A 57,671-nucleotide genomic window follows, 5' to 3' on the forward strand; every position below is an offset into this window, starting at 1 on the left:
GATTCCGAAACTTTGACAACTTTAAAAGAAGGATTTTGATTGCCTTGAACATCAAAAAGGAGAGAACCAATCTGATTCTCTCCAGATGTTAGCTTTTCATCTACCCACTACAGTTGACAAAGAGCCACAAATAAAACTGGGGTTTGCCCAGTTTTATTTGTATTATCTTCAAAAATCCATCATAGCCTACTCAGTGGCATCTGTAGTTGACTCTTCTTCTGTCAACTCTTCGGCTTCAAGAGATGTATCAGCTACGTCATCAGCCACATCTTTTTCAGATTGAGGCTTGTTCAAACGGTTTTGAGCAATAATAGCCTCTAAATTTTCGGTTGTGGTGTAAATACCAACCTCCATATCAATGATACTTGGCTCAGTTAACTTCGGTTTGATTTGGCTATAATAAGGCAAACGTTCCGAAAGTTTTGAGAGCGGTACTCTAATCTGATGACCATCCTTCATCCATAACAACAGAAAATCAGTCGTTACAGATTTTTCTATAGGATCAATGCTATCAATATTTTTCACAATTTTTTGATCAATAGTAGCCAGTTGAGTAATGATGCTTTGAATTTTCTTTTCATCAGATAAATTAATCGCAATATAATCTTTTGGCAATTGGTTAACAACCTGTGACTCAGGACGGGTTCCATTTTCCAAAATTGGTCGGTAGCCATCCTCTGTATCTGTATAAGCCACTATTTCATATTCATCAACAGTAATAATAAACTGATTGGGGAATTGATAGGTGATTTTAGCTGTTTTTACCCAATCATTACTCTCAATCACTTTCTGTGCATATTTAGCTCGATTTAACCAAACCGTCATCAGATAATCCTTATCTGCAATTTCTGATGTGGTTTTTATTGTTTTCTCGTCGGCATTAACAACCCCCTTAACACTAATCACTTTTTGCTTGCTATAGGGAGTTAGTGAAAATACGGATATCAGTAATATCACTAAAGAAAAAAGAACAATAGGAAGAACTTTTAATTTATCCTTAGTTGGAATACGAGGTTCTTTTTTTATTGTTTTGGGAGTTTCTGACGCAACAACCTCCTCAGTTGAATTTTGCTCTTCGATAGCTTTTAAGCCTGCTTTAGCCGCTTCTTTAGCTTCTTGCTCTTGACGACGTTGCTCTGCTTCACGTTCACGCTTTCGCTTCAAAAATTCAATATTACGCTGTTGCCACTCTGTCAACTGCTCCTTAGGAGACTTATTCTTTTTATCTTTTTTATTTTTCTGATTTGGCATTAGCTTCCTTTCCCTCTTTTTAAAAGACAGTGGGAGAGACAGCAAGTTTAGCTATGCCCCCATATCTTTAAGTAACATCTCATAAAACGCTTCAGGGGATTTGAGTTCCTCTGATTGTGCCATTTTAGCTTGATAATCGTCTTTATGTTCTATAAGTAACTTAATCTCTTTCTTTAAGCGTTCATTGGTCAACTCTGTTTCCATAAGCGCTCGTGCATATCCCTTGTCAACGAAATAAGTAGCGTTTTCCAACTGATCTCCACGACTAGCTTCTTTACCAAGTGGGATAATGAGATGTAGCTTTTTCATCGCTAACAATTCAAAAAGGGTGTTTGAGCCTCCTCTAGTCACCACAACATCTGCCATTTCAAGCAGAGGTTGATAGAGGTCAGTCGCATAAGCAAGACGATAAAGACGAGGCGATAATTCATTCAGCTCAGGATCCCCAGTTAGATTGATGATATTAACCTCTGACAGAAGGTCTAGGGTAGCTGTGATAAAGTCATTGAAAACCTTAGCACCTGCTGAGCCTCCAACAAAGAGTACAGTCGGTAAACGGTCATCAAATGCCAACTTCACTTGCTCCAATATAGACTGACTGTCTGCAGACAATGGCTGTAAATCACCTACCTTCGTAATAGCACCTACATGTCTTAGCTTGGGAAGACTTGACTCCTGATCAAAAGTTGTGTAAACAGTTGTTGCAAATTTGGAAGCAATCTTATTGGCTAGCCCCATTGATAAATCTGATTCGTGGATAAAGACAGGAACACCAGTCAATTTACCAGCAATAACAGGCGGAACCGATACAAAACCACCCTTTGAAAACAGGACTTGAGGACGTACATGCAACATAATGAGTAAGGATTGCAGAATACCGAACGTCACTTTAAAAACATCAATCACATTTTGCCAACTGAAATAACGTCTAAGCTTGCCTGTAGCAATACCGTGAAACGTCACAGGGTATCCAGAATCCTTGATTTGCTGATATTCAACACCTTTTTTGTCACCAATGTAATGCACTTCCCAACCATCTGATAGAAACTTAGGGATTAAAATGAGATTCAAAGTGACATGACCAACTGTTCCACCACCTGTAAACACCATTCTCTTTGCCATATCACTTGTTTCCTTTCAAAAGCTCATCATAAGCCTTTAAAAACACGTCACCACGGACTTCGAAATTTGGATACATGTCCCAACTTGCATTTGCTGGACTGAGTAAAATAGTGTCCCCTGCATTCGCCAACTCAAAAGCCTTAAGAGTAGCTTCTCTGATATCTGTAACATCAACATAAGGGACTCCTGCCATATCAGCAGCACGTTTTAACCGTTCTTTAGATTCTCCCAAAAGCACCATCATTTTCAATCCTCTTAGGTCAGGGACAAGATCGTCAAAGTCATTCCCTCGATCAAGTCCCCCCGCAATCAAAATCAGATGCTGATTGTCAAAACCTGATAAGGCCTTCTGTGTCGCTAGAATATTGGTCGATTTGCTATCATTATAGAATGCAATATCATCTATGGTACCAACATATTGCAAGCGATGTTTGACACCCCCAAAATGTGCCAAAGTTTCTCTAATAACCTGTGTATCAACACCTCTTAGCTTGCTAACCACAATCGTAGCGAGAGCGTTCTCGACATTATGGCTACCAGGAACACCGATTTCAGAAACTGGCATGATTGCCTCATCCTTATAATAAAGCATATTTTCTTTTAAGTAAGCTCCATCAACTTGCTCTTGCCTTGAAAAATAAAGAACATTTGCCTCAGTACCTTGAGCTAAGTCTTTAGCTAAAGACTGATTAGCATTTAAAATCAGATAATCCGACGAGGTCATCTGGTCTTGAATATGCCATTTGGCAGCCACATAAGCTTCAAAATCACCATGATAATCCAAATGGGATGGCTCAAAATTGGTGATCAGGGCAATGGTTGGATGAAAACTAGCTGTACCCATGAGCTGAAAGCTGGATAACTCCATCACCAAAGTATCTTGAGGTGTTGCTGCTTGGGCAACCTCACTAGCAGGAAAACCAATATTACCTGACAAGAGACCTGATTGACCAGCTGCATTTAGGACTTCTGAAATCATTGTTGTGGTCGTTGTTTTCCCATTTGAACCTGTAATAGCAATAATGGGCGCTTCTGAGATCAGATAGGCTAACTCAACCTCAGTCCATATTGGTATGCCTTTAGCCATAGCTTTCTCAACCATAGGATTGGTGTAGGGAATACCTGGGTTTTTGACCATCACTTCAAATTCTTCATCCAATAAGTCTAAGGGATGACTGCCACAAATCACCTTAATTCCTTCTTCAAGTAGTTTCTGGGCAGATGGATTATCCTCAAAAGGCTTACCATCATTAACTGTCACAATGGCCCCTAATTTCGCCAACAAACGTGCTGCCGCTTCACCCGAACGGGCTAGACCAAGTACCAACACTTTCTTAGCTTTTAAATCATTAAATGCTTTCATATCGTCTCAATTCTAGATAATAGTTTCCCATATATTTTACCCTTAATACCCGATTTTTTCAAGGTTTAAGGATAGTTTAACAAGAGCAAATAAACTACAAAAAGAGACCTAGAGGCCTCCTTTTATGATTATATTTAGCTTAAAACTAAGCTTTTAAATAACGGCGCATCGAAAGCGTAGAACCAAACGAACCGATCAAAATACCTATCACAAACAAAATACCAATTAAGTAAAAAATATGTGGATATGGTGAATACATTGATAATCCTTGACGAACAAGTGCAGGGTTAGACTGCAAATAAACCGTTTGGTAACCATAATACAGTAAGATTGAGGGCATGATTGCACCTAACATACCTACCCATGCTCCCTCTAAGAAAAATGGCCCTTTGATATAGCTATTCTTAGCACCAACCAAACGCATGATTTGAATTTCACGGCTACGAGACATAATTGTGATACGAACTGTATTGGAAATCAATAAAATAGCAATAAATAGGAATACCCCCATTCCAACAAAGCCCCATAGACGAACAACTCCTGCTATTTTAAATACTTTCTCAGTATCTGTTCCACCGTATTCTACAAAATCAACACCTGTAATCTTTTTAATTTGTTTAGCAACAGGTTTGACCTGATCAGGTGTTTTGGTATTAACAATGTAAACATTGTAAAGTGGATTTGAATCACCATCAAAAACGTGCCAATCATCACCCATAACTGCAATCAATTTTTTTAATTCTTCATCTTTGCTAGAAAAAGTAACAGATTCAACACCTTCAATAGCTGTAATCTGGTTGTAAACCTTATGGTAATCTCCGTTTTCTACTGTCTGACCTTGTGCATTAACAATCGTTTCTAGATGGTCAGTCGAATCCACTAACAGATAGGTATTGATGCGAATATTATTTTCAATACCTGTTGCGATACGCTCAGTATTAAAAATAACAGAAGCAATAATCCCAACTAAAATCAAGGTAATGGAAACAGAGGTAATTGACGCAAAAGTCATCCAACCGTTACGTTTCAAATTTTTAATGGAATTCCATAAATGTCTAAAAAATCTACTAATCATCGTAACCGTAATCTCCTCCTTCTTCATCACGCACCACTCGTCCACCTTCTATGGCAATAACGCGGTGGCGGAGGGTATTAACAATCTGGCTATTATGAGTTGCCATCAAAATTGTTGTCCCTTGTAAATTGATGCGCTCTAATAGATTCATGATTTCCCATGAAATCTCTGGATCCAAGTTTCCAGTTGGTTCATCTGCAATCAACAACTTAGGATTGTTAACAATCGCACGCGCAATGGCAACACGTTGTTGCTCCCCTCCTGACAACTGGTCTGGGAAGGCTCTCATCTTATGCTTAAGACCTACTAACTCCAATACTTCTGGTACGCGTTTTTTAATTTGACGACGTCGTTCTCCAATAACCTCCATGGCATAAGCCACATTTTCGAATACAGTCTTTTTAGGTAATAACTTATAGTCTTGGAAGACAACACCAATGCTGCGTCGAAGATAGGGAACGTCTCTAGCTTTTAATTTATTAAGATTGAATTCTCCAACTTTTAGACTTCCTTCAGTTAACTTTTCCTCACGATAAAGGAGCTTGATAAAAGTCGACTTACCTGCTCCTGATGGCCCTACTAGATAGGCAAACTCCCCTTGATTAACACTTAGTGTGACATCTCTAAGGGCAGTCGTTGAGCGATGGTACTTTTTACCAACACCTTTCATTTCAATCAATGCCATAGTTTTTTCCTTTTCTATTTCTTTTTCTTTTTATTATGAAGCTCTACCATTATTCCATTCGCCATTTGAGGTAAGCATCGATAAAACCATCTAAATCACCATCCATAACCTTATCAACTTGTGCCACTTCAAAGCTGGTACGATGATCTTTGACCATGGTGTATGGCGTAAAGACATAGGAACGAATCTGACTGCCCCAAGTGATTTCTTTCTTATCACCCTTGAGAGCAGAAACTTCTTCGGCTTTCTTTTCTTGTTCCAATTGATAAAGTTTGGCTTGGAGCATTTTCATCGCTCTATCACGGTTACCATATTGGGTACGATCAACTGTCGAAGCGACAACAATACCTGTTGGAATATGGGTTAACCGAACACCTGTTGATACCTTGTTGACGTTCTGACCACCAGCACCTCCTGAACGGAAGGTATCCATTTTCACCTCATCATCACGAATATCTATTTCAATGGTATCATCTAATTCAGGCATGACCTCAACAGAGGCAAAAGAGGTATGACGACGTTTTGCTGAGTCAAATGGGGAAATACGTACTAGACGATGAACACCCATTTCTGATTTCAACAAGCCGTAAGCATTTGGGCCTTCAAAGGATAAGGTGACAGATTTGATACCTGCTTCATCTCCCGCTTGATAATCTAGCGTCTCAACCTTAAAGCCTTTGGCATTACCAAAACGCACATACATTCTCAAGAGCATATCTCCCCAGTCCTGAGCCTCTGTTCCTCCCGAACCTGGATGAATTTCTAAAATAGCATTATTGTGATCATAGGGTTCTGATAGCAATAATGTCATTTCATAACTAGACATGGTTTTTGATAAATCAATCAATTTTTCTTCTAGTTCTTCCTGCATGCTAGCGTCCTCTGCTAACATTTCCAAGAGCAACTCTGTCTCATCAGACAATTCTTCCATACTATGGAAGGTTTGATAGGTCATTTTTAAATTATTTAAGTCTTGAGATACTTTTTGAGCTGTTAGATTATCATTCCAAAAATCTGGTTCAGTCATTTGATTTTCTAATAAAGCAATCTCTTCTTCTAACCTATCGAGGTCAAAGTGACCTCCTGAAGCTAGTCAACTTCTCTTTGTTTTCTACTATTTTTTGACGGATTTCTGAAATATCCATAGAATGCCTCTTTTCTTACTTTATAAGCTTTAAACAGTGTATCACAAATCTATTGAATTTGCCATTGTTTCAAGACACGTTCTCTTTCTTCGGTAATATCTGGATGGTCTGACGTGACCTCCTCAATCAAGCTAATCAGATCTGGTGTCGGTTTTTTGACAATTTCACCAACAGCCCAAATCGCTGTCGCCGTATGTATGGGATTATTGTTTTTTTCGATAATCTGAAGTAATTTGACAACCGCTGTTTTATCATGGCTATTGGCTAGCGCGATAATGGCATTGCGCTGCAAGATGTTCTTCCCTCTCCATGATGCTGCTATCATGCCGAATTGCTCTTTAAATGTCTTATTGGACATTTCCAAAAACGGTAGTAATTCAGGATGAGCTAAGTCTGGATTGATTTCTGTAGCAATCGGATTATCAATCCCCTTGTTATAAGGACAGGCGATTTGACAAATGTCACAACCATAAATAACCGTCTTGATTTTCTTGCGAAATTCCAATGCCATCATGCCTTTGTCCTGTGTCTGAAAAGACAGACAACGCTTAGCATTCATGGTACTATCTCCATTGAGACATGAGGTAGGACAAGCCGTTAAACAACGCGTGCAATCACCACAATCATAATCAACTGGACTGTCAGGCTCAATCTCTAAATTGGTGATTAGCTCACCCAAAAACATATAGGAGCCAAACTCTTTTGAAATGACTAGACCATTTTTTCCAATAAAACCAATACCAGCCCGCCTAGCAACAGCAGTATCTACCAGAGCACCAGTATCAACCATGGCTTTATGCTCTAAAGAGAAATCCTTACACAGTTCTTCAATCCCTTTAGCAAGACGTGCTAGTTTTTCTTGAAGTACAAAATGATAATCCAATCCCCAACTACTAGGGGTTATCTTACCACGTTTGTAGTCTGTTTTCGGAGGCTGAACGGGTAATTTGTGAGGATAGGCAACAGCAATTGAGATAATGGTTTTAGCGTTCTCTAAAGATAATTTAGGGTAAATACGTTCGTCAATATTTTTATGTTCAAATCCTGAATTTGTACCATTTTCAACGCTATGACGTAATGTTTTTTCTAAATAAGCAAAGTCATCTGCGGTGGTAAATCCAATCTTTGAAATCCCTATTTCCTTTGCCAATGCTTGAATTTCTGCCTTAATATCCATTCTTATATTTTAATGGAAATTAAGATTGGCTGCAAGACTATTCGCTTACAAATTGTAACATTTATTGCATCAGTGTAACAGCCTCATAGTTTTAGATAACGCTTACATATGCTATAATCATAGTATGCTATCTTATCTTCGTGTGTTTTTGTTTTTAAAGAAAGGAGCTTTTTATGCCAGCGACCATCTCCAGTCAACTCAAGCATCGTTCCTACAAGGTTTTGCTTAACGGCGAATACATCCATACACTGATGCCAAAGGATACAATCACCCTAGATTTAAAGGCACCTCAGCAAGTATTAACCTTCAAAAAATCAAGAACACAACCGATGATCATTGACGATAATGACCATCTCGTATTAAGTGAAACACAGCCTTTTAAAACATTGAACAGCCTGCCAGTGCAGATAAGCTATACCATTATCTGTCTATTAGTCTTGCCTTATCTACTCCAATCAAATCTAGCCTCAACTATTCTCATACCATTACTTTTATTCTCACCGTATCTCCCATATATCTTTTTTCCACAGTTTATCAATTAGTAGAAAGCCAGCCAATGTCAATCACGATTATTAACCAACTCAACAATCCTTATAACTACACCATCTTGTTAAACGGCAAACCCGTACAAAGCATTAAACAAAGAGAGACCATCTCCATTCCGCTTGAAAAAGGGGAAAACCAGATTAGCTTCAAGTATGCCAAGATACCTGCTATTTCGGTGAAAGAAGGAGATACATTGATTTTAGAAGATCAATTCCCTTTTGCTATCCTCACTCATTGGGGGTTTCAACTCATCTACTTTATCTTCCTCTACTTCGTTAACAGTATCATCCATGCAAAATTGAAAATTATCGTTATTCCTCTTTTATTATTACTCCCAGCACTACCTTATCTCTTACTTCCACATTTTACCATTCAAAGGAGGTAAAGCATGGCTATAACTATTGTCAATCAGACCACACATCCAGCAAACTTCAGTGTGCTCATCAACGGTAAGAAAGTTGATAAACTTATTCCAAAAGAAACATTGCTAGTTGGGTTACCTACAGAACCAGCAACTTTATCGTTCAGATGGTCTCGAACAAAACCTATCCAAGTCAACAATGACGATGTCATTATCCTAACTGACCACAAGGTTAACGCCTTCCTGAGAAACAAATGGGTTTATTTTATCTCTTTTATAGTATGGCTTACGCTAGTTAATTTAATTCGAAAATTTGAATTATTTAACGATTATGAGACTATTTTTAAAACCAACCCATTCTTTAGAATACTACTACCTCCTTCTAATCCTGTCATATGGTTAACACTAGCACAAGCTTTTACCCCTAGTTTCATCATCACTAAATCATAAGAAAAAACGTTATATGTGATTGTAATGACACTCATCACATATAACGTTTTTAGTTTGACTTAGAGTTAGATAGCTTTCTTATCTTGACCAAGTAATCGTTGAATCAATTTTACTAATTCAACCAAAATAAGCATAGTGAAACTTCCAAAAACAACAACTAGCCATTGACTCATTTCTAGGTGAGTCACATGGAAGATGTTTTCCAAGAATGGAATTGTTAACGTCGCTAGTAAAAGAACAAGTGAGCCAACAATTGACCAATTGAATGTTTTATTTTTAAACGGCCCAACTGTGAAGATAGACTGATAAACAGACTTAACGTTAAATGCGTGAACCAACTGAATCAAACCAAGTGTTGCATAAGCCATTGTCAAGGCATCTGCATGAACTTCTGCATAAGTCGTATGTACTGGGTAAGTAATACCATAGAAATAAACACCCAAAACTAAGATAGCTTGGAAAATACCTTGATAGATAACAGCCTCAAGTACTCCACCTGAGAAGAAACTTGAGTTACGACCACGAGGTTTATGGCTCATTACACCTGGTTCTGCTGGCTCCATACCAAGAGCAATGGCTGGAAGTGTGTCTGTTACAAGGTTAATCCAAAGGAGGTGAACTGGTTCAAGAACATCCCAACCAAATAGAGTTGCAAGGAAGATACACAATACTTCTGCCGTATTAGCTGAAAGAAGATATTGGATTGTTTTTTGGATGTTTGAGAAGACCTTACGTCCTTCTTCAACAGCAACGATAATTGTGGCAAAGTTGTCATCGGCAAGAACCATGTCAGAAGCACCTTTAGATACTTCTGTACCAGTGATACCCATACCGATACCGATATCTGCTGTTTTCAGTGATGGCGCATCGTTAACACCGTCACCAGTCATGGCCACGACCTTACCTTCATTTTGCCAAGCTTTAACAATACGTACTTTGTGTTCTGGTGACACACGCGCATATACCGAATACTGTTTAAAGACTTTTTGGAATTCTTCATCAGTCAGTTCATTCAATTCAGCACCAGTAAAGACATGATCTTCTGTATCATTTGGATCAATAATACCAAGACGTTTTGCAATAGCCTCAGCTGTATCTTGGTGGTCACCTGTAATCATGATTGGACGAATACCCGCTTCTTTAGCGACACGAACGGCTTCAGCTGCTTCAGGGCGCTCGGGGTCAATCATACCCACTAAACCGGCAAAAACAAGGTTATTTTCAACGACTTCTGTATCAAGCTCAGGTACTTGTGTTTCATACTTATAAGCCATCATCAAGACACGGAGTGCTTGCTTAGCTAAATCTTTATTGACAGCCAAAATCGCTGCTTTATCCTCATCAGTAATCGGACGAAGAGTATCGCCATCTTCAATCTGTGTCACACGCTTCAATAATTGATCTGGTGCACCTTTGACAGCAACCAAAATCTTATCGTCAGCAATGCGGTGTAGTGTTGACATCAACTTACGGTCAGAATCAAACGGCAACTCACCAACACGTGGTTGTTCCTTAAGCACAGCACGCACATCAAACCCATGATCCAAACCAAATTGAACTAAGGCTGTCTCTGTTGGATCTCCAATCAACTTACCTGACTCATCAACTTTTGTATCATTGGCAAAGTTCATGATACGAAGTGTCATGTTTGAGTGATCTAGGTCAGTTACCGCATCCAACAACTCACCACCAGTGTAGATTTTTTCGACAGTCATTTGGTTCATTGTTAGAGTACCAGTCTTATCTGAAGCGATAATTTCTGTAGATCCGAGTGTTTCAACGGCTGGTAACTTACGAACGATTGAGTTACGTTTAGCCAAGACCTGTGTTCCCATTGAAAGAACAATTGTAACAACGGCTGGCAAACCTTCTGGGATAGCTGCTACTGCAAGAGCTACCGCTGTCATCAAGGCATTCAATGGTGATTCCCCACGAACAAAAACAGAAACCGCAAAGGTAATCGCAGCAATACCTAAAACCATATAAGTCAGAACTTTAGATAACTGATGAAGGTTTTGTTTCAATGGTGTATCTGATTCATCAGCATTTTGCAACATGCTAGCAATATGACCAACTTCTGTAAACATTCCTGTGTTAGTAACAACACCTAAACCACGTCCATAAGTAACGTTTGAGTTTTGATACCCCATGTTCACACGGTCACCAATACCTGCATCTTCTGCTAGAGTAACGGTCAAATCTTTTTCAACTGGAACAGACTCACCCGTCAAAGCCGCCTCTTCAATTTTCAATGAATTAGCTTCAAGTAAGCGCATATCAGCTGGAACAACGTCACCTGCTTCAAGCAAGACCACATCTCCAGGTACAAGCTCTTTTGAGTCTACTTCTTTAACATGACCATCACGGCGCACACGCGCAAGTGGGCTAGACATTGATTTCAAAGCATCAATCGCTGCTTCTGCTTGACCCTCTTGGTAAACACCGAAGGCTGCGTTCAAGACAACAACGAGTAGGATGATAATCGCATCCGTTAACCCATGCATCCCTTCAGTCACAATTGATAAAGCTGCCGCTGCCAATAAAATGATAATCATCAAATCTTTGAACTGATCAACAAACTTTTGGAACAGTGTGCGCTTTTCGCCCTCTTCTAGCTCATTACGACCAAATGTTTCCAAACGCTTTGTGGCTTCTTCTGTGGTCAAGCCTTTTTTGCTCGTTGATAAAGCCTCAAAGACTTCCTCTGGGGACTGCGTATAGAACGCTTGACGTTTTTGTTCTTTCAACAAAACAATTCTCCTTTTTTCTAGTCCAAATAGGCTAACCTATCTGACAAAATTAGTGTTACAAGTCTTTTACATAGAAAAAGACCTGTTTACTGGTTAAACAAGTCTCGCTGTTTAAGACACTGCCGGAAATTTCTTTCGTAATGACGACACTGTCACGGGTAATCCCCGTCTGCTACTCCCTTGATAAAGGTTATTATACACAAAAAACACGACTCTGACAAGTGTTTTCACCTTAGAACAACTTAATCTAAAACCAGTTCAACAGACAAATCATACGAGGCTAAAACACTATCTTCTTCTTCAGAAGTCAATAAATCATATGTCATTTTTAGACAACTATTCGCCATGTCTGCTTCAAAGTACCTTGTCCTAGTTAATAACTTTTGAAGACCCATCGGTGTCGGTATAGTGGCTAAACCTAGCCCATCTTTTTGAAAACGCATAATTGTATTTGGAGTCGAAAACCGTGTCATAAGCATTTCCGAAGGACTAAACTTAATCACGACCTTTTCCTTATCATCATTTTGGTAAACCAAATAATCATAACCACCTTTTTTAGTCAATTGGCAGTCATGTTGCTCGGTAACCAGATCCGTCTCTCCATCTATTTGGATATGGTTGGTAATCAAAACTTTCATTCTTTACAGTCCTTTCCATGTGGTTACTTAGTGTCTTAAATGATTCAAGCCCTACTCATTGTACCAATTTCATCTTTTTCTAGCAAATATCAGTGATTTGGGTATTAAGCGTAAGGTTTTACTAGGGTTTATAACTAACTTTTGTTATAATAAGATTATGTTTGAAAAGATTTTTCGTGACCCTGTCCACAACGATATTTTAATTAAAGACCCGCTTATCTATGAACTTATAAATACGCGTGAGTTTCAACGATTACGCCGTATTAAACAATTAGGAACGACTAGCTATACCTTTCACGGTGGAGAACATAGTCGTTTTTCACACTGCCTAGGTGTTTATGATATTGCTAGACGTATGATAGAGCGCTTTTCAGAGAGGTATGCTGATCTCTGGAATACCAACGACAATCAATTAACTATGGTTGCAGCCTTACTCCACGATATCGGACATGGTGCCTACTCTCATACTTTTGAAGGTTTATTTGACACAGACCATGAAGCCTTTACCCAAGAGATTATTCTCAACAAGAAAACAGATGTTAACCGTATCTTGTCACGTGTCTCTCCAGATTTTCCCAATAAAGTAGCTAGTGTCATCAATCATACCTACACTAATAAGCAGGTTGAACAACTCATCTCAAGCCAAATCGACTGCGATCGCATGGACTATTTGCTAAGGGATTCTTTCTTCACAGGGGTTAGCTACGGTGCTTTTGATTTAACCCGTATTTTAGCGATCATACAGCCTACGGAAGAAGGAATTGCTTTTAAAGCTAGTGGTATGCATGCCGTCGAAGATTATATTTTACGTCGTTACCAAATGTATATGCAGGTCTATTTCCACCCTGCCAGTCGAGCTATTGAAGTATTACTACAAAATTTACTCAAACGTGCTAAAGAACTCTATCAAATAGATAAAACTTTCTTTGAGACCTACTCTCCTTGCCTTATTCCGTTTTTTAATCATGACTTTTCTTTGGAAGACTACTTAGCTCTTGATGACGGTGTACTTAACACCTATTTCCAAACCTGGATTAACCATCCAGATACTATTCTTTCCGACCTGTCCAGTCGTTTCATCAATCGCCAAGTATTTAAATCCATTACCTTTGATGAAGAAAATCGTGACCAAGTTGAAAAACTGCGTCAGTTGGTTAGTCAGGTTGGTTTTGACCCTGATTTTTATACTGCCATTCATAGTAATTTCGATCTTCCTTATGATATCTACCGCCCCCAAGCTAAACACCCTCGCACACAGATTGACATTATACAAAAGGATGGTAGTATCACAGAACTATCTAGTTTGTCGAGCTTAGTAGATGCTCTCGCTGGAACGATCCATGGGGACAGACGTTTTTACTTCCCTAAAGAAATGTTGATCACAGATGATCTCTTCTCAGAGTCAAAAATCACATTTAACCAATATATTAAAAACGAGCATTTAACTCCTAACGGTGAGACAAAAAACTGAACAAGTCTACCTTAACAACTCATCAAACAATTTATAAGAGTTGCTTTCTGTACACTAATCAAACGGTGAAAACGAAAGCAATTCTTTTTTATTATCACATTTCCTTTTTCATCTCAAAAAATGACAAATAGCACAATTTTTAGTAATATAGTAGTGGTGCTTTAAAATAGATTTGTCTTATTTTCAAAGCAAATGGTAAGTATAGAAATAGGGTATCTAAGAAACACTTAGCCCCCTGATGTAAAGGAGACATCATGTCAATCAAATTAGTTGCCGTTGATATAGACGGTACATTAGTCAATAGTCAACGCGAGATCACACCTGAAGTCTTTCAAGCTGTCCAGGATGCCAAAGCTGCAGGTGTCAAAATTGTCATCACAACAGGACGACCAATTGCCGGTGTGACGAAACTACTCGAAGAGTTAAACCTCAATCAAGAGGGCGACTACGTCATTACCTTTAATGGTGGTCTGGTCCAAGATGCTGCAACGGGGCACGAATTAGTCAAGGAAACCTTGACTTATGATGACTACCTTGATATTGAGCTTTTGGCACGCAAACTCGGCGTGCACATGCATGCCATTACTAAGGATGGCATTTATACAGCCAATAGAAATATTGGTAAATACACTGTCCACGAGGCGACCTTGGTTAATATGCCAATCTTCTACCGTACACCAGAAGAAATGGCTGACAAAGAAATCGTGAAAATCATGTTCATTGACGAACCCGATATTCTTGACCAGGCTATCAGCCAAATCCCTAAAGAAGTAGCTGACAAATATACATTGGTAAAATCACAACCTTTCTATTTAGAAGTGGTCAATAAAAATGTCAGCAAGGGCAATGCTATCATCCACCTAAGTCAAACCTTAGGCATTGACCTATCTGAAACAATGGCCATTGGGGATGAGGAAAACGACCGTGCCATGCTTGAGGTAGTTGCTAATCCTGTCGTTATGGCAAATGGCAACCCTGAACTAAAGAAAATCGCTAAATACATCACCAAATCCAATGACGAAAGTGGTGTAGCCTATGCTATCAGAGAGTGGGTATTAAACTAATGTACACCTTTAAAACCCAATTAGATGCACAAGAGCACGATACCTTTGTCATCAATAGCCCCTTGACCAACCTTTTACAAAGTGCTCATTGGTCAACGGTCAAAGACAACTGGAATAACGAACGCGTTGGCTTCTACAAGGACAATGAATTAGTCGCTGTTGCCTCAATCCTTATTCGACCACTGCCACTCGGATTTTCCATGTTTTATATCCCACGTGGTCCCATTATGGATTATGACAATCCTGACTTGGTGACTTTTGTCTTGTCCTCACTTAAAGCCATTGCTAAAAAACACAGGGCTATCCTCATCACTTTCGACCCTAGTTTGTTAATCAGACAATACCAGCTCGGTGAAATTAGTGAAGACAATCCAGATACCTTGAGGCAATTAAAACTATTACAGGACGCTGGGGCTATCTGGTCAGGGCGAACAACCGATTTGTCAGCAACTATTCAACCAAGATTTCAAGCAAACATTCACAAAGAACAGTTTGGCATGGAATTATTGAGCAAAAAGATTAGACAGGAAATAAGAACTGCACAAAACAAAGGACTTACCGTTGACGTTGGCAAACTTGACTTGCTTCCTCAATTTAGCAAACTCATGTCCAAAACAGCTGAACGTAAGCATATCAACCTGAGAAACGAAGACTATTACAGAACCTTGTTAACAACTTACCCTGACAATGCTCATATTGTACTAACTAGCCTAAATCTTGTCCAACAAGAAAAAACACTGACGAATAGACTTGATCAGGCGACCAAACAGACTGAGCAATTTACACCAAAAACAGCACAAGGTAAAATTAAAGAGGTCCAACAAAGTATCGAGCGCCTAACCAAAGAATTACAATTCATCAGAGAAGAGTTAGCAAAAGGAAGCCAAAAAATACCTCTAGCTGCCACCTTGACCATTGACTTTGGCAAGACCTCTGAGAACCTATATGCTGGGATGGACGAAAAGTTCCGTCACTATCAGCCAGCCGTCTTGACATGGTACCAAACAGCTTTGAAAGCCTTTGAACGTGGTGCCAAACGGCACAACATGGGAGGGGTTGAAAACCAATTAGAAGGCGGTCTCATCCAATTTAAATCAAAATTCAATCCGATGATTGAAGAGTATATCGGCGAATTTGAACTACCCGTCTACAAACCACTCTACAAGCTAGCTAAACTAGCCCTTAACCTACGTCAAAAATTAAGGAGAAAACACTAATGGCCTTAACTAGTTTGACAAAAGAACAATTTAAACAATATCTTGAAAAAGTCCCAGAAGCATCTTTTTTACAATCGCTTGAAATGGCTGAACTACTCAGCAAACGTGGTTTTAAGGTGGCATTTATGGCTCATGAAGCCGTAGGTGATATTAAGGTGGCTGCCATTGTTTACAGCAAACCTATGACAGGAGGACTTCACATGGAGGTCAATGCTGGACCAATTGCTACCGATAAAACGTATCTGTCAGCGTTTTATCAGGAACTTATGACTTACGCCAAAGACAATAATGCACTTCAACTTCTTGTCAAACCTTATGATACCTATCAAACTTTTGATAGCAACGGTCAGCCCACTGGTCCTGAAAACACCGTTCTTATCCAACACTTGACTGATTTAGGTTATAAACACGATGGCCTACAAACAGGCTATCCCGGTGGCGAACCTGATTGGCATTATGTCAAAGATCTCAGTCAATTGACAACTGAAACACTTTTTAAATCTCTCAGTAAAAAAGGAAAGCCTCTAATCAAAAAAGCACATTCATTTGGTATCAAATTAAGACCCTTGAAACGCGATGAACTCCATCGCTTCAAAGCGATTACAAGCGCTACTTCTGAACGTCGAGAATATTCTGACAAAGACCTAGATTATTACCAAGACTTTTATGATAGCTTTGGGCAGAAGGCTGAATTTATGATGGCTAGCATTAATTTTTGTGACTACCTCACCAAAATTGAACTGGGTCAAGAACAGCTAAATGATAAAATTAATCAATTAAAACAACAATACCTACACAACCAAGACTCCCCAAAATTCAATAGAGTCTTAAAAGAGTTAGTTAGTCAAAAAGAGACATTTGATATTCGACACGCTGAAGCACTCTCTCTCATTGAAACATATGGTGAAGCAGATATTGATTTAGCAGCTAGCCTCTTTATCTACGATAACAAAGAAGCTGTTTACCTTTTCAGTGGCTCTTTGCCCGAATTTAATAAATTCTACGCTCCTGCCCTACTACAAGAACATGCTATGTCAAAAGCGATTCAACAACACATTCCAACTTACAATATGTTAGGTATTACAGGACTATTTGATGGTAGTGATGGTGTCCTTCGCTTCAAACAACAATTTAACGGCCATATCACTCGTAAAATGGGAACTTTTAGATATTATCCAAATCCCTTTAAATTTAAGGCTATTCAATCCTTAAAAAAACTAGCTAACACCCTAAGAAAATAAAAAAATGAGCCAATAGGCTCCTAGAACATGCCAACAATTAAGGAGAAAGCATCTCATGTCTTTCAGTATTATTACAGCGGAAGAATTTCAAAAGCATTACGAAACTGCTAGTGAGCAACCCTTCCATCAAACCATTGAAATGGCAAACCTCTTACAAAACAGAGGTTTTGCTATAGAATATGTCGGCTATAAAGTAAATAATGACATAAAGGTATCTGCCCTACTTTATACAACAGCTATGTTTGGGGGCAAACACATGGAAATCAACTATGGCCCTATCATCACAGACGACAAGTACCTCGCACCATTCTACCAAGGACTGACAACATACGCTAAACAAACCAATGTTTTGCAACTTATCCTTCGTCCTAACGATACCTATCAAAGCTTTGATATGAACGGTCAACCTATATCTAATGAAAACCATCAGATGATCAAACTCTTAACAGACGCAGGCTTTCATCACGATGGGTTAAAAGTCGGTATGTCTAGTGACTATGGTGCAGACTGGCATTACCTCAAAGACCTCAGTCAGCTGACTGAAGATACCCTTTTTGATTCCTATCATAAAAAAGGCAAAGCTTTAGTCAAAAAAGCCCACAGTTTCGGAATCCAATTAACTACTTTAAAACGAGAGGAACTTCACCGTTTTAAAGCCATTACCAGCGCTACTTCTGAACGCAGGGACTATGATGACAAATCCCTAGAATACTACCAAACCTTCTATGATCATTTTGGGGATAAGGCTGAATTTATGATGGCTAGCATCAACTTCAAGGACTATTTAGATCAGGTAGAGCAAGGACAACAACAAGTATCCGATAGCATTGCCAATTTGAAAGACTACTACCAAGACAATCAAGATTCATCAAAATTTAAAAGAATGCTAAAAGATTTGACTAAACAGTATGAGACTTTTGAAGTGCGTCGAACAGAGGCACTATCGTTGATTGATACCTATGGAGACAGTACTATTGACCTAGCTGGTAGTTTATTCATTTACGGTAAAACAGAAGCTGTCTATCTCTTTAGCGGTTCTCTGACAGAATTTAACCGTTTCTATGCTCCAGCTTTACTCCAAGAACATGTCATGACAAAAGCTATCCAAAAAAATATCCCTATTTATAATTTCCTTGGCATACATGGAATATTCGATGGTACAGATGGTGTTCTCCGCTTTAAACAAAATTTTAATGGTTACATCAATCGCAAAGCTGGTATTTTTAGATACTACCCTAGACCTCTCAAGTTGAAAGCTATTCAGTTTTTAAAATCATTCGCCTACGCTTTTAAGAAAGGTTAGAAAGATAATTATGACACTTAAACTATTATCCTATGAAGAACTACAATCATTCACCCAACAGGTTAGCCGATGTAGTTTTGAACAAACAACTGGTATGGCAAAACTTTTGGAAAAAAGAGGCTATGATGTCTCTATTCTAGGCCTAACAGATCATCAAGAGGAAATCCAGGTTGCTGCTATTCTCTTTCTCAAAAAAATGTTTGGTGGGTTCAAAGGTGAGATTCACTACGGGCCTACTTACAAAGACCGTCAATTTTTAGAACCTTTCTTAAGTGACTTGATATCTTACGCCAAATCCAAAAAGATCTTAACTCTTGAAATAAAACCCTACGATACTTATCAATCATTCGATAGCAATGGGCAACCAACCAGTGATGAAGATCTATCCTTAATTAGGTTATATCAAAACAAGGGCTTTACTTATTCTGGTTTAACATCTGGATTTGAAACGAGTGATTGGCATTATTTAAAAAACCTAAATGACTTTGATGAACAGACTTTATTAAAGGACTTTAATAAAAATAGTGTCCGTAACATCAAGGCTGCCAAACAATTTGGTATTAAGATACGCCATATTGCTTTTGAGGACATCAATGACTTCAAAAATACCATTGATGAAACGGGTAAACGACAAGGATTTGTTGGAAAAAATTTAGACTATTACCAATACCTTTATCAAAGTTTCGAAAATGATAGTCGCTTCTTAGTCGCTGAAATCAATTTTCACCACACTTTACAAGAACATGAAGAAAAGCTAAAAAACCTCAATCCTAACCATAAACAATATCAACAATTAGCAGACAAATACAAAAAAACGATTGAGACATTATCTCCACTAGCACAGCAACATGGAGATAAAGATGTGATCCTTGCTTCTGTATTACTTATCTTTAGCCCAACAGAAGCAACCTATGTTTACGGCGGCTCCTACGCTGACTTTCAAAAATTCTCTGCTCCTTTTTTATTACAATACCACGCTATGTGTGAAACGATTGCAAAAAATATCAAACGGTATAACTTTTTAGGGATTACAGGGGACTTTGATGGTTCAGATGGTGTATTGCGCTTCAAACAAAATTTCAACGGCTATATCGAACGTCGTCCAGGAAGCTTTTTCTACTATCCCAAACCATTAAAATTGAAAATCATTACACTGATTAAAAAATTATTAAACAGACACTAGTACTTATCGAGGAAATCATGTCAACAAAAAGTAAACAACTTACACAAGAACAAAAAATGATGCAGGGTACCGCTTGGTTAACCATTGGCGACTTCCTGAGTAAACTACTAGGAGCTATTTATATTATTCCTTGGTATACATGGATGGGAAAGCATGCAGCAGAAGCAAATGCTTTATTTACAATGGGTTACAACATATACGGGACGATTTTGTTGATCTCAACCAGCGGCATTAACATTGCCTTATCCAAACAAATTGCTAAATACAATACTCTCGGACAAACAGAACATACCGCTGCCTTAGTGCGAAATTTCTTGAAATTGATGTTGCTTTCTGGAGCCTTTTTCTCACTGCTACTTTATCTTGGAGCACCAATTATTTCTAAAGCTACTGGTGTGCAAGACGACCTCATTCCTGTCTTATATAGCCTGTGTTTCTCAGTATTGGTATTTCCAGCCATGAGTGCTATTCGTGGTATTTTCCAAGGTTATACGAATATGAAACCATTCGCCATTAGTCAAGTTATGGAACAAATTATTCGTGTCATTTGGATGCTATTAACTGCTTTTTTCATCATGAACATCGGTTCTGGGGATTTCAAGGTAGCAGTTACCCAATCAACATTCGCCGCTTTTTTAGGAATGGTTGCCAGTCTTGGAGTTCTTTTCTACTTCCTTTGGAAAGAGGACTTGCTATGGCTTATTTTAAAACCTAAGAAACAGGATGTCGTTACCGATTACAAGCCTATTATTATAGAAACCATTAAAGAGGCTATCCCATTCATCATAACCGGTTCAGCGATTCAAACCTTTCAAATCATTGACCAACTGACCTTTATCAATGCTATGTCATTGTTCACTTCTATAAAGTATGAAAAGCTATTAGTGCTCTTTTCATATCTGTCAGCAAATCCCAATAAAATTATCATGATTTTAATTTCAGTGGCTGCCTCAATCGGTGGTATGGGTATACCATTAATTACAGAAAATTTTGTTAAAAAAGATCGTAGTGCAATGGCCAGATTGGTGATTAACAATCTTCAAATGCTGTTTTTCTTCCTTCTACCTGCAATCAGTGGCGCCATCTTACTCTACAAACCACTTTATACTATCTTCTACCCTGTTACTGATAATATAGCCTTTGGCTTGTTTGTGGTGACACTTTTACAAGCTTTACTCTTGGCTAGCTATACTGTCCTATCACCAATGTTACAAGCACTTTTTGAAAGCAAAAAAGCAATTAAGTACTTTAGTCTTGGACTTGCAACTAAGTTAGTGATACAACTGCCTATGATTTATATTTTTCAAGCATATGGTCCCCTTATTGCAACAAGTATAGCGCTAGCAGTACCAATTGTCCTCATGTATCGTAAAATTTATCAGGTTATCCACTTTAACAGGAACGTCATTAGAAAGTCTAGTTTACTGGTCACTCTATTGACACTGATAATGCTCATTGCCATTATCCCGGTAACAGTACTGCTAAACCATTTCTTACCTGCTAATACTAGAATATTAAGCTTTATTCACTTAGCTATCGTAGGCTCCTTAGGTATTTCAGTCTATGCCTATCTATCTCTTAAAACAAGATACGCTGATAAATTTTTAGGTATAAAAGCCCAACAGTTCAGAGACAAAGCACGCATTTCTTAAACGTATTACGCTTCACAACTAAAAAACACCTTCTCGATTGAAAAGGTGTTTTTACAATGTTTTTATTTTACAAAATCAAGTAATGCTAAGAAGCTAGCTGGTTCAAGTGAGGCTCCACCAACCAAAGCTCCATCAACATCTGGACAAGCCATATATTCTGCAACGTTAGATGGATTTACAGACCCACCATATTGAACACGTACTTTGTCTGCAACTTCTTGACCAAAATCAGCTGCAACGACATCACGTACCGCCTTACACATTGTTTGTGCATCATCTTTAGTTGCTGATTTACCAGTGCCGATAGCCCAAATTGGCTCATAAGCGATAACTGAAGACGCTACTTGATCAGCAGTTAAGCCTTTAAGAGCCGCAGATACTTGAGCACCGACAAACTCAATCGCTTTACCAGCTTCATAAGTCTCAAGTGACTCACCACAACAGATAATTGGTGTTAAACCGTTACGGAAAATAGCATGTGCTTTTTTATTAATATCTTCATCTGTCTCATGGAAATAATCACGACGTTCTGAGTGACCAATAACAACATAATCAACTGCCATATCAGCTAAGACTTTTGGAGACGTTTCACCAGTAAAGGCACCTGCATCTTCGAAATAGCAGTTTTGTGCTGCAACTTTAAGATTGCTATCAGTCGCTGACACTTTAACAGCGTTTAAAAGGAGTGGAGAAGCTGCTACAGCAACATCAATGACATCGGTTGATGGCAACTGACCTTTAACTTCCTCAACAAAACTAATTGCTTCTTGAACAGTTTTGTTCATTTTCCAGTTACCTGCAATAATTGGTTTACGTGACATTTCACATACCTCTTCTTTCTTATTTACATTACTATTCTACCATAAAACGATACCTATTTAAAGTAATTAGGATAATTATTTCACAAGTTAAAGTATAAAAAAGAGAGAATATATCTCTCTTTGAATGATTATTTAGCTAATTTTGCTTTAGCAGCATCAGCAAGAGCTGTGAAAGCTACTGCATCTGTAACGGCTAAATCAGCAAGCATTTTGCGGTTTACTTCAATTTCAGCAAGTTTTAATCCATGCATCAATTGTGAATATGATAAACCATTCATACGAGCTGCCGCATTGATACGTGTAATCCAAAGTTTACGGAAATCACGTTTCTTTTGACGACGATCACGGTATGCATAGTAGTAAGAGTTCATTACTTGTTCTTTTGCAGTACGGAACAAGATATGTTTAGCTCCATAGTAACCTTTAGCTAACTTTAAAATACGTTTACGACGTTTGCGTGATACAACGCCACCTTTAACACGTGCCATTTATATTTCCTCCAAATAAATTCTATCTAATAATCTGACTAAAACAATGCCCAATCTTAACGAAGACGTGTAAGCATTGACTTGATACGTTTGAAATCTCCTGCGCTCACCATAGACGCTTTACGAAGATGACGACGTTGTTTCTTAGTTTTACCGTGGAAACGGTGAGACGTGTAAGCACGGAAGCGTTTCAATCCGCCTGAACCTGTACGTTTAAAACGTTTAGCTGATGCGCGGTGAGTTTTTTGTTTTGGCATTGTAAAATTCTCCTATAAAATATTCTAATAACTGACTTATTTCTTGTCAGGAATTGGTGCAAGTTGCATAAACATTTGACGACCATCCATCTTAGCTCTTTGCTCGATAATGGCAATGTCTTGAGTTGCCTCAGCAAAATCTGCCAACACCTTTGCTCCAATTTCTTTATGAGTGATCATACGTCCTTTAAAACGGACAGAAACTTTAATTTTATTTCCTTTTTCAAGGAACTTGCGACCTTGGCGAAGTTTTGTTTCAAAATCCCCCTTATCAATAACGGGACTAAGACGAACTTCTTTAACAGTCACAACACTTTGTTTCTTGCGTTGTTCTTTTTGTTTCTTTTGATACTCAAATTTGAACTTACCATAGTCCATAATTTTCGCAACAGGTGGCGTGGCTTGGGGTTGAATTAGAACCAAGTCAACGTTAGCACTATCTGCAATCGCCTGAGCTTCTGACAATGGTTTGATGCCTAACTGTTCGCCCTCAAGACCAACAAGACGAACTTCACGAACGCGAATCTCGTCATTAATGAACAAATCTTTCTTAGCTATGTTCTTCACCTCTTCATTTTTTTAGAGAAAAACAAATGCGAGCCTGTTAGAACAAGCCCGCACCAGATTGTATTTCATTGCTGAAACTTATCTTGTAGGGCCAGACAACGTTAGTCGCAAGGCGAGAAGTTCTCACTTCTGCTTTTCTCATTGTTATTATTTTACTACAAGATAGCTTACTTGTCAATGATTTCTCTCGCTTTTTTTGAAATAAATGCAACAACCCCTTCAATAGATACACCGGTTGTATCAAAAACAATAGCATCCTCAGCAGCTTTCAAAGGTGATACTTCACGATGGCTATCTTTATAATCACGAGTCGCAATCTCTTCCTTTAAGACCTCTAAATCCGAAGATATTCCTTTAGCAATATTTTCTTTGTATCGACGCTCTGCTCGTTCTTCAACAGAAGCAATCAGAAAAACCTTGAGTTCTGCATCCGGTAACACAACCGTGCCAATATCTCGTCCGTCCATGATAATCCCACCTTGGCGGGCAATGTAACGTTGCTGTTCAACCAATTTTTCTCTCACTGGAGCAAGTGCAGCAACCCACGAGACGTTATTCGTCACATCATTTTGCCTAATCTCAAGAGTTACATCTTTGTCTCCAAGATAAACACTTTGGTTGCCTGATTGATCATCGGATTTGGTAAAAGTTACAGGGTAATTATCCATTAATTCTAAAAGTTTGGGTAAATCACTCTCTGATAATTGATGTGTCAAGGCTAAATAGGTCGCACAACGGTACATCGCCCCCGTATCTAAATACGTATAACCCAAATCTTTAGCAATAATTTTAGCAACAGTGCTTTTCCCACTTGAAGCAGGACCATCAATAGCTATTCTAATTGATTTCATACAACTCATTTCTAATTGATATATACAACATCGCCTGGATTAGCCCACCAAGTGCCACCAGGTCCCACCATTTTTTCCGGATTAAGAGCATATAATTGATCTAGACTAATACCTGACCTAGCCGCTATAGCTCCAGCCCCTTCACCAGCTAAAACTGTCGTAGTTGCTCCGTTACGAATTACCTGATCTTGTGTTTCAACAACCTTCTCTTCCTCAACAGCTTCTGGAGTCTCCTCTTTAGGTTCTTCTTTAGGTTCTTCTTTCTGGACAACAACCTTTGACGGAAGATAGAAACCATCTCTGGATGTTTCTTTTTCACTACCTCCATTTGAAGTGTAGTAAATAATGAGTAACATACCAACAAGCATTAAAAAGAAAATGCTAAACAAAACACTTAAAATAAAACTACTAAAGACCATATCTTTACGATCACTTCTTAGATACTGACCGATTTTTGTCGCAAAAACTTTTGCCTCCCATGGTTTTTTTTGATCCACCATGATTTCCCCCTTGTTAAAATTTAACTTTCATATTACAATAATACTATGAAAGTAACACTTATTCCAGAAAAATGTATTGCCTGTGGCCTATGTCAAACTTATTCTGAACATTTTGACTATTATGATAATGGTATTGTTAAATTCGCTGATAACGATGAGTTAACCATGGAACTTCCATCATCAGATGACTTAACAATAGCTATCAAATCATGTCCAACGAAAGCTCTTACAATGTAGGAGCTTTTTTATCATCCTTATAGACTTCAAAATAATCTAAGGTAATAAAATTATCTAGCAATTCAACTTCTCCTTGAAAATGCTCATGAACAGCCAAGGCATCTAAAAAGTATTTTTTAGGCCATTTCCTCATTTGAAAAAGATAACTAGTATCATCACGCATTATCAGTTTCAAGGTTGATTTTGTCACTTCAATCTTACAGATTTCTGAAATATTCAGTTTACGAGATTTAAATAAATTAAAGGAAACCATCTCCAATGTATCATCTCTAATAACAAAATAACGATGAACACCCAAAATACTAAGAGTCAGAAATAAACCTAAAAGCATAAAAACATAACTCGGTCTTTCTGTCCTTTCATATAGCAAGGATAGCGCAATAAAGAGAGGCATCATTGTAAAAGACCAATAAATAGTCGCCCAAGATAGTTCAGGCTGCCAGTGATAGCGAATCTTACCAAATATTTTAAACATCGTTCCTCAACTTTTTATCTACTTATCATCTATTTAATTAATGCAACACCTTAACCGTGCTAAATCTCATCTTCATGAGAAACAATGCCAATAATCACATCAACAGCCTTTTGCATGGTTTGCAAGCTGACAAATTCAAAGCGTCCATGCATATTCTCACCACCTGCAAACAAATTAGGTGTCGGAATTCCCATAAATGATATTTTAGAGCCATCTGTACCACCTCGAATTGGCTCGATTAGGGGTTCAATCCCTTGTGATTCCATGACTGCCTTGGCAAGGTTAATCGGAGTCATATCTTTTTCAATCACTTTTTTCATATTATAGTACTGGTCATGGAGCTTAATTTGAACACGTTCAGCACCTAATTCTTGATTTATCTTCTCTGCAATCACAAGCATCGTTGTTTTTCTAGCTTCAAAAGCATCATCTTCAAAGTCTCGAATAATGTAACTTGCTTTTGCTTCTTCAACAACGCCAGATAAATCCACTAAGTGATAAAAACCTTGGTAGCCATCTGTCTTTTCAGGTCTATCTGATTCTGGTAACTGTGAATGAAACTCAATAGCTAGTTGCAAGGCATTGATCATCTGCCCTTTTGCTGTACCAGGGTGAACATTCCTACCCAAGAAAGTAATATCCGCACCCGCAGCACTGAAGGTTTCATATTGTAATTCACCAAGAGGACCACCATCAACCGTGTAAGCAAAATCGACGTTAAAGTCTTCCACATCAAATTTATCTGCTCCAACACCGATTTCTTCATCTGGACCAAACGCTACACGAATCTCACAATGAGGAATTTCTGGATGGGCTGCCAAGTACTCCATGGCTGTCATGATTTCAGCAATTCCCGACTTGTCATCAGCACCTAATAGAGTTGTTCCATCAGTTGTAATCAAAGTCTGACCGTGATAATTTGCTAACTGAGGGAAATCATCTGGAGACAACGAATAGCCACTTGTGCCTAAAGCAATAGCACTACCATCATAGTTCTCAATAACCTGTGGGTTAATATTAACAGCGTTAAAATCAGCTGTATCCATATGTGAAATAAAGCCAATCTTTCTTGTCAATTTAGAACTTGTCGCTGGTAATGTCCCAACGATGAAACCATTACTTTCAATATAATGAACATCTGTTAAGCCAACAGCCTCCATCTCTGGTTTCAAAATAGTCAAGGCAAAATCGACCTGACTCTGCGTTGAGGGGGTTGTTAAACTACTAGCATCACTGCGTGTGTTCTCTTTTACGTATTTTAAAAATCGTGGTAATAAGTTATCGTAAGTCATCTTAAACACTCCTTTTTCAGTCACTATTCATTATACCATAAATAGACTAGTACAATATCCTCAAATCCTTATTTTTTATCGAATTAGTGGCATAATATGGCATCGAAAAGCTAGGTTTATCTGTGGATTTATGATATAATATGTCAAAATACATCACTACAGATAAAGAGGTTACTACTAAATGACTGTCGCTACCTTCGGTACATACGATGAAACTATCAACTATCAAAAAAGATATGGCGTATACGCTATCATTCCAAACGACTCTAAAACAGAGCTAGTCCTAGTTCAAGCACCGAATGGAGCATGGTTTTTACCTGGTGGTGAAATTGAATCGGGTGAAAATCATCTAGAAGCCATCAATCGTGAATTACTGGAGGAATTAGGCTTTCAAGCTACTATAGGCGCTTACTTAGGACAAGCTGATGAGTATTTCTACTCTAGTCATCGTGATACACATTACCATAACCCCGCCTATATTTACGCAGTAACAGCTTATGAAGAAATTAGTCGACCTCTAGAAGACTTCAATCAGATTGCTTGGTTCTCCATCGACGAAGCCAAGACAAAATTGAAACGCGGTAGCCATGTTTGGGGAGTTGAAGAGTGGTGTAAACGTCAGCAACTTGACCAAGACAAATAAGGCAATATTGTCAAAAAAGATTTGTTTCACAAAATCATTATTGGTATAATGAACTTAAGCAATTTACCAACCATAGTTCCTAATTCAAAACTAGAAAGCAGGAATCCATATGAGACTTATTAACACAACGACCAGTCACGCCACCCTTGTCAAAAATCAATTAAAGCATACAGATGCTACCTTAGTGGAAGTTTATTCAGCTGGAAATACCGATGTCATTTTTTCTGCAGCTCCAACTCACTATGAGCTCCTTATCACCAATAAACATCGCGCTATTAAAGATAGCGAAATCGAAGCTATTAGAGAATTCTTTTTTAAACGGAAGATTGATTACTCAACCGTAATCACTGAACTCATACGTACCATCCATACTCCTAAACTGATTGAAATCTCTATTCCTCGCTTAAAATCTTAGTGATTTTTACAAAAACATTCATCACCCCCTCAGACTAGCTAATCTATGCTACTTATCTGAAGGGGTTTTTACTTTATCAAGACAAAATTAAAAAGGCACCAAATGGTACCTTCTTAAAATTAATCTTCGTTAACGTAAGGCAATAGAGCCATAACACGTGCACGTTTGATTGCAGTTGTTACTTTACGTTGGTTTTTAGCTGATGTTCCAGTCACACGACGTGGAAGAATTTTTCCACGTTCTGAGATGAAACGGCTAAGAAGCTCAGTATCTTTGTAATCAACATATTCAATTTTGTTAGCTGCGATAAAATCAACTTTTTTACGGCGTTTGAATGCGCCACGACGTTGTTGAGCCATGTATATTCTCCTTTATATTATTAGTATGTATTGAGGGCATCCTCTTCGAACTAAATATAGTCCGACTTTTCTCCAAACACTCTAGAATGGTAAATCATCATCAGAGATATCCATAGGACTAGCTTGCCCAAATGGACTATCGTCTCTGCCAAAGTTAGGTGTCGGTGCTGGTTCATTATAATTCATCTGACTAGGGGCACTAAAGCCTCCACCTTGTGAATAAGAAGAACCCGCTTCACGTGTAGCACGACTTTCCAAAAGTTGGAAATTATCTACAACAACTTCTGTTACATAAACACGCTGTCCTTGTTGGTTGTCATAGTTTCTAGTCTGAATACGACCAGTTATACCCAGCAAGGCTCCTTTTTTAGCCCAATTCGCCAAATTCTCAGCTTGTTGGCGCCAAATTACACAGTTGATGAAGTCTGCTTCACGTTCACCACTTTGACTCTTAAAATTACGGTTAACAGCCAGAGTGAAGCTCGCAGTTGCTACATTACTGGGTGTGTAACGAAGTTCTGCATCACGAGTCATACGACCCACAAGTACTACATTATTAATCATAAACTACCTTCTTAAGCGTCTAACTTAACAATCATGTGACGAAGAATGTCACCGTTGATTTTTGACAAACGGTCAAACTCGTTAAGAGCTACTGCGTCAGTCGCTTCAACGTTAACGATGTGGTAAAGTCCTTCACGGAAATCTTTGATTTCGTATGCAAGACGACGTTTTTCCCATGTTTTTGATTCAACAACAGTTGCACCGTTGTCAGTCAAGATAGAGTCAAAGCGTGCTACCAAAGCGTTTTTAGCTTCTTCTTCAATGTTTGGACGAATAATATAAAGAATTTCGTATTTAGCCATTGATATTTCCTCCTTTTGGTCTAATGACCTACACTCACGTGCAGGTAAGTGAGGCTTGCTCACAAGTAATGATTATATCGCATTTTTAAAACTTTAGCAAGTGATAGATTTATTTTTTATACTATCTCATATATCATTGTTAAAAATCTATCTCTTATTTTTGATATCTATGAGATATACAATTAAATCGATAAGTTTAAAAGTACTATGAATCATTATTATCACAATAAAAGTATCAAGTTCTCCAAAGAAACCATTCAGCCTATTATACCAATTTTTTTAATAGTGCTTAAATAAATTAGAAGTTAATACAGCTTCTCTTGCATCCTACCTTAATACAGATACTATCTATCAAAACTTAGGTATGAAGGGAGTGAATCTAACAATTTTAAATCATAGCTCTATAATTTTTAAAAATAAATCTATCTTTTATTAGTTAGTTCAATTAGTGTTTCTATATAATCATCCATCCATTTATAGTCAGGAGAGCCACTAGATGTTACTGGTAACAAAACAGTCAAATAAGCAGCATCATTTTATCTAAATTGGTCTACATAGCTATAAATACCTTTACCTACAAAACATAAAAGCTCACGATTCCTTATATATCAATCTTGATTTCATATCTATCATCAATAAATACATAACTCGCATTATTCTTATTTGCAAGTGCTAAAAATCGTCTATTTTCTTCTAAAACACTCTCCATCGTGCACCACTCATCATCTATACGATTTTCTACAACATTTGCGTATTTTTTAATAGTGTTAAAGTGATTTTTGATATAATTTTCACTCATCACAAGACAATAAAATTTGATATTATCAAGATATTCTTTTGTAAAAGATTTTTCCCAATCGAAAGGGATATATACCCCTTCAACAATAAGATTTTGTTCATTTTCTATCACGGTTTTTATCATCTCTCGGATAATAGGCCACATATACACTTCAAGTTCAACATCATCTTTAACTGTGAGATCTGTGTAGCGACTACGAATTAACCCCATTTTCAAATGATCTATCGAAAAATAGGGATAGTTATATTTTTCGAGTAATTTTTGAGCAAGTACAGTTTTTCCCGCATGCGATGCTCCTGTAATTAAAATAATCATTATTTTTTATTTCCTCGCTTTATCTAAAAGGCGTTACCTATCTATCATATTCCCAACTAGGCAAACTTCCATCACCACCTGAAAGAAGAGCAATTTCCCGCCAATGCAGGTGTTTTCAAATTTTATGCCCAAGAAAAAATTAAAAAACAGTCATTTTTAGCAAAAATCTACTATATTGTGACTGTTTTACTGTTAAAATATCAGTGAATTAGCTGACTCAGATTGCATTACTATTCGACCGGATAGCAGATTTATTTTCAATCTTAAATCCTAACTTAATCTAACAATTTCGCCAATTCTTCTGCGAGGAGTTTTTGAGCAACTTGTGGATTGGCTTGTCCTTTGGTTGCCTTCATCAAGAAACCTGTGAATGCCTTATCAGCATTACGTTTACCTGATTTAAAATCTGCAACAGCTGCTTCGTTATCTGCAAAAACCTGATGAATAATCGGAACTAGAATTGCTGGGTCAGAAATCTGTACCAAGCCGGCTTGTTCAACGTATGCTTTAGCTGATCCGCCATTTTTAGCCAAATGCACAAATACTTTTTTAGCAATTTTAGATGAGATCGTGCCGTCTTCAATAAGACTAATCATTTCAACCAGATTTTCTGGAGTTAGTGCGATATCAGAAATGGTTGTTTGTTCAGTATTGAGGAACTGTGCCACTTCACCCTGAAGCCAGTTAGACACTTGTTTAGCATCCCCACCTTCTGCAACAGCCGCTTCAAAGAAATCTGAAAGAGCTTTTGTCGCTGTCAACTGACCTGCGTCATAGGCTGTCAAACCAAGCTCTGACACATAGTGATGACGACGTTCTTTAGGGAATTTAGGAAGAGTTGCTCGCACATCGTCAATCCAAGCATCATCAATTTCATAAAGAGGTAGGTCAGGTTCTGGAAAATAACGATAGTCTGCTGACCCTTCTTTGACACGCATGAGAATAGTCTCTCCAGTCGCTTCATCATAACGACGTGTTTCTTGCTGGATTTGACCTCCAGAGCGGAGAATTTTGGCTTGACGTTCCACTTCGTACTGCAACCCTTTTTTGACATAGTTAAAGGAGTTAAGGTTTTTTAATTCGGTCTTAGTTCCAAATTTCTCTTGACCATAGGGACGGAGAGAAATGTTGGCATCGACACGCATCGATCCTTCTTCCATTTTCACATCAGAAATACCTGTATACTGGATGATTTCCTTCAGAGCTGTCAAGTAAGCATAGGCTTCCTCAGGGCTTCTCATGTCAGCTTCAGAAACAATTTCAATCAAAGGTACACCCTGACGATTTAGGTCAACATAAGAATAGCCATCAGTCCCATGTGTGTTCTTCCCTGCATCTTCTTCCAAATGGGCACGTTCGATACGAATGGTCTTTGTTGTTCCATCTTCTAATTCAATCTCAATCGAGCCATTGTAACCAATGGGTTCATCAAATTGTGAAATCTGATAGGCCTTAGGATTATCTGGATAGAAATAGTTTTTACGGTCAAAATGCATTTCTTTATGGATATCCATGTTCAAGGCAAGAGCAGCTTTAATCCCAGCTTCAACAACACCTTTGTTCAAAACTGGTAAGACACCTGGGAATGACCAGTCAATCACGTTAGTATTGCTGTTAGGGTCTTGACCAAAATGGGCAGATGACGGTGAAAAAATCTTAGAGTTGGTATTCAACTCAACATGGACTTCAAGTCCGATGATTGTTTCAAAATTCATTACTTGTCACCTCCAAAAATAATAGGTTGTTGCTTATGGTAGTCAGTAGTTGCCTCAAAAGCAGCTGCCACTTGGTAAATCGTTGCCTCACTGTATTTTGGACCAATCAACTGCAACCCAACTGGTAAACCATCTACAAAACCTGCCGGGATAGAGATACCAGGAAGACCAGCAAGGTTGACCGGAATAGTAAGTAAATCAGCCAAATACATGGCAACTGGATCATGTGATAAACTATCCAAATCGAAAGCTACTGTCGGTGCTGTTGGACCTAAAATCAAATCATAATCAGCAAAAATTTTCTCAAAATCTTGAATAATTAAAGTACGTACCTGACCAGCTTTTTTGTAATAAGCATCATAGTAGCCTGATGACAAGCTAAACGTACCGAGCATGATACGACGTTTAACTTCATCACCAAATCCCTGACTACGTGTCTTGACGTAAATATCTTCCAAGTTCACAGCATCTTCCGCACGGAAACCATAACGAATACCATCAAAACGTTGAAGATTAGAAGACGCTTCAGATGAAGCAATGATATAGTACACTGCAACACCATATTTACTATGTGGCAAGCTAACTTCTTCAATGATAGCTCCTAGACTTTCTAAATGTTTAGCTGCTTTAAGAATTGTCTCTTTAACTCCCGCATCAATTCCTTCTCCCATATATTCTTTTGGAAGAGCAATCTTCATACCTTTAATATCTTGACCAATCTTAGCTGCATAATCAGCTACACCAACTGGAGCAGATGTGGCATCTTTGCTATCCGGTCCAGCGATTACACTAAGCAATTGTGCATTCTCTTTAACCGTTTTTGAGAAAGGTCCGATTTGATCCAGCGAACTACCGAAAGCAATCAAACCAAATCGTGATACCACACCATATGTTGGTTTCATCCCAACGATACCATTAAAAGCTGCTGGTTGACGTATTGAGCCACCTGTATCTGAACCTAGCGATAAATGAACCTGACCGGAAGCAACTGCTGTCGCAGATCCACCTGATGATCCACCAGGAACTTTAGTTTGGTCCCAAGCATTTTTGGTCTTTTTGAAATAAGATGTTTCTGTCGAACCTCCCATGGCAAACTCATCCATGTTAGCCTTACCAACAACAATCATATCTTTAGCGTAGGCATTTTCAATAGCTGTGGCATTGAAAACAGGCTCGTAGTTATACAGCATTTTCGATGCTGCTGTTGTCAAAATCCCTTTTGTAGAAATATTATCCTTAACAGCTAAGGGAATTCCTGACATCACATTGGTCGGGTCAATCCCTTTTTCATCGACAGCTTTAGCCTGTGCTAAAGCAAGCTCGTCTGAAACAGTGATAAAACTTCCGATTGCTTCTTCACGGCTATGAATATCCTCAAGAGTCGCCTTGGTCAACTCCAGTGCTGAAACCTCTTTTTTAACGAGAAGGTCATGTAACTCATCAATAGTTTTATGGTTGAATGTCATTAGGCATCTCCTCCCCCATCCAAAATAGCTGGTACTTTTATGAAGTCTCCTTCACGCTCTGGAACATTTCTAAATAACTCTTCTTTATCATGACCAGCTTGAACAATATCTTCACGCATCACATTTTTGCGATCTGCCATTGTAGTCGTTACAGGCACACCTGTCGTATCCACTTCATTTAATAATTCAACCATATCAACAATTTTGGTCAAACTCGTTGCGAAAGCTACCGTTTCTTCAGCTGAACAAACCAACTTTGACAACCTAGCAACATGGCTAACTTCTTCTTCAGAAATTTTCATCCGTTTTCTCCTTAAATTAGTATCATTTTATTAGCCTTACTTTTTCCTATAAAACTAACATTCTGCATAGGTAACATCATCTTTCCATTTTTCCACACTACTGCAATCAAACATAACTGTTAACAAGGTATTTTGATAAACACTTTTTATTGTTGGCATATTTCTAAACCAATGGTGATTGTCATTGCGTAGTGATGAATGCTACATATAGACTAAACTATTATACCATATTTGACTATTTTTGAGGTGCTAGGATTATAAAGGGAACATAAAAAATCAAGGGTAACAGACACCCTTGAAATAACTTAATCAACAACTTTAGCCCCTAAGACACCTTTAAAATGCTCGACTGCGAAATTATGAGCCTCATCAGATAAGGCTGCGATAGCAGACTCCACGACTTCAACTTCATAACCTAGGTTATATGCGTCAATGGCAGTATGAAGGATACATATATCAGACAAGACCCCTGTCAAAACAACCTTATCCACCTTACGTTCACGAAGACGAATATCTAAATCAGTACCTGAAAAGGCGGAATAATGGCGTTTATCCATCCAGAAAACACGCTTATCACCCTTAATCTCATCATAAACATCACCCAGTTTACCATATAGATGACGGCCACTAGTATTGGCAATATTGTGTGGTGGGAACAACTTCATTTCTGGATGAAACTGATCATCTTCCTCGTGACGATCCATCATAAAGAAAATGTAATCACCAGCTTCATAAGCATCACGAGTCACTTGGGCAATACGTTCTTCAATAGCTTGAGCACGTTCGCCCGCGGTGAGCTTTCCATCTGTCGCAACAAAATCATTGCTATAATCAATTGAGATAAGTGCCTTAGTCATTAGCTATAATCCTCTAATTTTTCAAGAATCCCTTCGTTAATCACTTTAAGGTAGGTCCCCTTCATTCCAAGTGAACGACTTTCAATAATACCTGCACTTTCAAGCTTACGTAGGGCATTGACAATAACACTTCGTGTGATACCGATACGATCAGCAATAACCGATGCAGTTAAACGCCCTTCTAAACCATCCAACTCTCCTAAAATCGCTGCAACAGCCTTCATTTCAGAATATGATAATGTGTTCATCGCCATATTAACAGCTGTCTGTTGACGAATTTTTTCTTCCAGATTTTCGGTCTGTAGATTTAACAATTGCAATCCAACCACCGTTGAAGCTATTTCAACCAAGACCAAATCGTCACTATCAAAAGGCTTATCATTACGCCAAATGATAAGTGTCCCCAAACGCATACCACCACCATAGATAGGTGCAATCGTGGTCAAACCATCTGGGTAAATATCACGTGATTCCACCGGAAAAATCGTTAAATCACTGTTAACTGGAAGATTAGCTTCTGTATCGTAAACCCTACTAACAGTATTGACATAAACCTCTGGAAATTGATGGGCATTAAAAAACTCTTCTACCCTGTCTGTATTCGTCTTATACTTGGTCATAAAACCGAGTAAGTGACCGCTCGCATTGATAATACAAGAATTACAATCCATGATATCAGCGAGTTGAGCTGCCATAGCATTATAAGGTAGTTCACCCTGTAAGCTGTCAATTGAACGTTGTAAAATTGATGTGATTTTACGGGTTTTAGTTAATAAATCTGACATCTTTTTTCTCTTTCTAATTAATCGCACTCATTATAACAAAAAAGTCTTAAAATTGCAATGAATTATCAGAAAATTGCCTACTATTCCTACAATTTCCAAAATTCACTTCTTCCCTAGGCTGAATTGTACACACTCCTAAAAAGCACACAAGAGTCCGTCTCTTCCTAAATGATAGGTGAGAAACGAACTCCTAAACTCTAATTCTTCTAAAATATTAGCATCACCAACTTAGCATATATCCACGAATTAACGTCTATACTGATGTAAGAAACGCGTCATTTTTTCTTGTAGCTCTGCTAATTCTTCAACCGTTGGTAAATAAACGATACGGAAATGATCTGGGTCTTTCCAGTTAAAACCTCGTCCATGAACAAGTAATACCTTTTCTTGTTTGAGGAAGTTTAAGCAGAACTGCTCATCATCATCAATGCGATACATCTCTCTGTCAATTTTGGGGAATACATAAAGACCAGCTTTAGGAGCTACCGTTGATAACCCTGGTATGTCATTGACTGCCTTGGTGATAAACTGGCGTTGCTCATAGAGACGACCACCTGGTTTTAAGAGATCATCAACGGACTGATAACCTCCAAGAGAGGTTTGGACAACTTGCTGAGCAAGTACATTGGAACACAGGCGCATATTCGAGAGCATATTCAACCCTTCAATATAGCCTTTCACATAGTCCTTACGACCAGATAAGACCATCCAGCCAACTCGGAAACCGCAAATACGATGGGATTTTGACAGTCCATTCATCGTCACCACAAAAATATCCGGAGCTAATCGCGCAATCGGCGTATGCTCCAAGCCATCAAAAACCATGCGGTCATAAATTTCATCAGAGAAAATGATAAGGTCGTTTTGACGAGCAATTTCCACAATCTCTTCGAGCAATTCCTTAGGATAGAGAGCTCCTGTTGGGTTATTAGGATTGATCAATACAATCGCCTTAGTATTAGACGTAATTTTTGATTTAATGTCTGCAATATCAGGGTTCCACTCAGCTTGTTCATCGCAGATATAATGCACAGCATGGCCTCCTGCCAAGCTGACTGCTGCCGTCCACAACGGGTAATCAGGCATTGGCACTAGGACTTCATCGCCATTGTCCAACAAGCCCTGCATCGACATAGTGATCAACTCAGAAACGCCATTACCGATATAGATGTCATCAATATCAACATTGGGAAATCCTTTGAGCTGACAGTATTGCATAATGGCTTTACGAGCTGAAAAAATCCCCTTACTGTTAGAGTAGCCTTCGCTATATCTAGCATTGCGAATCAGGTCACGAATCACCTCATCAGGCGCTGTAAAGCCAAATTCGGCAGGGTTTCCTGTATTTAATCGTAAGATTTTTTCCCCATTATTGCGCATACGGTTGGCTTCATCTAAGACTGGACCACGAATGTCATAGGCAACATGCTCTAATTTTGATGATTTTTCAAATGTTCTCATCGATTCACCTCAATTCTCCAAGAGTCATTATTGTACAATTATAAACTTAATTCAGAAAATTGTAAAAAGTTTTCTCTAAAATAATTGAAGTAGCATTAGGTTAATTTATCACTCCAAGCGCTAGATTATCATCTGAAAAGCACCGTGCCGTCTATCGCTTCAGTAATGAGCATTGTATGATGTATAAATATTTGACTTTCTTATTTTGTTAGTAGTATGATGTTGGTGAAGATTACTGCGATAACTTATTCGAGGGGGAATTGGGGTTATGAAAAAATTCAAGATATTAGTTTCTTTGTTTTTTATAGTATCGTTATTTGTAGGCATATTTGTGTTGATTTCAAAAAAAACAGTAGAAACTCCTAATCAGTTCCAAAAAGATTCTAACGCAGATTTTTACATAGTGGGATATAACTTGGTTGTTGGATATAAAATCAAAAAAAACGAGCCTCATCAGACTTCAAAGCAATCAATTGAGGTTGTAAAAGGACAGATAAATCAATTTGTTCAGCGTGCTGAGTTGTCAAATCGCTATTTAGTTTTTTCTGAAGAGGGACCTCCTTTGGGAGTTGTTGGAAGGGTAATTTCAATAGACTTTCAAAAGGGGAATATTAAATATAATCAAACTCCTAATTATGCTTATACGTCATCAGGGGTGTCAAAGGACTACTACTATGCCTCAGAAGCTAGCACGGAAGAAACTTTTATTGCATCTTTTGATTCTAACTTAAAACAAATGGACAAGTATGTTTTAAATGAACCTGTTATAGTTGGAGATTTTTCTGTTGATGGCAATAAAGTATACTTTTTGGGAACAAAGATTGTTGGTGAAGGAACTACAAGCTTATATACTCTACTTAACAATAAGGGGAAACTTGAACTTGCTCAAAAAGACCTATTAGTGGACGACGATAAGTATAGTTATTCCTTTGGGGATAGCGTTGTCAGAGGAAGTGATTTGTTTGTAGCTGTAAGTGGGTACAGGGACAATTCCACCCATGAAAGAATACCAATAGGGTCTGTTTTACATTACAATCTTGCTACAAAAGAAAAATCATTTTTACCTTTAACTGAAATTGCGCCTATCAATATTTTCAATTTAAACGAGAAATTGATTGCTATTGAACACGAAAAAAATGATTTAGGTAAAATTGGCTTTAGTCTATTTAATCTTGAAGATTACACTTCTAAATTTATCGACTTATCTCTTGTTGGGCTAACTGTTGAAGAACATTACTTAAAGGACATTAAACAGCTGGACAACGAGATATTGTTAATATTAGCTGGGGACAGATTGCTTGTTTATGATATTAGTAGTGATGAAGTTGTTTATCAAGATGATATTTCTGACAAAGATGGGTTCCATATTTGGATAAAACAGCACTGATTATTTAAGAATTCTACCGAAAAGATCTTGAGCAAAAAATAAAAACAGTCTTAATTTTTATTTAAAATGAATATGAGATGTATATACAAAAAAGATAAAATTGAGCCATTTTTATCTTTTTAGCAACGTATAAGCATAAGACTTTTGAAACTCATCATATATCAAAATTAGTCAATCATTTTGAAAGGTTTATCAGATATGCTTAAAAAGTTTATTACAAAAAAATATTTAGTGTTATATTTTTTATTCATTGCTATTACTTGGTTACAAGCTGTTGTTACACCAACCTTGGTATCAATAATTGTAGACAGTTTTGAGAACAAAGCCCTTGATAAATTATGGTTGGCCCTTGCAGTAGGGATTTTGGGAAATGTAATTATTCTCATTGGTTTAGCAGGAAAACGTTATTACTATGCTAGAATAGTAGCTGATTTCACCTTGACCATGAAGAACAAATTATTTAAACATTTTCTCTATGACAAAAGTAGAGAGAGTAAAGATATCTTATCTCATCTTGAAAATGATGTTAAACAATTAGAAAACTCCTATCTTGAACCGGCTGTTATTATCATTTCATCACTAGGTTTTACAACTGTTTCTATTATCTATGCTTTATTAACAAATTTTTGGTTGGGCTTAGTGTTTATTTGTTTTTACTCTGTCCCCGCACTTTGTAGTGGCATTGGAAGTAAACCATTAAATCAAATTTCTAAGGAAAAGGTCAAATCGAATCAGGATTATTTATCACAGGTGACAAATATCATTGGTGGCGAAAAAGTTCTTAAAAATTATGATGCTAGGGATTTTTTCTTTTCACATTTTCAGGAGGCATTGTCTAAAAGAGTTGCTCAAGATATCTGTTATGAAAAACAACGAACAATTAATACTATTATTATCAATACTATTGATGCGGTGTGTTCAGTAATGCCAATTATCATTGGTGGGGTTATGACCTACTATGGTTATCTGACTGGAGCTAACTTTGTCGCTATTTACTTGGTATCCCATAATATTGGTTTTCAATTTAATGAACTTTCTTATTTCATCAACACCTACAAATCAACGAAAGAACTTAGGGATGATTATGCTTTTCTCCTTGAAGATGATAGAGTAGAAGATAACAATCTCACTTATACACAACTGTTTCCTATTGCATTTGACCATGTTTGTTTACGTTTTGAAGATAAGTTGCTTTTTGACAACCTATCATTTAAAATCCAACAAGGAGATAAAATTGCTTTAATTGGTGAAAGTGGTTGTGGTAAGTCAACTATCCTTAATATGATTTACGGTGAAGTTTCACCCGATTTTGGTAGGGTAACCTATGATAATCAGGTTCTAGAGAAGGAGCAAATCGATAAATCAATTTCTTATATTTTACAAGAATCATATGTTTTTGATGGTTTATCATTGGAGGATAATATTACTCTAGGCAAGCCATTAGATGACATCAAAATGACTCAGATTTTAAATCGGGTAAATTTAGCATTTTTAAAGGGACAGCTTCTTTACGGTGAACAGCTATCTGGCGGAGAAAAGCAACGTTTAGAAATTGCACGTGCTCTGTATCATGATTGTCATCTTATTCTGGCAGATGAGGTTAAGTCGAATCTTGATAAGAAGAATGCAGAACAGATTTCAGAGATTTTAATGTCACTTCCTCAGACTTTAGTAGAAGTCATTCATCATTATCATGATGAGCTGCTTGAGAAATATGATAGGGTGATTGATTTATCTTCTCATTGACCATAAAAGTGGAAATAAAAATATCTAATTCGTTTGTCAAGTTGCTAGGCACTCAATGGTTTGCAAATTTAGCAAATATTTTTATTAGAGTAACCATTATTGCGAATGTCTACATGATATCAAAAATAGAATTGGTACCTCGATAGTTCCAATTCTATTTTTATGACATTGTAAACTCTTTGGTAACTAACTCATTAGGCTTAGCCAACAACGATAATAATCACTTCAAAAATAAGGATAATAGCAGACTGAAGACAGCCTAACTTTTACCATGATTTACTGATATTGCTGCAGGAGGTTGTTATTTCTTTTGATAGGATTTGGCAATTTGCCTGTCTAATTCACGTTTGAGATGAGGTTCAGGGGCAAATCGCTCCTCCCAATCATCTGGTTTTAATATTTTGTGGGTGATAGGGTCAAAATGTGCCTTACCATCAGGGAATATTTTCCCCATATTCGCCTCATGGACAGTATCAAACAAGGGTTTTGGGTCAACCCCCATCAAAACAAAACTGCCATAGGTCAAATACAGCAAATCCGTCAGGGCGTCCACTTGTCCAACTAGAGGACTTGAAGGGACAGGTTTTGTCATAACCTTACGGGCTGCTTTATCCAGACAAGCATGAAGATGGGCGACAGATTGTTGAAAGGCAACCTCATCTCCTTGACTGGTGGCATACAAAAACTCAACGATTTCCTCTAATTTAAAGTCAGATCGATGACAAGCCTGCTCTAAATCATATAAACGTGGCGTTTCACGTGTTTGACCGTCCATCAATCGATGAAAGTCTTTGACCTTATTAAAATTATCATCCCTACTTCTAAAAGATTTATCTTGATTTAATTGGATAAGACCGTAGTGAGCAAGAGCTTTTGAAATCCCGTCATTATTGTTGGAATCAGTTGTGTAATGAGCTTTTGTTTGAACCGTTTTCAGGGCATTCCCCATAGCAACACCAAGACCTACTCCAGACAACATATCTAGATCATTGTCAGAATCACCAAAAGCCATGACCTCACTCATATCAAATCCAAAATACTCTGCGATGTATTTAATGCCGACCAACTTGGACTGCCCTTTAGCAATAACATCTGCTGAGTACGGACTACTTCTAGTCACCGTAACCTCTGGAAATAAGGTTCTCACCTTATCGTCTTGGTCTTTAGTCGCCACCAACACAACTTGATAAATAGGGTGACGAAGCAGGGCATGCAATTGCTCATGTTTCTGTGGCCGCACACGACGTACTACTTTTTTAAAACCACGTTCAACTGACCGAGATAAGCTGGTCGGAATCATACGACTGACGACCTGACCGACAAAGCTTGTCCCCATGCGGATAATACCTGACCCCAGTAAGCCTGACGATGTCCCTAGTGAAATATCTTGCCGCTGCTCAGACGCATAGCGAATAAGTTTGTAAACAGTCGACTTAGGAAGCTGTTGGTCATACAAGACCTTATCTCTTGTGATGATATATTGACCATTATAGGTAATGGCGACATCAAAACCAAGATTTTCCATATAAGGCTCAACAAAACCAGGACCACGACCAGTCGCAATACCAACAAAAATACCTGATTGTTTCAATTGTTGAATAGCATCAACAGTTGACTTAGAAACCCTTTTAAAATCATTAAGAAGGGTACCATCAATATCAAAAAAAACTGCTTTTATCGCCATAACCCCTCCTTCTAACAACTAAGGCTCACTATCAAACCATTCTATCTAGATAGCGACAACCCTTAACCAATCTTAATTTTTTAAGTTTAATGAGGAAATAATGTTCGGATTATCTCCTCATGATACCTCTTTTATGCTAAAATAAGTATAGCACATTTTTAGAAAGTATGACATTCAGATGAACAAGAAAATCCTCGTCTTACACACTGGAGGAACCATTTCCATGCAGGCTGACGCCAGAGGAAATGTCAAAACCAGCCAAGAAAATCCCATGAGTAATCTTGGCATTGCCTTGGAGAATATCACCATTACAGATTTAGAATTATTCAATTTACCAAGCCCTCACATCACCACTAAGGAAATGCTCACCCTTTACCAAACCATCAAAACACACGCTGACGATTATGATGGTATCGTTATCACACATGGAACTGATACCTTGGAAGAAACAGCTTACTTTTTAGATACTATGGAAGTACCTAATCTACCAATCGTTCTAACGGGGGCTATGCGTTCATCTAATGAACTTGGTAGCGACGGCATTTACAACTACCTGTCTGCCTTAAGGGTAGCTAGCCATCCCAAAAGCATTGACAAAGGTGTCCTAGTGGTCATGAACGATGACATTCATGCTGCTAAATATGTCACCAAAACCCACACTACCAATGTCTCGACCTTCCAGACACCAACACATGGACCTCTAGGCATTATCATGAAAAACGATATTCTTTACTTCAAAACAGCTGAACCTAGAGTCCGCTTTGACCTTGACAGCATCTCTGGAACAATACCGATTATCAAGGCCTATGCTGGTATGGGAGATACGCTGATTAACCTATTAAATCCCGATAGTATCGATGGCTTAGTGATTGAAGCATTCGGAGCTGGCAATCTTCCACCTGAAGCTGCAGGAGCCATTAAAAACTTGATTAAACAAGGAACACCTGTCGTCCTTGTATCAAGGTGCTTCAATGGTATTGCTGAGCCTGTGTATGCTTATGAAGGAGGCGGGGTTCAATTAACACGGGATGGAGTCATGTTTGTCAAAGAACTCAATGCCCAAAAAGCCAGATTAAAACTTTTGATTGCCTTAAATGCAGGTTTGTCAGACAGAGACTTACAGAACTACATTGAAGGATAGAAAATCTCTGATAAGTTTTGTTTTACTGACCTAGTATAATCAAGAAGGCTTGTCCTCTCATGGGGAGAACAAAGCCTTTTCTTATTGTTGTGACTTACGGTAGGATATTGCCTGCACTGCGATAAATCTCATACCATTCTGGGCGAGATAGCTGAACCTTTTCTGCCTCAGCCATTTTCAACAGTCGGTCTGGATTCATCGTTCCCACAATCGTTTGAATTTGAGCGGGGTGACGCAATAGCCAAGCCACTACGATAGCTTCGTCAGATACGCCATATTGAGTTGCATAACGATGAATACACTCCGTCAATGCTGTGTAAGCTGGATGATGCACAAATAACCCTTGACTCAAGTCCACTTGGAAGGGGGACCAAGCCTGTACAGTCACACGATGCAAACGGCAATAATCTAAAACACCGCCATCACGGTCACTAGCCTTATCCCCCCACATATTGACATTCACTCCAGCATCAAACATCGGTGTATGAGCAGGTGATAATTGCAATTGGTTCACTGCTAAGGGCTTGTCCATATAGGACTGTAACAACTCCATTTGATAACGGTTTTGGTTACTCACACCAAAATGCCGTACCTTACCCGACTTTTCCAAAAGATAAAAAGCCTCTGCTACTTCTTCTGGTTCCCACAAAATATCAGGTCGATGAAGGGCAAGAATATCCAGATAGTCAGTCCCTAATCGCTCTAAAATACCGTCCACAGAGCTCAAAATATGTTCCTTAGAGAAATCAAAATAACCCTTTTGTATCCCACACTTTGATTGTAACACCATCTGCTCTCTCGATAGCCCCAAAAGGTTCTGAGCTTGTTTGAACCGTCTCTCCGATTCGCCACCACCGTAAATATCAGCATGGTCAAAGAAATTGATCCCTACAGATATAGCTGTATCAAGTACCTTGGCTGCTTCGTGATCAGCCAAGGATGCCATACGCATACACCCCAAAGCTAAACGAGAGCCTTGGATGCCTGTTTGTCCAATCGCTTGTAACATTGTATTCTCCTTTTGTCTTTAAATGAAGTTGCCTATGCCGTTGTTAATCCAACTCTCTCACCTTAGGCAAATGATTAACTAAAACCTGCCACCTGTCATCGACTTGCCAGTTGACTTGAGTGACAATCTCGACTGCTGTTTTTCGGGCTTCTTCAAGAATGGGGTAATCTTCAATGATGTCTGCCGCTTTAAATTCTGGAAGTCCCGATTGCTTGGTCCCGAAAATATCACCTGACCCACGCATTTTGAGGTCTTCCTCTGCCAAAATAAAACCATCTGTGGTCTCCGTCATAATTGTCATCCGTTGTTGACCTGTTTCTGTCTTGGGATTGGCAACAAGAATCGCATAGGACTGCTTATCACCACGTCCGACACGACCACGTAATTGATGCAACTGGCTCAGACCAAAGCGATCTGCATCCATAATGATCATAATTGTAGCATTGGGCACATTCACCCCAACCTCAATAACTGTGGTTGACACCAGAATATCAATCTCACCTTTTTTAAAAGCGGACATCACCTCATCTTTCTCATCAGAGGTCATCCGTCCATGTACTAGAGCAACCTGTGCATGATTGGCAAAATAAGCTGTCAATTCCTCTTCCAAGGCAATAGCGTTTTTCAAATCAAGGCTTTCTGACTCTTCAATCAAAGGTGAAATCACATAGACTTGCGCTTTTTGCATCAGTTGTCCCTTAACCCAGTCCAAAACAGTCTCAAGTTGTTCATGCTTGACCCAACGTGTGATAATAGGTTTACGACCTGCTGGTAATTCATCAATGATAGACACGTCCATTTCACCAAAAGCTGTTATAGCCAGAGTTCTGGGAATGGGTGTCGCGGTCATCATCAGGACATCAGGATTATCCCCTTTTTCCCTAAAAATTCGCCGCTGTTTGACACCAAAACGGTGCTGCTCATCTGTAATCACCAAGCCCAAACGATGATAGGAGACGGCTTCTTGGATAAGGGCATGGGTTCCTACAATCATAGAGACGCTACCATCGGCTATAGCTGCCAAAGCTGACCGCTTCACTGCGGACTTCATCCCAGAAGTCAACAAAGCAATGGATAGGTCTGGAAACAGAGCCTGTAAACTCTCATAATGTTGTTCAGCTAAGATTTCAGTTGGTACCATCATAGCTGATTGAAAACCTGCTGTATGAGCAGCATACATGGCTAGACCAGCAATCACCGTTTTCCCAGAACCAACATCCCCTTGCAACAAACGGTTCATATGAGCTCCAGAAGCCATGTCCTCTAAAATCTCATCCAAACTACGCTGTTGAGCTGCCGTCAAGTTAAAGGGTAATTGGCGCAATTTATCTTGGAACAAGTCTTTGTCCCAAGCAATCGCTAGACCTCCTGTTGCTGAACGATTAGATGCCTTAACCATTTGCAGTTGTAGTTGAAAATAAAATAATTCCTCAAATTTAACACGTCGCAATGCCAGTTTATAGGCTGCTAAGTCCGTAGGAAAGTGCATAGCAGATACAGCATCCTGACGTGACATCAGCCGATATTTATCAAGCAAGACAATTGGTAAATTTTCAGGTAATAGGGTGAGATAGCCCATATCAAAGGCAACCTTAATCGCCTTCACCAAACTGGTCTGACGAATGCCTTGCGCTACATGATAGACCGGTTGCATGTCATCCTCGACTTGACCAATCACCTTCATCCCCGTCAATGTTTGCTTAACAGCGTCCCATTTCCCAAATATAGCAACCTCTTTTCCTAGCTCAATCTTATCTGCTAGGTAAGGTTGATTAAAGAAACTAACGCCCACAACAGCATCTGTCTGCCTTAGTTTAAAGGATAATCGGTTGCGTTTATAACCATAGAATTGCACATTGGCTGGTGTTACTACAGTCCCTATGACAACTGCTTTCTCACCATCTAATAATTCTGACACCTGACGGTTTTTAAAATCGTCATATCGAAAAGGGAAATACAAGAGCAAATCCTCAACCGTCTCAATCCCTAATTTTTGAAATGATGCAGCCGATTTAGGACCAAATCCTTTCAGCTGACTTAACTGATCATCTAATCTCATCTATCTCGCCTTCTAAAAAAACTCCTGCTTCTATTATACAGGAGTTTTATCTTTTCAGGTATCTTTTAAGTCAATCAATCTATAAAACAGGAACATTCGTTCTTTTCTACTTCATTTTAAAATGGAAGGTCCTCTTCTTCTAAGACAAGGTCACTCAAATCATCTGATACATTGTTTTCACGCATAGCACGTTGCGCACGACTTTCTAATAATTGGAAAGATTGACCTAAAACTTCTGTTACATAGTGTGTCTGACCACTCTTATCATACTTGCGTGTCCGTAATTCACCGTCTATAGCCATCAAACTACCTTTGCTACCATAGCTCGCCAAGTGGTCAGCCAACTTCCCCCAGAAAATAACGGTGATAAAGTCGGCCTCTCGCTCACCGTTTGAAGACTTAAATCGTCTATTGACAGCCAAAGTCACGCGACACACAGACTTATCGGTCGTTGTTTTTGTCAATTCAGGGCTTTGTGTCAAACGCCCAATTAAAATCACTTTATTCATTTTAATGCCTCCTAACTGATTATTCGTAAACACATCGCTTTTTAACAACAGATGTGATATCATTAGGAAAAAGCAAGGAGGAAGCTATGCAAGAACAACTAACTATTCAATTGACACAAACAGAACCTTACACCAATGATGATATCCATTGGCTTCTTGAACATATCGGTCATCCTAACCCTGACATTAGAGATGAGCTGGTTTATGCCAGTTTCTGCCACATGCTACTTGATGAACTCATCACACCAGAACAGTTATTACACCTCACCAAGGTCGCAAAGGAAAAGGAGCTACTCTATCGCCATATTGGAGAGCAAGATAAAGACACCTTAACTCGTTCTTTCACAGCCTTGCTCTACGCCCTAATATTATACGTTGACAATCTGCCAGAAAGCCTCTATTGTGATTGTCTCCCACAAGATGACAAAGAATCTCTCTTTGACATGGCTTTGGATTACTTGAGCGTCGAAACAGACTATCGAGGATACGATGACAATCTTGGATGGATTCATGCCATTGCACATGGTTCCGATTTTCTCCTATCTGCTATCAGTCACGACCATTTCCCAACGAACAGATATGACGATATACTCACATTACTCATAACATTCTTTGAAAAACAAGAAACTGTATTCACTGCAGGAGAAGACAAGCGTTTAGCTCTTGTACTATCTCACTTACTCATCACCGAAAAAATCTCTGCTGAACAAGTCATCCAAAACCTCTTAAAAACCAATCTCCACGATGAAACACCAAAAGCCTATTTCGCTAAATTAAACCTTGAACAATTCTTATCAGCTCTTTATTTCCAATTAAAAGCCGAAAACTATCACAATCAAGATGTGACAATAGCTATTGAAAAAAGACTGGCACAAACGTTATAACAGCAATCAAAAAAGAGCAAATCACCTCACCACAGAGATGATTTGCTCCTTTTTCATCTTTTTAACAAGATTTCTCTAGGCAGTCCAATGTTTTATCGCATCAAAAGCTTCTCCAACTGGTGTCGAAGCATCAAGCTCTATAATACCTCGTTTTTGTGGGGCATTTGGCAAGGCAAGTTCTCTTGGACTACACATCATGCCAAAACTATCCACACCTCTTAATTGTCCTGGAAAAATCAAACTACCACTTGGCATCATGGCACCAGGTAGGGCAACAATGGTTTTTAGACCTACTGCAGCGTTAGGTGCGCCAGCCACAATTTGAACATCCTTGTCTGCTCCGATAGCCACTTGACAAACATTGAGATGATCACTATCTGAGTGTGGCGTTAAAGAGACAATCTCTCCGACAACAAACTTAGGCGAAACATCATATACCAATACTTCTTCAAAGCCTTCTTTAGCCAGTTCAGCATTCAAGCGCTGAATAGCATCTTCAGATAAAAAGACTTGACCATTTCCTTCAATAGCCACAAGGCTTGATACCTCAAAAATATTCCAAGCAACTGTCTCATTGGTTTCTTTTAGGAAAACACGCGCCACAAGACCACGACGTTCAAAGGCTACTTTATGCCCTTTATCATCTTGTACAATAACCATCAAGACATCACCGACATGCTCTTTATTATATGTCAAAATCATGAAATGTCATTACCTCCCTATACTCTTTAAAAACGCATCAATTTCTGCTTTAGTTTTACGATTTTTATTGACCAAACGACCAAGTTCTTTACCGTCGTCAATCACAACAAAACTTGGAATACCAAAAATATCCCATTCACGTGCCAACTCCATAAACTCGTCTCTATCTACTCGGATAAAGGTATAATCTGAATGCTCCATCTCAATATCCGGCATGCTTGGATAGATAAACTGACAATCACCACACCAATTCGCTGTAAAAAAGAGTACTTTGGGACCTGTGGTCTCTAACAAAGCCGCCAACTCTTCATAAGATCTAGGATATTCCATTACTTCCCCCACTGTCTTTATCCAATTTATAATCAATAACTCCCTTGTTATAATGATAAAGAAAAACAACCTTATCACTAAAAACAATTCCGCCCGTCATTACTCGCTTTCGAGGATCAAAATCTGTCGTATAAACAACCTCAATGGTTCCCATAGGCTCAAAAAACTGACGAACCTCTTTGAGTATCGTAGTTTCTAAGACTTGATTGTTAACCTGCTTTTTATGACCCAAAAAAGCAACTAATCCCAATGCACTAAAAATACCTGTTGCTAAAGCTAATCGTTTTCTTTTCATGCCACTATTATATCACAAGTTATATCCTCGTCCAACTCTATAAATGCGAATAATTATATACCATGACGTATTCTCTTAAGAAAGACTTTATCTCAAAAAATTGCTGATGGCTCGCCTTTTGTCAACACTAACATTCCCAACCTACTCGTTTTTTGATATAATAGCACATATAAAAGGAGGCTTTATGACAGACTTATTCACAAAAATCAAAGAAGTGACGGAACTTGATGGTATTGCTGGTTATGAGCACAATGTTCGTCATTATTTAAGAGAAAAGATGACGCCTTTAGTTGACCGTATTGAAACAGACGGTCTAGGAGGTATCTTTGGTATTCGCGAAAACAGCGATAACCAAGCACCAAAAATCATGGTTGCAGCTCACATGGACGAAGTTGGTTTCATGGTTAGTGACATCAAAGCAGATGGTACAATGCGAGCCGTGGAAATTGGTGGTTGGAATCCTCTCGTCATCAGCTCACAACGTTTTACCCTTTATACACGTGCTGGCAAATCTATTCCTGTGATTTCCGGTTCAGTACCACCACACCTTTTAAGAGGAGCTGGTGGAGCTAATCTTCCAAAGGTTGCAGACATTATTTTTGATGCTGGTTTTACGAACAAAGAAGAAGCTCAAGCTTTCGGAGTTACTCCTGGCGATATCATCGTACCTGTTTCCGAAACCATCCTCACTGCCAATCAAAAAAATATCATCTCAAAAGCATGGGATAACCGCTACGGCGTTCTCATGATAACAGAACTTTTAGAACAGCTTAATGGTAAAACACTACCGAATACCCTTATCGCTGGCGCTAATGTTCAAGAGGAAGTTGGTTTACGTGGAGCACATGTTTCTACCACTGCCTTTGACCCAGACATCTTCCTTGCCGTTGACTGTTCGCCTGCCGGTGACATTTATGGTGACCAAGGTAAAATTGGTGACGGAACCCTCATTCGCTTCTACGACCCAGGACATGTCATGATTAAAGACATGAGAGATTTCCTACTAGATACAGCTGAAGACGCAGGTATCAAGTATCAATTCTATACAGGAAAAGGGGGTACCGATGCTGGAGCTGCTCACCTTAAAAATAAAGGAGTTCCATCAACAACGATTGGTGTTTGTGCTCGCTATATTCATTCTCATCAAACCCTCTATGCTATGGATGATTTCTTAGAAGCTCAAGCTTATCTCCAAGCTATCGTTCAAAAACTTGATAAAACAACCGTTGATACCATCAAAGGTTACTAATCTAAGAAAGTCATCAAACTATGAAAATAGGATTCATCGGTGTAGGCAATATGACCTCAGCTATCATTGCTGGATTAAAACAGGCAACAGATGCTACGATTGTCATTAGCAATTCCACTATGGACAAAAGTCAATTAAAAGCTAAAGAACTAGATGTGGACGCAGCAAACTCTCATCAAGACTTGATAGACCAAAGCGATTTAGTGGTCATCGGTGTCAAACCTCAAATCATTGATAAAGTGCTAAGTGAGCTAGTCATTACTAAACCAGTAGTGTCCATGGTAGCTGGAAAAAGTTTGGCACAATTAGAGCACTTAACCAGTCCGAAAACGCCAATTATCCGTATCATGCCCAATCTCAATGCACAGATTTTAAAAAGTACCACAGCTATCTGCTGTAATACAGCTGTATCACCTCAATGCTATGATACTGTCATCAAGCTTGTCAACAGCTTTGGCACTGCTTTTCCCATCGAGGAAAGGGACTTTGATGCCTTTACAGCACTAGCAGGTTCAAGTCCTGCTTACATAGCTTACATCATCGACGCTATGGCAAAAGCCGGAGTCAAATATGGCTTTTCAAAAGAAACGGCACTGGCTATTACCACCAATACAATGCTTGCCACAGCTGAAAACCTCTGTTTACATCATGAAAAACCAAGTGATTTCATCGACCGTGTTGCTAGTCCAGGTGGTATAACCATTGAAGGATTGGTGACCTTGGAGAAAACAGGCTTAAGTGCTAGTCTTATCTCAACCATCGAAGCAACCGTTGAGAAATCACGTGAATTGATGGTCGATGAGACAAGCAAAACATACCCATTACGATAAAAGGTGCTAGGTTTTACCCCAGCACCTTTTTGATATTCTTTAAATATGTGTCTTAAGGTTATTTAGCCATTTATTTATATCTAAACAAATAACATAGAAAGAAATCCCAATAAATTGTTAAGACCATGGGTTAGGATACTGTATTCAATATGCTTTGTCTTATAGCGAATCACAGCTAAAACTGCTCCCATACCTCCATATATCATCCAACTCACAAGATTTGTAGGATTATGTAAATAAGCAAATATTAAAGTCCCAATCGCATGACCAAGCAAACGATACCGATCACCAAATAAGTCTGGAATCAAACCACGACAAATGATTTCCTCACTGAGAGGTGCCATAATCACAATAGCTAAAAACATAATCACTACGGGTAACTTTTTAAAAATAGCTTCAATCAATTCTTGATTAGCTGTGTCATCAACACCTTCAAGACTCAGTAAAAAATGACCGATAAAACTGATCAAAATAATGCCTACTAAACCCAATAAACTGATCAAAATATTTTTAACAGATAGCCAATCACTTAATTCTTTAGTCAACAAATGCCAACGACGACCAAGGCATATAAAACTCACAATCGCAATCACAAATAGACAAAGACTGATAACCATGATAACAGTTTTGTCTATTCCTTCAGCTGATAATCCCATTGCTAACACCAAAGGAAGTTGGCTAAGAATAATTAAACCAACAATCTGCAACACACGAAGTCCTTTTTTTAACATCAATCATTAACTCCTTCTATAATTTTTTTGATAAGTAACATATATAACCAGCAAAAGACCAACAAGCCATGCTAAAACAACTAGTAAATGCCAATCATTAACATTGTATTTGCCATCTTGTTTCATCCACTCTATGTAGGCACTTAGAAAACTATATTGGGCCATATGTTCCAAAGAAGCATTCATTTGACCAACTATCGGTAACACTATGGCAGATAGCATGACTGGTAAACTAGCGATAGTTGCCTTACTCTGAGTATCACAAACAACACCTATCGTTAAATAAATCACTAAGAAAACAAGAGCAGTCAGTGTATTCACAAGCCAATAGCCCAACCAATACCCTGAAAAATCTGCTTTCAAAACCACTTGTAAACCAAGCATATAAACAAGCGTCAAAGCCAAGGGCAACACCGCATTGGCTATCAGATAAAGACTTGGTTTGACACCGACCAACTGCAAACTACGAGCATTATGTTTCTCTTGCTCCTCAGACATAATAAGACTCATCAACTGCCCCGCATTAGCATGTACCATTAACATGCCTAATAAGACAACAATTTGGGGGTCTTGACCATCTTGATTATACATAAAATGATATAAGGTAATCAAAATAAGTGGTAGAAACAATTGTGTCAAAAGCGTTTTATTGGCTAAAACAATCGCTATTCTCAGCTTAATCAGTGCTATAACTTCCTTAATCATTTAAACGCCCTCCTGTCAACATGATGAAAATATCTTCTAACGTCGGTTCGCACGAATGAATCGTCTCAACTGTACTGGTATCACCAATCTCTGCTAACGCTTCAAATCCCAACTCACGAACACTGCCATCAACATAGCTAATCTTAAGCTTTTTATCACGATGGTATTTTTTAATCAAAGATTCTGGAGAATCAGTCTCAACCAATTTCCCTTGATAAAGTAGGGAAACCTTATCGCATAGCAAGGTAGCCTCATCCATATCATGTGTTGTCAAGAAAATGGCGACACCTTTTTGTTTCAGTGATAACAAGAGACTATGAATCGCACGAGAGGTTGAGGGGTCTAAACCACTTGTCGGCTCATCCAAGAAAAGTAAGCGTGGGTTATTGAGTAAAGCTCTGGCAAGAAGCATGCGTTGCTTCATACCTGTCGATAATTTTTCGGCGATTTGTTTACCATCTTTTGATAAGCCAACTAACTCTAGTACCTCATCAATTCGACTTTTAGGCAAGCCGTAATAGTCCGCATAAACTTGTAGATTTTTGAATAAAGTCATCTTTTCGTAGAAACCACTGTTATCACTGACAATCCCCATTTGTCTGAAATCAGAACTGGTCAAGACGGATGGGTGCTTATCAAAAACCGTTATCTCACCTTGATTAGCTACTAATTGTCCCGTCAAAATATTGATTGTCGTTGTTTTTCCAGAACCAGATGGGCCTAAGAAACCTAAAATTTCACCTTCTTTTAAATCAAACGAAATATCATTTAAAGCCACATGCCCATCAAAAATCTTTGTCAAATGCTCAACAGTAATCAATGTTTTAAACATCATATTCCTCCTTTTTATTGTATCAATAATGATTGGCTCACTTTATAGTCTTTTATCCCAAATGGCGCGTGCCAGTATGAAGCAAATCACCGTTACACCACTAAGTAAATAAAGCAGTTGTTGGTAAGGCAATACTACTTCAAATAACACAAACAAAATCGTTAAGATAAGCTGCAATAGCATCACAATGACTAAAGTGGTCAAGGCACTTAACCGCTCAACGTCACGATAACGCTCATCGTATCTCTTGATATAGTGTGCCTTCAAACGATCCTCATCTTTCAGCAGTTGCTGATAAAATAACGATAGGACTGCCATACCAAACGTTATACCTACAAAAAATCCTCTGGTAAACGATTGCTTCTGAACAAAAATGAGGGGCAACGATAAAACAATAGCCAGTTGTAAACTTTTTAGACCTAGAGTTAAGCGCTTACGATAATCTATAAGACTTGGTTTTTTAGCAAAATTAGTCACGATTCTCAATAACATCAGACACATCCTCCTCAAAAATAAAAACATCTTCAATCGTTTTTCCAAAAAAACGGGCAATTCTAAAAGCTAACTCTAACGAAGCGGTATAACGCTCTTTCTCAAGAGAGATAATTGTTTGTCTGGTAACACCCATCAAATCAGCCAACTCTGCCTGACTCAGCTTTTTAGCTTTTCTCAGTTCTTGAATTCGTGTCTCCATAACTACCTCCTTTTTTTGTTAAATCAACTTTACATTTTAAGTATAGTTTGCTTTACATTATTTGTCAAGCTTTTTTGACATTTTTGAACTTAACTTTTCATAAGAGAGACTTTTTATCCTCATGACTATTTCTTTATCAGACATAAAAGAGACTTGAATATCAAGCCTCCTCGGAAATAATTATCATAAGCTGTTTATCAGAGCCGTCAAAAATAAGCGTTTTTTATTGTGCTGACTTCCCTTTGTCAAAATTAGGACGATAGCCCTCAATGAGTTGATCATTCTCCATCACAAAAGGAATCGCTGTATTATCAACTGTATCAACATCATAACGATTCATCAAATAATCACTCAAATCTTGTCGTGTGTCAAATTGTACTAATTGGTAAGGTTCCGTAAATGATAATTTCTCTAAAAAGTAGAGTTTCCCTTCTTTTTCCCACAATAAGCCAACATGGCCAATAAAAAGCTGAGCGGTATCTTTTTTTTCCTCAAAATTGCTATTAAATACTACCGAAACCATGCTAATCTTGTCGTTAGTGAAACGAAGACCCTTATTCTGCCAGTTTTTCTTCAAGGTCTCAACATGTGTCGCCACATCCGTTGTATCCTGAGTGGGAATATGAGCAAATAAACTTAGAAACTCATTTTCATCTCCTCCATCAAGAAGGTTAGGTTCGGTAAGAACGATTTCCTTCTCGGCGAACAACATGGTATCATCTTCTATCTTAGGATCTTTAATAGCAATAAATTCGTTAAGCAAACGATAAGTCGTTAGACGGCAATTATGCCCCAAACGTTCTGCTTGTTTAGCTTCCCAATGCTCCATTAAAGACAATTGATCATAAACAGGAATTAAACCATCAATTGTTTTGAAACCACTCTTAACCAAATCAAGATGATCAATCGTTTCGTTATATTCATTTAAATCTTTAAAAAAACCATCTAAGGCTTCTTCTGAAACACCCGCAGCCAAAAACTCAGTTTTAACATCATCTTGAGTCTGCTTATCCACTAAATTAGAATAAGTCAGTTGATTCTTTTTTTCAGGCTTGACTTGCTCCTGTCCACAAGCCACTAAACCTAGACTTATGAACAGAACCATCAACACAGATACCCAATATTTCATTTAACTCCCTTTCTTTAAACCAAAAGAGAGAAAAACCATTAAATCCTTTTAGTTTTTCTCTCTTCATCACAAAACAGTTTGTATAAATGCTTATTTTAAGCGTTCTACATCTCGCGCAATCACTAATTCTTCATCTGTAGGTACCACAAGAACACGCACTTTAGCATTAGGTGTTGAAATATCCCCTGAGTTACCAAAGACGTTCTTTTCAGGGTCAATATCCATACCAAACCAAGTCAAACCTTCCACAATCGCTTCGCGAACTCGTACAGAATTTTCTCCAATGCCTGCTGTGAAGACTAGGGCATCTGCTCCATTTAAAACAGCAAAATATTGACCAATGAATTTTTTAAGACGATCAACAAGCATATTGAAAGCCAGAGTCGCTTTAGGATCACCAGCCTTTACACCTGCTTCAACTTCGCGCATATCACTTGACACTTCAGCAATACCAAGAATACCTGATTGCTTGTTCAAGACATTGACAACATCAGCAGCATCTTTCAATTCTGGGTCGTTTTCAATTAAGTAAGGGATAATAGCTGGGTCAATATCTCCCGAACGTGTTCCCATCATTGGTCCCGCGAGCGGTGTGAAGCCCATAGATGTATCAACTGACTTACCACCATCAATAGCTGAGATTGAAATACCATTACCAATGTGAGCAGTAATCAATTTTAATTCTTCTAATGGCTTACCAAGTAATTTAGCCGCTTGACGTGAGACGAAATAATGTGATGTCCCATGAGCACCATACTTACGCACTTGGTAGTTATCATAATACTTATTAGCGATTGGGTAACGATAAGCTACTTCTGGCATTGTTGTATGGAAAGCTGTATCAAAAACCGCAACACTTGTAATATCTGGCAAGATTTCCTTAAAGGCACGAATACCTGCGATATTAGCTGGGTTGTGTAATGGCGCAAGAGATGATAACTTCTCGATTTGAGCAATGGCTTCATCATCAAGTAGAACAGATTCTTTAAAGACTTCACCACCTGCTACTACACGGTGTCCTACACCTGTGATTTCATCATATGCTTTAATAATATTAAAACGAATCAAATCATCCAAAAGTAATTTTACCGCTTGTGTATGGTCAGCAATATCTAGGATTTGTTTTTCTGATTGATCATCAAATTTCACCGTCGAAATAGAATCTTTTAGACCGATACGCTCAACAATACCCTTAGCAAGTACTTCTTCTTCAGGCATCGTGTAAAGTTGCCATTTTAGACTTGAACTACCGGCATTGATTGCAATTGTTTTTGACATGTTTCACCTCTTAAAAATAGTTAGGATTGATGTGACGCTTTATCATTCTGAATTTTTTGCTTAAAGCGTTTTCCTATTTGCTATTATACCAAATTTTTGACCTAAATGTTACTTTTGCGTTTCCAATTTTTGAATTTTTCCATAAATTGCCGAATCACTTCTGGATTTTTTAAATCTTGTAAATGGTAAACAAAGGTTTCAATAGGTTCTGATAAGGCTTTTTTTAGAACAAAAAGTGATTTAGCATGTTGCTGATTGGCAAAAAGCGTCTCTGGTAGGGCAATAACAGCTACTACCGAAGCATGAGCTTTGAGCCATTTTTTCAACAAATGACTTTGTTCACTAATCAATAAATTAGAAGGCGCTAGCAAAATAGCAGTGCCATGAGGTTTTAAATACTTGAGCGCTTGCTCCATCAGCAAATGATGGGCATAGGTATGCTCACCTGTAGCGTAGACTTCATAACGGCTAGCAATCTCATCGTTAGGGTAAAACCCAATCGGCAAATCACTAACAATCACATCACTTTCTTTGAGGCGTTGTGGACGAACAGCATCCTCTTGGACAAAGTGAGCATCATCCCCCATCACATCAGCAATGCTGGCAGCTAAATCAATCAATAAATCATCCAGCTCAATCCCCATATAATCCAAGGTCTTCGAACTGTTAATCAGCAAGGTCTGACCAAGATTACCAGTCCCTGAGCCAATGTCTAAGACATCTAGAGTATCTTGATTGGTCAATTCTTCCACTAAAAATAGCATGATAAAGCCGATGATGTCTGGTGTAAAGTGATGATTTGACTGTAAAGGCTCCGTCTGAGCAGCTTTGATAAACAAAAATTGGAACGTACGACGCCATTCTTCTTGGCTTAATGCCAAGTCTTTCAAGACCTTATTGTTCGTTTTAATAAGCTCATCTGACCCCTCACCAGACAGATAATAAGCATTTTGTTCAATAATAGCTTCGTAGATATGTGTTTTTAATTGGTTTTGAATGGTTTGACAATTTTCTAACAGCAAATCGTAAGCTTGCTCAATTTTTTCAAAGTTCATAAATACTCCAAGTGTTAAAATGAAAACGAGTGATACGGCTCGCTACCCTGTTGTTACTATCATTCAATCATCTAAAACAAACTACATTAGTTGCAAGTCTTGTCAGTTGATGTCACTGCTAATTCACATTGCTATTTGATAAGCACAGGATAAAAATATAGAAAGTTGGGTACTTTTGCCCCAACTTCATTGTTTATCTTATTCTAACACAATTTATACTGAAAATCTAATCTTGATTGTCTTTAATATCTGTCGTT

General features: G+C 38.3%; 62 protein-coding genes, 1 pseudogene and 1 other annotated feature (1 of these 64 running past the window's edge). Of the genes and pseudogenes, 20 read left to right on the forward strand and 43 right to left on the reverse strand.

Going from position 1 to position 57,671, the window contains the following annotated elements; all coding sequences use genetic code 11:
• Positions 1-186: 186 nt before the first annotated feature.
• The 7 genes from ACVRZH_RS03660 to queG all read right to left on the reverse strand — a co-directional run bounded on the left by ACVRZH_RS03660 (position 187) and on the right by queG (position 7,818).
• Complete coding sequence (locus tag ACVRZH_RS03660) at positions 187-1,251, reverse strand: cell division protein FtsQ/DivIB (protein WP_447453969.1); 1,065 nt, start codon at positions 1,249-1,251, stop codon at positions 187-189.
• Between the two features lie 51 nt (positions 1,252-1,302).
• Complete coding sequence (locus ACVRZH_RS03665; protein WP_447453970.1) at positions 1,303-2,373, reverse strand: UDP-N-acetylglucosamine--N-acetylmuramyl-(pentapeptide) pyrophosphoryl-undecaprenol N-acetylglucosamine transferase; 1,071 nt, start codon at positions 2,371-2,373, stop codon at positions 1,303-1,305.
• Position 2,374: 1 nt separating this feature from the next.
• Positions 2,375-3,736 (reverse strand): UDP-N-acetylmuramoyl-L-alanine--D-glutamate ligase, encoded by a 1,362-nt coding sequence (gene murD / locus ACVRZH_RS03670; RefSeq protein WP_447453971.1) that lies wholly within the window; start codon positions 3,734-3,736, stop codon positions 2,375-2,377.
• A gap of 145 nt (positions 3,737-3,881) precedes the next feature.
• Complete coding sequence (gene ftsX, locus ACVRZH_RS03675; RefSeq protein ID WP_447453972.1) at positions 3,882-4,811, reverse strand: permease-like cell division protein FtsX; 930 nt, start codon at positions 4,809-4,811, stop codon at positions 3,882-3,884.
• Positions 4,804-5,496 carry a cell division ATP-binding protein FtsE gene (gene ftsE, locus ACVRZH_RS03680; protein WP_447453973.1) on the reverse strand — a complete coding sequence of 231 codons (693 nt, stop codon included), beginning with the start codon at positions 5,494-5,496 and terminating at the stop codon, positions 4,804-4,806. Before ftsE ends, ftsX begins: the two co-directional genes overlap by 8 nt.
• Positions 5,497-5,545: 49 nt before the next feature.
• A protein-coding gene (prfB, locus tag ACVRZH_RS03685; RefSeq protein WP_447453974.1) for a peptide chain release factor 2 occupies positions 5,546-6,641 on the reverse strand; the annotation gives its coding sequence in 2 pieces (ribosomal slippage) (positions 5,546-6,568 and positions 6,570-6,641; 1,095 coding nt in all).
• A gap of 49 nt (positions 6,642-6,690) precedes the next feature.
• The gene (gene queG, locus ACVRZH_RS03690; protein ID WP_447453975.1) at positions 6,691-7,818 is read right to left on the reverse strand and encodes a tRNA epoxyqueuosine(34) reductase QueG; all 1,128 of its coding nucleotides are present in this window, start codon (positions 7,816-7,818) and stop codon (positions 6,691-6,693) included.
• A 173-nt stretch (positions 7,819-7,991) separates the two neighbouring features.
• Here queG and ACVRZH_RS03695 point away from each other — a divergent pair, with 173 nt between their 5' ends.
• Genes ACVRZH_RS03695 through ACVRZH_RS03705 form a run of 3 tightly spaced genes read left to right on the forward strand, consistent with a single transcriptional unit; the run spans position 7,992 to position 9,175 of the window.
• Positions 7,992-8,360, forward strand: a complete 369-nt coding sequence (locus ACVRZH_RS03695; RefSeq protein WP_447453976.1) for a hypothetical protein — start codon at positions 7,992-7,994, stop codon at positions 8,358-8,360.
• A 14-nt stretch (positions 8,361-8,374) separates the two neighbouring features.
• Positions 8,375-8,749: a DUF2057 domain-containing protein gene (locus ACVRZH_RS03700; RefSeq protein WP_447453977.1), complete on the forward strand. Its 375-nt coding sequence runs from the start codon at positions 8,375-8,377 to the stop codon at positions 8,747-8,749.
• Positions 8,750-8,752: 3 nt separating this feature from the next.
• Positions 8,753-9,175, forward strand: coding sequence for a hypothetical protein (locus tag ACVRZH_RS03705; protein WP_447453978.1), 423 nt, complete (start codon positions 8,753-8,755; stop codon positions 9,173-9,175).
• 65 nt (positions 9,176-9,240) lie between these two features.
• On the opposite strand, the gene ACVRZH_RS03710 is transcribed toward ACVRZH_RS03705, so the two are convergent.
• The gene (locus ACVRZH_RS03710) at positions 9,241-11,925 is read right to left on the reverse strand and encodes a calcium-translocating P-type ATPase, PMCA-type (protein WP_447453979.1); all 2,685 of its coding nucleotides are present in this window, start codon (positions 11,923-11,925) and stop codon (positions 9,241-9,243) included.
• A gap of 242 nt (positions 11,926-12,167) precedes the next feature.
• On the reverse strand, positions 12,168-12,563 hold the full coding sequence (locus ACVRZH_RS03715) for a YwiB family protein (RefSeq protein WP_447453980.1): 396 nt from the start codon (positions 12,561-12,563) through the stop codon (positions 12,168-12,170).
• Positions 12,564-12,720: 157 nt separating this feature from the next.
• Here ACVRZH_RS03715 and ACVRZH_RS03720 point away from each other — a divergent pair, with 157 nt between their 5' ends.
• The 7 genes from ACVRZH_RS03720 (at position 12,721) to ACVRZH_RS03750 (ending at position 21,694) form a co-directional block, all read left to right on the forward strand.
• Complete coding sequence (locus ACVRZH_RS03720) at positions 12,721-14,034, forward strand: HD domain-containing protein (RefSeq protein WP_447453981.1); 1,314 nt, start codon at positions 12,721-12,723, stop codon at positions 14,032-14,034.
• A gap of 254 nt (positions 14,035-14,288) precedes the next feature.
• Positions 14,289-15,098 carry a sugar-phosphatase gene (yidA, locus tag ACVRZH_RS03725; protein ID WP_447453982.1) on the forward strand — a complete coding sequence of 270 codons (810 nt, stop codon included), beginning with the start codon at positions 14,289-14,291 and terminating at the stop codon, positions 15,096-15,098.
• Positions 15,098-16,315, forward strand: a complete 1,218-nt coding sequence (locus ACVRZH_RS03730; RefSeq protein ID WP_447453983.1) for an aminoacyltransferase — start codon at positions 15,098-15,100, stop codon at positions 16,313-16,315. Before yidA ends, ACVRZH_RS03730 begins: the two co-directional genes overlap by 1 nt.
• Positions 16,315-17,556: an aminoacyltransferase gene (locus ACVRZH_RS03735; RefSeq protein ID WP_447453984.1), complete on the forward strand. Its 1,242-nt coding sequence runs from the start codon at positions 16,315-16,317 to the stop codon at positions 17,554-17,556. The genes ACVRZH_RS03730 and ACVRZH_RS03735 overlap by 1 nt, the downstream gene beginning before the upstream one ends.
• Before the next feature lie 55 nt (positions 17,557-17,611).
• Positions 17,612-18,859 (forward strand): aminoacyltransferase, encoded by a 1,248-nt coding sequence (locus ACVRZH_RS03740; RefSeq protein WP_447453985.1) that lies wholly within the window; start codon positions 17,612-17,614, stop codon positions 18,857-18,859.
• Positions 18,860-18,869: 10 nt separating this feature from the next.
• Complete coding sequence (locus ACVRZH_RS03745; RefSeq protein ID WP_447453986.1) at positions 18,870-20,042, forward strand: peptidoglycan bridge formation glycyltransferase FemA/FemB family protein; 1,173 nt, start codon at positions 18,870-18,872, stop codon at positions 20,040-20,042.
• 17 nt (positions 20,043-20,059) lie between these two features.
• A complete protein-coding gene (locus ACVRZH_RS03750; protein WP_447453987.1) occupies positions 20,060-21,694 on the forward strand; it encodes a putative polysaccharide biosynthesis protein in 1,635 nt (544 codons plus the stop codon).
• A 62-nt stretch (positions 21,695-21,756) separates the two neighbouring features.
• Here the strand turns inward: ACVRZH_RS03750 and tpiA are convergent, their stop codons facing one another.
• From tpiA to ACVRZH_RS03780, 6 genes are all read right to left on the reverse strand, one after another.
• A complete protein-coding gene (gene tpiA, locus ACVRZH_RS03755; protein ID WP_447453988.1) occupies positions 21,757-22,515 on the reverse strand; it encodes a triose-phosphate isomerase in 759 nt (252 codons plus the stop codon).
• Positions 22,516-22,643: 128 nt separating this feature from the next.
• Positions 22,644-23,003: a 50S ribosomal protein L20 gene (gene rplT / locus ACVRZH_RS03760; RefSeq protein WP_447453989.1), complete on the reverse strand. Its 360-nt coding sequence runs from the start codon at positions 23,001-23,003 to the stop codon at positions 22,644-22,646.
• A gap of 56 nt (positions 23,004-23,059) precedes the next feature.
• Positions 23,060-23,260 (reverse strand): 50S ribosomal protein L35, encoded by a 201-nt coding sequence (gene rpmI, locus ACVRZH_RS03765; RefSeq protein WP_354367048.1) that lies wholly within the window; start codon positions 23,258-23,260, stop codon positions 23,060-23,062.
• A 36-nt stretch (positions 23,261-23,296) separates the two neighbouring features.
• Positions 23,297-23,827, reverse strand: coding sequence for a translation initiation factor IF-3 (infC, locus tag ACVRZH_RS03770; protein ID WP_447453990.1), 531 nt, complete (start codon positions 23,825-23,827; stop codon positions 23,297-23,299).
• A gap of 14 nt (positions 23,828-23,841) precedes the next feature.
• Positions 23,842-23,968, reverse strand: a sequence feature (ribosomal protein L20 leader region).
• A gap of 26 nt (positions 23,969-23,994) precedes the next feature.
• Positions 23,995-24,678: a (d)CMP kinase gene (cmk, locus tag ACVRZH_RS03775; RefSeq protein ID WP_447453991.1), complete on the reverse strand. Its 684-nt coding sequence runs from the start codon at positions 24,676-24,678 to the stop codon at positions 23,995-23,997.
• Positions 24,679-24,689: 11 nt separating this feature from the next.
• Positions 24,690-25,178, reverse strand: a complete 489-nt coding sequence (locus ACVRZH_RS03780; protein ID WP_447453992.1) for an SAG1386/EF1546 family surface-associated protein — start codon at positions 25,176-25,178, stop codon at positions 24,690-24,692.
• 45 nt (positions 25,179-25,223) lie between these two features.
• Between ACVRZH_RS03780 and ACVRZH_RS03785 the strand changes: the two genes are divergently transcribed.
• Positions 25,224-25,415 (forward strand): ferredoxin, encoded by a 192-nt coding sequence (locus ACVRZH_RS03785; RefSeq protein ID WP_447453993.1) that lies wholly within the window; start codon positions 25,224-25,226, stop codon positions 25,413-25,415.
• On the opposite strand, the gene ACVRZH_RS03790 is transcribed toward ACVRZH_RS03785, so the two are convergent.
• Both ACVRZH_RS03790 and pepT read right to left on the reverse strand, forming a co-directional pair.
• Positions 25,405-25,890, reverse strand: coding sequence for an EbsA family protein (locus tag ACVRZH_RS03790; protein WP_447453994.1), 486 nt, complete (start codon positions 25,888-25,890; stop codon positions 25,405-25,407). The two genes, ACVRZH_RS03785 and ACVRZH_RS03790, sit on opposite strands and share 11 nt — an antisense overlap.
• A 59-nt stretch (positions 25,891-25,949) precedes the next feature.
• Complete coding sequence (gene pepT, locus ACVRZH_RS03795) at positions 25,950-27,182, reverse strand: peptidase T (protein WP_447453995.1); 1,233 nt, start codon at positions 27,180-27,182, stop codon at positions 25,950-25,952.
• Between the two features lie 181 nt (positions 27,183-27,363).
• On the opposite strand from pepT, the gene ACVRZH_RS03800 reads away from it, so the two are divergent.
• Positions 27,364-27,825, forward strand: coding sequence for an NUDIX hydrolase (locus tag ACVRZH_RS03800; protein WP_447453996.1), 462 nt, complete (start codon positions 27,364-27,366; stop codon positions 27,823-27,825).
• A 109-nt stretch (positions 27,826-27,934) separates the two neighbouring features.
• Positions 27,935-28,240, forward strand: coding sequence for a DUF1827 family protein (locus tag ACVRZH_RS03805; protein ID WP_447453997.1), 306 nt, complete (start codon positions 27,935-27,937; stop codon positions 28,238-28,240).
• A 119-nt stretch (positions 28,241-28,359) separates the two neighbouring features.
• Here the strand turns inward: ACVRZH_RS03805 and rpsR are convergent, their stop codons facing one another.
• From rpsR to ACVRZH_RS03855, 10 genes are all read right to left on the reverse strand, one after another.
• The gene (gene rpsR / locus ACVRZH_RS03810; protein ID WP_447453998.1) at positions 28,360-28,599 is read right to left on the reverse strand and encodes a 30S ribosomal protein S18; all 240 of its coding nucleotides are present in this window, start codon (positions 28,597-28,599) and stop codon (positions 28,360-28,362) included.
• A gap of 81 nt (positions 28,600-28,680) precedes the next feature.
• On the reverse strand, positions 28,681-29,163 hold the full coding sequence (locus tag ACVRZH_RS03815) for a single-stranded DNA-binding protein (protein WP_447453999.1): 483 nt from the start codon (positions 29,161-29,163) through the stop codon (positions 28,681-28,683).
• Positions 29,164-29,174: 11 nt separating this feature from the next.
• Positions 29,175-29,465, reverse strand: a complete 291-nt coding sequence (rpsF, locus tag ACVRZH_RS03820; protein WP_156806836.1) for a 30S ribosomal protein S6 — start codon at positions 29,463-29,465, stop codon at positions 29,175-29,177.
• Positions 29,466-30,066: 601 nt separating this feature from the next.
• Positions 30,067-30,579 carry an adenylate kinase gene (locus ACVRZH_RS03825; protein ID WP_447454000.1) on the reverse strand — a complete coding sequence of 171 codons (513 nt, stop codon included), beginning with the start codon at positions 30,577-30,579 and terminating at the stop codon, positions 30,067-30,069.
• Positions 30,580-30,854: 275 nt separating this feature from the next.
• Positions 30,855-32,294, reverse strand: a complete 1,440-nt coding sequence (gene gatB, locus ACVRZH_RS03830) for an Asp-tRNA(Asn)/Glu-tRNA(Gln) amidotransferase subunit GatB (RefSeq protein ID WP_447454001.1) — start codon at positions 32,292-32,294, stop codon at positions 30,855-30,857.
• Positions 32,294-33,760 (reverse strand): Asp-tRNA(Asn)/Glu-tRNA(Gln) amidotransferase subunit GatA, encoded by a 1,467-nt coding sequence (gene gatA, locus ACVRZH_RS03835; RefSeq protein ID WP_447454002.1) that lies wholly within the window; start codon positions 33,758-33,760, stop codon positions 32,294-32,296. The genes gatB and gatA overlap by 1 nt, the downstream gene beginning before the upstream one ends.
• Entirely contained in the window at positions 33,760-34,062 is a 303-nt protein-coding gene (gene gatC, locus ACVRZH_RS03840) for an Asp-tRNA(Asn)/Glu-tRNA(Gln) amidotransferase subunit GatC (protein ID WP_447454003.1), read from the reverse strand. The genes gatA and gatC overlap by 1 nt, the downstream gene beginning before the upstream one ends.
• Positions 34,063-34,367: 305 nt before the next feature.
• Positions 34,368-34,919 (reverse strand): cysteine hydrolase family protein, encoded by a 552-nt coding sequence (locus ACVRZH_RS03845; protein WP_447454004.1) that lies wholly within the window; start codon positions 34,917-34,919, stop codon positions 34,368-34,370.
• Entirely contained in the window at positions 34,919-35,704 is a 786-nt protein-coding gene (gene codY, locus ACVRZH_RS03850) for a GTP-sensing pleiotropic transcriptional regulator CodY (RefSeq protein ID WP_447454005.1), read from the reverse strand. The genes ACVRZH_RS03845 and codY overlap by 1 nt, the downstream gene beginning before the upstream one ends.
• A 246-nt stretch (positions 35,705-35,950) precedes the next feature.
• Positions 35,951-37,165 (reverse strand): pyridoxal phosphate-dependent aminotransferase, encoded by a 1,215-nt coding sequence (locus ACVRZH_RS03855; protein ID WP_447454006.1) that lies wholly within the window; start codon positions 37,163-37,165, stop codon positions 35,951-35,953.
• 268 nt (positions 37,166-37,433) lie between these two features.
• On the opposite strand from ACVRZH_RS03855, the gene ACVRZH_RS03860 reads away from it, so the two are divergent.
• From ACVRZH_RS03860 to ACVRZH_RS03870, 3 genes and pseudogenes are all read left to right on the forward strand, one after another.
• Positions 37,434-38,552 carry a hypothetical protein gene (locus ACVRZH_RS03860; RefSeq protein WP_447454007.1) on the forward strand — a complete coding sequence of 373 codons (1,119 nt, stop codon included), beginning with the start codon at positions 37,434-37,436 and terminating at the stop codon, positions 38,550-38,552.
• 198 nt (positions 38,553-38,750) lie between these two features.
• Positions 38,751-40,298, forward strand: coding sequence for a streptosactin export ABC transporter GggC (gene gggC, locus ACVRZH_RS03865; protein ID WP_447454008.1), 1,548 nt, complete (start codon positions 38,751-38,753; stop codon positions 40,296-40,298).
• A 20-nt stretch (positions 40,299-40,318) separates the two neighbouring features.
• Positions 40,319-40,455 (forward strand): annotated as a pseudogene (locus ACVRZH_RS03870) (MFS transporter); the annotation flags it as partial.
• Positions 40,456-40,599: 144 nt separating this feature from the next.
• On the opposite strand, the gene ACVRZH_RS03875 reads toward ACVRZH_RS03870, so the two are convergent.
• Positions 40,600-41,982, reverse strand: coding sequence for an HAD hydrolase family protein (locus tag ACVRZH_RS03875; protein ID WP_447454009.1), 1,383 nt, complete (start codon positions 41,980-41,982; stop codon positions 40,600-40,602).
• Between the two features lie 178 nt (positions 41,983-42,160).
• On the opposite strand from ACVRZH_RS03875, the gene ACVRZH_RS03880 reads away from it, so the two are divergent.
• Positions 42,161-43,123, forward strand: a complete 963-nt coding sequence (locus tag ACVRZH_RS03880) for an asparaginase (RefSeq protein WP_447454010.1) — start codon at positions 42,161-42,163, stop codon at positions 43,121-43,123.
• 94 nt (positions 43,124-43,217) lie between these two features.
• Here ACVRZH_RS03880 and ACVRZH_RS03885 read toward each other — a convergent pair whose 3' ends face one another.
• The 3 genes from ACVRZH_RS03885 to ACVRZH_RS03895 all read right to left on the reverse strand — a co-directional run bounded on the left by ACVRZH_RS03885 (position 43,218) and on the right by ACVRZH_RS03895 (position 46,700).
• A complete protein-coding gene (locus ACVRZH_RS03885; protein ID WP_447454011.1) occupies positions 43,218-44,132 on the reverse strand; it encodes an aldo/keto reductase in 915 nt (304 codons plus the stop codon).
• A 43-nt stretch (positions 44,133-44,175) separates the two neighbouring features.
• Complete coding sequence (gene recG / locus ACVRZH_RS03890) at positions 44,176-46,191, reverse strand: ATP-dependent DNA helicase RecG (protein WP_447454012.1); 2,016 nt, start codon at positions 46,189-46,191, stop codon at positions 44,176-44,178.
• Between the two features lie 116 nt (positions 46,192-46,307).
• Positions 46,308-46,700 carry a single-stranded DNA-binding protein gene (locus ACVRZH_RS03895; protein ID WP_447454013.1) on the reverse strand — a complete coding sequence of 131 codons (393 nt, stop codon included), beginning with the start codon at positions 46,698-46,700 and terminating at the stop codon, positions 46,308-46,310.
• Between the two features lie 86 nt (positions 46,701-46,786).
• Between ACVRZH_RS03895 and ACVRZH_RS03900 the strand changes: the two genes are divergently transcribed.
• A complete protein-coding gene (locus ACVRZH_RS03900) occupies positions 46,787-47,584 on the forward strand; it encodes a DUF2785 domain-containing protein (protein WP_447454014.1) in 798 nt (265 codons plus the stop codon).
• A 75-nt stretch (positions 47,585-47,659) separates the two neighbouring features.
• Here the strand turns inward: ACVRZH_RS03900 and ytpR are convergent, their stop codons facing one another.
• The 3 genes from ytpR to ACVRZH_RS03915 are packed head-to-tail and all read right to left on the reverse strand — an operon-like array spanning position 47,660 to position 48,911.
• Entirely contained in the window at positions 47,660-48,286 is a 627-nt protein-coding gene (gene ytpR / locus ACVRZH_RS03905) for a YtpR family tRNA-binding protein (RefSeq protein WP_447454015.1), read from the reverse strand.
• A gap of 9 nt (positions 48,287-48,295) precedes the next feature.
• Positions 48,296-48,616 carry a thioredoxin family protein gene (locus ACVRZH_RS03910; protein ID WP_447454016.1) on the reverse strand — a complete coding sequence of 107 codons (321 nt, stop codon included), beginning with the start codon at positions 48,614-48,616 and terminating at the stop codon, positions 48,296-48,298.
• Positions 48,603-48,911 carry a DUF4651 domain-containing protein gene (locus tag ACVRZH_RS03915; protein WP_447454017.1) on the reverse strand — a complete coding sequence of 103 codons (309 nt, stop codon included), beginning with the start codon at positions 48,909-48,911 and terminating at the stop codon, positions 48,603-48,605. The genes ACVRZH_RS03910 and ACVRZH_RS03915 overlap by 14 nt, the downstream gene beginning before the upstream one ends.
• 184 nt (positions 48,912-49,095) lie before the next feature.
• Here ACVRZH_RS03915 and pepA point away from each other — a divergent pair, with 184 nt between their 5' ends.
• Together pepA and proC are read left to right on the forward strand one after the other, a co-directional pair.
• On the forward strand, positions 49,096-50,160 hold the full coding sequence (gene pepA, locus ACVRZH_RS03920) for a glutamyl aminopeptidase (protein WP_447454018.1): 1,065 nt from the start codon (positions 49,096-49,098) through the stop codon (positions 50,158-50,160).
• Between the two features lie 20 nt (positions 50,161-50,180).
• Positions 50,181-50,990: a pyrroline-5-carboxylate reductase gene (gene proC / locus ACVRZH_RS03925; RefSeq protein ID WP_447454019.1), complete on the forward strand. Its 810-nt coding sequence runs from the start codon at positions 50,181-50,183 to the stop codon at positions 50,988-50,990.
• Between the two features lie 80 nt (positions 50,991-51,070).
• Here proC and ACVRZH_RS03930 read toward each other — a convergent pair whose 3' ends face one another.
• The 9 genes from ACVRZH_RS03930 to comGG form a co-directional block, all read right to left on the reverse strand.
• Positions 51,071-51,721 (reverse strand): CPBP family intramembrane glutamic endopeptidase, encoded by a 651-nt coding sequence (locus ACVRZH_RS03930; protein WP_447454020.1) that lies wholly within the window; start codon positions 51,719-51,721, stop codon positions 51,071-51,073.
• 6 nt (positions 51,722-51,727) lie between these two features.
• A complete protein-coding gene (locus tag ACVRZH_RS03935) occupies positions 51,728-52,426 on the reverse strand; it encodes an ABC transporter permease (RefSeq protein WP_447454021.1) in 699 nt (232 codons plus the stop codon).
• On the reverse strand, positions 52,419-53,258 hold the full coding sequence (locus ACVRZH_RS03940; protein WP_447454022.1) for an ABC transporter ATP-binding protein: 840 nt from the start codon (positions 53,256-53,258) through the stop codon (positions 52,419-52,421). Before ACVRZH_RS03940 ends, ACVRZH_RS03935 begins: the two co-directional genes overlap by 8 nt.
• A gap of 42 nt (positions 53,259-53,300) precedes the next feature.
• Entirely contained in the window at positions 53,301-53,750 is a 450-nt protein-coding gene (locus ACVRZH_RS03945; RefSeq protein WP_447454023.1) for a hypothetical protein, read from the reverse strand.
• Positions 53,728-53,952, reverse strand: a complete 225-nt coding sequence (gene relB / locus ACVRZH_RS03950) for a type II toxin-antitoxin system RelB family anti-toxin (protein WP_447454024.1) — start codon at positions 53,950-53,952, stop codon at positions 53,728-53,730. Before relB ends, ACVRZH_RS03945 begins: the two co-directional genes overlap by 23 nt.
• A 223-nt stretch (positions 53,953-54,175) precedes the next feature.
• Entirely contained in the window at positions 54,176-55,081 is a 906-nt protein-coding gene (locus tag ACVRZH_RS03955) for a DUF4300 family protein (RefSeq protein WP_447454025.1), read from the reverse strand.
• 90 nt (positions 55,082-55,171) lie between these two features.
• A complete protein-coding gene (locus ACVRZH_RS03960) occupies positions 55,172-56,359 on the reverse strand; it encodes an acetate kinase (protein ID WP_447454026.1) in 1,188 nt (395 codons plus the stop codon).
• Between the two features lie 101 nt (positions 56,360-56,460).
• Complete coding sequence (locus tag ACVRZH_RS03965) at positions 56,461-57,414, reverse strand: class I SAM-dependent methyltransferase (protein ID WP_447454027.1); 954 nt, start codon at positions 57,412-57,414, stop codon at positions 56,461-56,463.
• Positions 57,415-57,640: 226 nt separating this feature from the next.
• On the reverse strand, positions 57,641-57,671 hold the 3' portion of the coding sequence (comGG, locus tag ACVRZH_RS03970) for a competence type IV pilus minor pilin ComGG (RefSeq protein WP_447454028.1). The gene runs 437 nt beyond the window's last position; only the last 31 of its 468 coding nucleotides appear in the window; its start codon lies beyond the right edge, outside the window; its stop codon occupies positions 57,641-57,643.

This window comes from Streptococcus fryi, from assembly GCF_053206505.1.

Coding starts and splice junctions, on each gene's coding strand:
- ACVRZH_RS03700 (WP_447453977.1), top strand. CDS start 8,375: ATGTCAATCACGATTATTAACCAACTCAACAATCCTTATAACTACACC.
- ACVRZH_RS03815 (WP_447453999.1), bottom strand. CDS start 29,163: ATGATTAATAATGTAGTACTTGTGGGTCGTATGACTCGTGATGCAGAA.
- ACVRZH_RS03660 (WP_447453969.1), bottom strand. CDS start 1,251: ATGCCAAATCAGAAAAATAAAAAAGATAAAAAGAATAAGTCTCCTAAG.
- ACVRZH_RS03730 (WP_447453983.1), top strand. CDS start 15,098: ATGTACACCTTTAAAACCCAATTAGATGCACAAGAGCACGATACCTTT.
- ACVRZH_RS03825 (WP_447454000.1), bottom strand. CDS start 30,579: ATGATTATTTTAATTACAGGAGCATCGCATGCGGGAAAAACTGTACTT.
- pepT (WP_447453995.1), bottom strand. CDS start 27,182: ATGACTTACGATAACTTATTACCACGATTTTTAAAATACGTAAAAGAG.
- recG (WP_447454012.1), bottom strand. CDS start 46,191: ATGAGATTAGATGATCAGTTAAGTCAGCTGAAAGGATTTGGTCCTAAA.
- ACVRZH_RS03965 (WP_447454027.1), bottom strand. CDS start 57,414: ATGAACTTTGAAAAAATTGAGCAAGCTTACGATTTGCTGTTAGAAAAT.
- ACVRZH_RS03875 (WP_447454009.1), bottom strand. CDS start 41,982: ATGGCGATAAAAGCAGTTTTTTTTGATATTGATGGTACCCTTCTTAAT.
- codY (WP_447454005.1), bottom strand. CDS start 35,704: ATGTCAGATTTATTAACTAAAACCCGTAAAATCACATCAATTTTACAA.
- gatA (WP_447454002.1), bottom strand. CDS start 33,760: ATGACATTCAACCATAAAACTATTGATGAGTTACATGACCTTCTCGTT.
- ftsX (WP_447453972.1), bottom strand. CDS start 4,811: ATGATTAGTAGATTTTTTAGACATTTATGGAATTCCATTAAAAATTTG.
- ACVRZH_RS03880 (WP_447454010.1), top strand. CDS start 42,161: ATGAACAAGAAAATCCTCGTCTTACACACTGGAGGAACCATTTCCATG.
- ACVRZH_RS03695 (WP_447453976.1), top strand. CDS start 7,992: ATGCCAGCGACCATCTCCAGTCAACTCAAGCATCGTTCCTACAAGGTT.
- ACVRZH_RS03720 (WP_447453981.1), top strand. CDS start 12,721: ATGTTTGAAAAGATTTTTCGTGACCCTGTCCACAACGATATTTTAATT.
- rpmI (WP_354367048.1), bottom strand. CDS start 23,260: ATGCCAAAACAAAAAACTCACCGCGCATCAGCTAAACGTTTTAAACGT.
- ACVRZH_RS03895 (WP_447454013.1), bottom strand. CDS start 46,700: ATGAATAAAGTGATTTTAATTGGGCGTTTGACACAAAGCCCTGAATTG.
- ACVRZH_RS03705 (WP_447453978.1), top strand. CDS start 8,753: ATGGCTATAACTATTGTCAATCAGACCACACATCCAGCAAACTTCAGT.
- ACVRZH_RS03805 (WP_447453997.1), top strand. CDS start 27,935: ATGAGACTTATTAACACAACGACCAGTCACGCCACCCTTGTCAAAAAT.
- ACVRZH_RS03780 (WP_447453992.1), bottom strand. CDS start 25,178: ATGGTGGATCAAAAAAAACCATGGGAGGCAAAAGTTTTTGCGACAAAA.
- proC (WP_447454019.1), top strand. CDS start 50,181: ATGAAAATAGGATTCATCGGTGTAGGCAATATGACCTCAGCTATCATT.
- pepA (WP_447454018.1), top strand. CDS start 49,096: ATGACAGACTTATTCACAAAAATCAAAGAAGTGACGGAACTTGATGGT.
- ACVRZH_RS03960 (WP_447454026.1), bottom strand. CDS start 56,359: ATGTCAAAAACAATTGCAATCAATGCCGGTAGTTCAAGTCTAAAATGG.
- murD (WP_447453971.1), bottom strand. CDS start 3,736: ATGAAAGCATTTAATGATTTAAAAGCTAAGAAAGTGTTGGTACTTGGT.
- ACVRZH_RS03715 (WP_447453980.1), bottom strand. CDS start 12,563: ATGAAAGTTTTGATTACCAACCATATCCAAATAGATGGAGAGACGGAT.
- ACVRZH_RS03785 (WP_447453993.1), top strand. CDS start 25,224: ATGAAAGTAACACTTATTCCAGAAAAATGTATTGCCTGTGGCCTATGT.
- ACVRZH_RS03935 (WP_447454021.1), bottom strand. CDS start 52,426: ATGATTAAGGAAGTTATAGCACTGATTAAGCTGAGAATAGCGATTGTT.
- ftsE (WP_447453973.1), bottom strand. CDS start 5,496: ATGGCATTGATTGAAATGAAAGGTGTTGGTAAAAAGTACCATCGCTCA.
- ACVRZH_RS03740 (WP_447453985.1), top strand. CDS start 17,612: ATGTCTTTCAGTATTATTACAGCGGAAGAATTTCAAAAGCATTACGAA.
- ACVRZH_RS03800 (WP_447453996.1), top strand. CDS start 27,364: ATGACTGTCGCTACCTTCGGTACATACGATGAAACTATCAACTATCAA.
- cmk (WP_447453991.1), bottom strand. CDS start 24,678: ATGAAATCAATTAGAATAGCTATTGATGGTCCTGCTTCAAGTGGGAAA.
- gatC (WP_447454003.1), bottom strand. CDS start 34,062: ATGAAAATTTCTGAAGAAGAAGTTAGCCATGTTGCTAGGTTGTCAAAG.
- ACVRZH_RS03910 (WP_447454016.1), bottom strand. CDS start 48,616: ATGGAATATCCTAGATCTTATGAAGAGTTGGCGGCTTTGTTAGAGACC.
- gatB (WP_447454001.1), bottom strand. CDS start 32,294: ATGAATTTTGAAACAATCATCGGACTTGAAGTCCATGTTGAGTTGAAT.
- ACVRZH_RS03860 (WP_447454007.1), top strand. CDS start 37,434: ATGAAAAAATTCAAGATATTAGTTTCTTTGTTTTTTATAGTATCGTTA.
- relB (WP_447454024.1), bottom strand. CDS start 53,952: ATGGAGACACGAATTCAAGAACTGAGAAAAGCTAAAAAGCTGAGTCAG.
- yidA (WP_447453982.1), top strand. CDS start 14,289: ATGTCAATCAAATTAGTTGCCGTTGATATAGACGGTACATTAGTCAAT.
- ACVRZH_RS03945 (WP_447454023.1), bottom strand. CDS start 53,750: ATGTTATTGAGAATCGTGACTAATTTTGCTAAAAAACCAAGTCTTATA.
- gggC (WP_447454008.1), top strand. CDS start 38,751: ATGCTTAAAAAGTTTATTACAAAAAAATATTTAGTGTTATATTTTTTA.
- ACVRZH_RS03750 (WP_447453987.1), top strand. CDS start 20,060: ATGTCAACAAAAAGTAAACAACTTACACAAGAACAAAAAATGATGCAG.
- ACVRZH_RS03940 (WP_447454022.1), bottom strand. CDS start 53,258: ATGTTTAAAACATTGATTACTGTTGAGCATTTGACAAAGATTTTTGAT.
- ACVRZH_RS03955 (WP_447454025.1), bottom strand. CDS start 55,081: ATGAAATATTGGGTATCTGTGTTGATGGTTCTGTTCATAAGTCTAGGT.
- ACVRZH_RS03855 (WP_447454006.1), bottom strand. CDS start 37,165: ATGAGAACATTTGAAAAATCATCAAAATTAGAGCATGTTGCCTATGAC.
- tpiA (WP_447453988.1), bottom strand. CDS start 22,515: ATGTCACGTAAACCAATTATTGCAGGTAACTGGAAAATGAACAAAACT.
- ACVRZH_RS03845 (WP_447454004.1), bottom strand. CDS start 34,919: ATGACTAAGGCACTTATCTCAATTGATTATAGCAATGATTTTGTTGCG.
- ACVRZH_RS03900 (WP_447454014.1), top strand. CDS start 46,787: ATGCAAGAACAACTAACTATTCAATTGACACAAACAGAACCTTACACC.
- rpsF (WP_156806836.1), bottom strand. CDS start 29,465: ATGGCTAAATACGAAATTCTTTATATTATTCGTCCAAACATTGAAGAA.
- ACVRZH_RS03735 (WP_447453984.1), top strand. CDS start 16,315: ATGGCCTTAACTAGTTTGACAAAAGAACAATTTAAACAATATCTTGAA.
- rplT (WP_447453989.1), bottom strand. CDS start 23,003: ATGGCACGTGTTAAAGGTGGCGTTGTATCACGCAAACGTCGTAAACGT.
- ACVRZH_RS03665 (WP_447453970.1), bottom strand. CDS start 2,373: ATGGCAAAGAGAATGGTGTTTACAGGTGGTGGAACAGTTGGTCATGTC.
- rpsR (WP_447453998.1), bottom strand. CDS start 28,599: ATGGCTCAACAACGTCGTGGCGCATTCAAACGCCGTAAAAAAGTTGAT.
- ACVRZH_RS03790 (WP_447453994.1), bottom strand. CDS start 25,890: ATGTTTAAAATATTTGGTAAGATTCGCTATCACTGGCAGCCTGAACTA.
- ACVRZH_RS03930 (WP_447454020.1), bottom strand. CDS start 51,721: ATGTTAAAAAAAGGACTTCGTGTGTTGCAGATTGTTGGTTTAATTATT.
- ACVRZH_RS03885 (WP_447454011.1), bottom strand. CDS start 44,132: ATGTTACAAGCGATTGGACAAACAGGCATCCAAGGCTCTCGTTTAGCT.
- ACVRZH_RS03915 (WP_447454017.1), bottom strand. CDS start 48,911: ATGAAAAGAAAACGATTAGCTTTAGCAACAGGTATTTTTAGTGCATTG.
- ACVRZH_RS03745 (WP_447453986.1), top strand. CDS start 18,870: ATGACACTTAAACTATTATCCTATGAAGAACTACAATCATTCACCCAA.
- ytpR (WP_447454015.1), bottom strand. CDS start 48,286: ATGATTTTGACATATAATAAAGAGCATGTCGGTGATGTCTTGATGGTT.
- queG (WP_447453975.1), bottom strand. CDS start 7,818: ATGGATATTAAGGCAGAAATTCAAGCATTGGCAAAGGAAATAGGGATT.